This window comes from Oceanobacillus sp. FSL K6-0251 (genome assembly GCF_038004725.1).
Classification (GTDB): Bacteria; Bacillota; Bacilli; order Bacillales; family Amphibacillaceae; genus Oceanobacillus; species Oceanobacillus oncorhynchi.
This window is the reverse complement of record NZ_JBBORS010000001.1, coordinates 173,014-230,235: the sequence shown is the minus strand read 5'-3', so window position 1 is coordinate 230,235 and position 57,222 is coordinate 173,014. Positions and strand designations below refer to the sequence as shown.

General features: G+C 39.6%; 62 protein-coding genes, 1 pseudogene and 1 riboswitch (2 of these 64 cut by a window edge). Of the genes and pseudogenes, 22 read left to right on the top strand and 41 right to left on the bottom strand.

Annotation, left to right across the window (positions count from 1 at the left end):
* The 6 genes from MKY45_RS01220 to MKY45_RS01195 form a co-directional block, all read right to left on the bottom strand.
* A protein-coding gene (locus tag MKY45_RS01220) for a (Fe-S)-binding protein (protein ID WP_256705514.1) crosses the window boundary here: on the bottom strand, window positions 1-361 show its 5' end (the start). Its footprint begins 920 nt before the window's first position; the window shows 361 of its 1,281 coding nt (coding positions 1-361); the start codon lies at window positions 359-361; its stop codon lies off the left edge, out of view.
* Entirely contained in the window at window positions 354-1,760 is a 1,407-nt protein-coding gene (locus MKY45_RS01215; protein ID WP_042530970.1) for an FAD-binding oxidoreductase, read from the bottom strand. Before MKY45_RS01215 ends, MKY45_RS01220 begins: the two co-directional genes overlap by 8 nt.
* A 12-nt stretch (window positions 1,761-1,772) precedes the next feature.
* Window positions 1,773-2,474 (bottom strand): FadR/GntR family transcriptional regulator, encoded by a 702-nt coding sequence (locus MKY45_RS01210; protein WP_193064223.1) that lies wholly within the window; start codon window positions 2,472-2,474, stop codon window positions 1,773-1,775.
* 4 nt (window positions 2,475-2,478) lie between these two features.
* On the bottom strand, window positions 2,479-4,419 hold the full coding sequence (locus MKY45_RS01205; protein WP_193064222.1) for a TRAP transporter permease: 1,941 nt from the start codon (window positions 4,417-4,419) through the stop codon (window positions 2,479-2,481).
* Window positions 4,419-5,426 carry a TAXI family TRAP transporter solute-binding subunit gene (locus MKY45_RS01200; RefSeq protein WP_042530966.1) on the bottom strand — a complete coding sequence of 336 codons (1,008 nt, stop codon included), beginning with the start codon at window positions 5,424-5,426 and terminating at the stop codon, window positions 4,419-4,421. Before MKY45_RS01200 ends, MKY45_RS01205 begins: the two co-directional genes overlap by 1 nt.
* Window positions 5,427-5,750: 324 nt before the next feature.
* A complete protein-coding gene (locus MKY45_RS01195) occupies window positions 5,751-6,563 on the bottom strand; it encodes a hypothetical protein (protein WP_042530964.1) in 813 nt (270 codons plus the stop codon).
* 371 nt (window positions 6,564-6,934) lie between these two features.
* Between MKY45_RS01195 and MKY45_RS01190 the strand changes: the two genes are divergently transcribed.
* A complete protein-coding gene (locus MKY45_RS01190) occupies window positions 6,935-7,189 on the top strand; it encodes a DUF4282 domain-containing protein (protein ID WP_042530962.1) in 255 nt (84 codons plus the stop codon).
* Between the two features lie 82 nt (window positions 7,190-7,271).
* On the opposite strand, the gene MKY45_RS01185 is transcribed toward MKY45_RS01190, so the two are convergent.
* The 3 genes from MKY45_RS01185 to MKY45_RS01175 all read right to left on the bottom strand — a co-directional run bounded on the left by MKY45_RS01185 (window position 7,272) and on the right by MKY45_RS01175 (window position 10,574).
* The gene (locus MKY45_RS01185) at window positions 7,272-8,519 is read right to left on the bottom strand and encodes a cytochrome P450 (protein WP_042530961.1); all 1,248 of its coding nucleotides are present in this window, start codon (window positions 8,517-8,519) and stop codon (window positions 7,272-7,274) included.
* A gap of 131 nt (window positions 8,520-8,650) precedes the next feature.
* Window positions 8,651-9,871 (bottom strand): Zn-dependent hydrolase, encoded by a 1,221-nt coding sequence (locus tag MKY45_RS01180; RefSeq protein ID WP_193064221.1) that lies wholly within the window; start codon window positions 9,869-9,871, stop codon window positions 8,651-8,653.
* A 4-nt stretch (window positions 9,872-9,875) separates the two neighbouring features.
* Window positions 9,876-10,574 (bottom strand): L-2-amino-thiazoline-4-carboxylic acid hydrolase, encoded by a 699-nt coding sequence (locus MKY45_RS01175; protein WP_042530957.1) that lies wholly within the window; start codon window positions 10,572-10,574, stop codon window positions 9,876-9,878.
* A gap of 142 nt (window positions 10,575-10,716) precedes the next feature.
* Between MKY45_RS01175 and MKY45_RS01170 the strand changes: the two genes are divergently transcribed.
* The gene (locus MKY45_RS01170; RefSeq protein ID WP_193064220.1) at window positions 10,717-11,604 is read left to right on the top strand and encodes a LysR family transcriptional regulator; all 888 of its coding nucleotides are present in this window, start codon (window positions 10,717-10,719) and stop codon (window positions 11,602-11,604) included.
* 80 nt (window positions 11,605-11,684) lie between these two features.
* Window positions 11,685-13,127, top strand: a complete 1,443-nt coding sequence (locus MKY45_RS01165) for a sodium/proline symporter (RefSeq protein ID WP_042530953.1) — start codon at window positions 11,685-11,687, stop codon at window positions 13,125-13,127.
* Window positions 13,128-13,241: 114 nt separating this feature from the next.
* On the opposite strand, the gene MKY45_RS01160 is transcribed toward MKY45_RS01165, so the two are convergent.
* From MKY45_RS01160 to MKY45_RS01140, 5 genes are all read right to left on the bottom strand, one after another.
* Entirely contained in the window at window positions 13,242-14,237 is a 996-nt protein-coding gene (locus MKY45_RS01160; RefSeq protein ID WP_193064219.1) for an aliphatic sulfonate ABC transporter substrate-binding protein, read from the bottom strand.
* A complete protein-coding gene (locus MKY45_RS01155; RefSeq protein ID WP_193064218.1) occupies window positions 14,238-14,933 on the bottom strand; it encodes an ABC transporter ATP-binding protein in 696 nt (231 codons plus the stop codon).
* 27 nt (window positions 14,934-14,960) lie between these two features.
* Window positions 14,961-15,737, bottom strand: a complete 777-nt coding sequence (locus MKY45_RS01150; protein WP_246529012.1) for an ABC transporter permease subunit — start codon at window positions 15,735-15,737, stop codon at window positions 14,961-14,963.
* A 540-nt stretch (window positions 15,738-16,277) separates the two neighbouring features.
* Window positions 16,278-17,084 carry a VOC family protein gene (locus tag MKY45_RS01145; RefSeq protein WP_193064216.1) on the bottom strand — a complete coding sequence of 269 codons (807 nt, stop codon included), beginning with the start codon at window positions 17,082-17,084 and terminating at the stop codon, window positions 16,278-16,280.
* A gap of 113 nt (window positions 17,085-17,197) precedes the next feature.
* The gene (locus MKY45_RS01140) at window positions 17,198-17,638 is read right to left on the bottom strand and encodes a carboxymuconolactone decarboxylase family protein (RefSeq protein WP_042535870.1); all 441 of its coding nucleotides are present in this window, start codon (window positions 17,636-17,638) and stop codon (window positions 17,198-17,200) included.
* Between the two features lie 235 nt (window positions 17,639-17,873).
* Between MKY45_RS01140 and MKY45_RS01135 the strand changes: the two genes are divergently transcribed.
* Window positions 17,874-18,455, top strand: coding sequence for a TetR/AcrR family transcriptional regulator (locus MKY45_RS01135; RefSeq protein ID WP_052484941.1), 582 nt, complete (start codon window positions 17,874-17,876; stop codon window positions 18,453-18,455).
* Between the two features lie 81 nt (window positions 18,456-18,536).
* Window positions 18,537-18,803, top strand: a complete 267-nt coding sequence (locus MKY45_RS01130) for a membrane protein (RefSeq protein ID WP_042530920.1) — start codon at window positions 18,537-18,539, stop codon at window positions 18,801-18,803.
* 120 nt (window positions 18,804-18,923) lie between these two features.
* Here MKY45_RS01130 and MKY45_RS01125 read toward each other — a convergent pair whose 3' ends face one another.
* Both MKY45_RS01125 and MKY45_RS01120 read right to left on the bottom strand, forming a co-directional pair.
* Entirely contained in the window at window positions 18,924-19,559 is a 636-nt protein-coding gene (locus tag MKY45_RS01125; RefSeq protein ID WP_193064215.1) for a PspA/IM30 family protein, read from the bottom strand.
* 24 nt (window positions 19,560-19,583) lie between these two features.
* Window positions 19,584-19,937: a lmo0954 family membrane protein gene (locus MKY45_RS01120; RefSeq protein ID WP_042530916.1), complete on the bottom strand. Its 354-nt coding sequence runs from the start codon at window positions 19,935-19,937 to the stop codon at window positions 19,584-19,586.
* Window positions 19,938-20,384: 447 nt separating this feature from the next.
* Here MKY45_RS01120 and MKY45_RS01115 point away from each other — a divergent pair, with 447 nt between their 5' ends.
* Together MKY45_RS01115 and MKY45_RS01110 are read left to right on the top strand one after the other, a co-directional pair.
* Window positions 20,385-20,723, top strand: a complete 339-nt coding sequence (locus MKY45_RS01115; RefSeq protein ID WP_042530912.1) for a PadR family transcriptional regulator — start codon at window positions 20,385-20,387, stop codon at window positions 20,721-20,723.
* Entirely contained in the window at window positions 20,713-21,486 is a 774-nt protein-coding gene (locus MKY45_RS01110) for a hypothetical protein (RefSeq protein WP_193064214.1), read from the top strand. Before MKY45_RS01115 ends, MKY45_RS01110 begins: the two co-directional genes overlap by 11 nt.
* 63 nt (window positions 21,487-21,549) lie before the next feature.
* Here MKY45_RS01110 and MKY45_RS01105 read toward each other — a convergent pair whose 3' ends face one another.
* The 5 genes and pseudogenes from MKY45_RS01105 to MKY45_RS01085 form a co-directional block, all read right to left on the bottom strand.
* A complete protein-coding gene (locus tag MKY45_RS01105) occupies window positions 21,550-22,167 on the bottom strand; it encodes an FMN-binding negative transcriptional regulator (protein ID WP_193064213.1) in 618 nt (205 codons plus the stop codon).
* 12 nt (window positions 22,168-22,179) lie between these two features.
* A complete protein-coding gene (locus MKY45_RS01100; protein WP_193064212.1) occupies window positions 22,180-22,707 on the bottom strand; it encodes a GNAT family N-acetyltransferase in 528 nt (175 codons plus the stop codon).
* A 24-nt stretch (window positions 22,708-22,731) separates the two neighbouring features.
* Window positions 22,732-23,184 carry a MarR family winged helix-turn-helix transcriptional regulator gene (locus MKY45_RS01095; protein ID WP_193064211.1) on the bottom strand — a complete coding sequence of 151 codons (453 nt, stop codon included), beginning with the start codon at window positions 23,182-23,184 and terminating at the stop codon, window positions 22,732-22,734.
* 275 nt (window positions 23,185-23,459) lie between these two features.
* Window positions 23,460-23,765: a monooxygenase gene (locus tag MKY45_RS01090; protein WP_193064210.1), complete on the bottom strand. Its 306-nt coding sequence runs from the start codon at window positions 23,763-23,765 to the stop codon at window positions 23,460-23,462.
* Window positions 23,766-23,780: 15 nt separating this feature from the next.
* A pseudogene (locus MKY45_RS01085) lies at window positions 23,781-24,714 on the bottom strand (DsbA family protein).
* A 173-nt stretch (window positions 24,715-24,887) separates the two neighbouring features.
* Between MKY45_RS01085 and MKY45_RS01080 the strand changes: the two are divergent.
* Together MKY45_RS01080 and MKY45_RS01075 are read left to right on the top strand one after the other, a co-directional pair.
* A complete protein-coding gene (locus MKY45_RS01080) occupies window positions 24,888-25,436 on the top strand; it encodes a TetR/AcrR family transcriptional regulator (protein WP_193064209.1) in 549 nt (182 codons plus the stop codon).
* A gap of 53 nt (window positions 25,437-25,489) precedes the next feature.
* Entirely contained in the window at window positions 25,490-25,915 is a 426-nt protein-coding gene (locus MKY45_RS01075; protein ID WP_193064208.1) for a hypothetical protein, read from the top strand.
* A 201-nt stretch (window positions 25,916-26,116) separates the two neighbouring features.
* Here MKY45_RS01075 and MKY45_RS01070 read toward each other — a convergent pair whose 3' ends face one another.
* The 4 genes from MKY45_RS01070 to MKY45_RS01055 form a co-directional block, all read right to left on the bottom strand.
* Window positions 26,117-27,274: a pyridoxal-phosphate-dependent aminotransferase family protein gene (locus MKY45_RS01070; RefSeq protein ID WP_341172396.1), complete on the bottom strand. Its 1,158-nt coding sequence runs from the start codon at window positions 27,272-27,274 to the stop codon at window positions 26,117-26,119.
* A 330-nt stretch (window positions 27,275-27,604) separates the two neighbouring features.
* On the bottom strand, window positions 27,605-28,168 hold the full coding sequence (locus tag MKY45_RS01065; RefSeq protein WP_341172395.1) for a cysteine hydrolase family protein: 564 nt from the start codon (window positions 28,166-28,168) through the stop codon (window positions 27,605-27,607).
* Window positions 28,169-28,243: 75 nt separating this feature from the next.
* Window positions 28,244-28,750: an NUDIX domain-containing protein gene (locus MKY45_RS01060; protein ID WP_332094530.1), complete on the bottom strand. Its 507-nt coding sequence runs from the start codon at window positions 28,748-28,750 to the stop codon at window positions 28,244-28,246.
* A 19-nt stretch (window positions 28,751-28,769) separates the two neighbouring features.
* Complete coding sequence (locus MKY45_RS01055) at window positions 28,770-29,378, bottom strand: pyroglutamyl-peptidase I (protein ID WP_341172394.1); 609 nt, start codon at window positions 29,376-29,378, stop codon at window positions 28,770-28,772.
* Window positions 29,379-29,662: 284 nt separating this feature from the next.
* On the opposite strand from MKY45_RS01055, the gene MKY45_RS01050 reads away from it, so the two are divergent.
* On the top strand, window positions 29,663-30,337 hold the full coding sequence (locus tag MKY45_RS01050) for a PadR family transcriptional regulator (RefSeq protein WP_341172393.1): 675 nt from the start codon (window positions 29,663-29,665) through the stop codon (window positions 30,335-30,337).
* 143 nt (window positions 30,338-30,480) lie between these two features.
* Here MKY45_RS01050 and MKY45_RS01045 read toward each other — a convergent pair whose 3' ends face one another.
* The 4 genes from MKY45_RS01045 to MKY45_RS01030 all read right to left on the bottom strand — a co-directional run bounded on the left by MKY45_RS01045 (window position 30,481) and on the right by MKY45_RS01030 (window position 33,382).
* A complete protein-coding gene (locus MKY45_RS01045) occupies window positions 30,481-31,167 on the bottom strand; it encodes a response regulator transcription factor (RefSeq protein ID WP_341172392.1) in 687 nt (228 codons plus the stop codon).
* On the bottom strand, window positions 31,168-32,262 hold the full coding sequence (locus MKY45_RS01040) for a sensor histidine kinase (protein ID WP_341172391.1): 1,095 nt from the start codon (window positions 32,260-32,262) through the stop codon (window positions 31,168-31,170).
* A 149-nt stretch (window positions 32,263-32,411) separates the two neighbouring features.
* Window positions 32,412-32,807, bottom strand: a complete 396-nt coding sequence (locus MKY45_RS01035; RefSeq protein WP_256705492.1) for a hypothetical protein — start codon at window positions 32,805-32,807, stop codon at window positions 32,412-32,414.
* Window positions 32,808-33,061: 254 nt separating this feature from the next.
* Window positions 33,062-33,382 carry an antibiotic biosynthesis monooxygenase gene (locus MKY45_RS01030; RefSeq protein ID WP_341172390.1) on the bottom strand — a complete coding sequence of 107 codons (321 nt, stop codon included), beginning with the start codon at window positions 33,380-33,382 and terminating at the stop codon, window positions 33,062-33,064.
* A 637-nt stretch (window positions 33,383-34,019) separates the two neighbouring features.
* On the opposite strand from MKY45_RS01030, the gene MKY45_RS01025 reads away from it, so the two are divergent.
* From MKY45_RS01025 to MKY45_RS01005, 5 genes are all read left to right on the top strand, one after another.
* Entirely contained in the window at window positions 34,020-34,247 is a 228-nt protein-coding gene (locus tag MKY45_RS01025; protein WP_042530880.1) for a hypothetical protein, read from the top strand.
* A 61-nt stretch (window positions 34,248-34,308) separates the two neighbouring features.
* Complete coding sequence (gene adhE / locus MKY45_RS01020; protein WP_256705491.1) at window positions 34,309-36,906, top strand: bifunctional acetaldehyde-CoA/alcohol dehydrogenase; 2,598 nt, start codon at window positions 34,309-34,311, stop codon at window positions 36,904-36,906.
* A gap of 143 nt (window positions 36,907-37,049) precedes the next feature.
* Window positions 37,050-37,604 (top strand): helix-turn-helix domain-containing protein, encoded by a 555-nt coding sequence (locus tag MKY45_RS01015; protein WP_256705490.1) that lies wholly within the window; start codon window positions 37,050-37,052, stop codon window positions 37,602-37,604.
* A gap of 35 nt (window positions 37,605-37,639) precedes the next feature.
* The gene (locus tag MKY45_RS01010) at window positions 37,640-38,350 is read left to right on the top strand and encodes an AzlC family ABC transporter permease (RefSeq protein ID WP_256705489.1); all 711 of its coding nucleotides are present in this window, start codon (window positions 37,640-37,642) and stop codon (window positions 38,348-38,350) included.
* Window positions 38,350-38,676: a branched-chain amino acid transporter permease gene (locus MKY45_RS01005; RefSeq protein WP_212928891.1), complete on the top strand. Its 327-nt coding sequence runs from the start codon at window positions 38,350-38,352 to the stop codon at window positions 38,674-38,676. The genes MKY45_RS01010 and MKY45_RS01005 overlap by 1 nt, the downstream gene beginning before the upstream one ends.
* Before the next feature lie 136 nt (window positions 38,677-38,812).
* On the opposite strand, the gene hxlB is transcribed toward MKY45_RS01005, so the two are convergent.
* Together hxlB and hxlA are read right to left on the bottom strand one after the other, a co-directional pair.
* A complete protein-coding gene (hxlB, locus tag MKY45_RS01000) occupies window positions 38,813-39,370 on the bottom strand; it encodes a 6-phospho-3-hexuloisomerase (RefSeq protein WP_193064199.1) in 558 nt (185 codons plus the stop codon).
* A gap of 7 nt (window positions 39,371-39,377) precedes the next feature.
* Entirely contained in the window at window positions 39,378-40,010 is a 633-nt protein-coding gene (gene hxlA / locus MKY45_RS00995; protein WP_193064198.1) for a 3-hexulose-6-phosphate synthase, read from the bottom strand.
* Window positions 40,011-40,211: 201 nt separating this feature from the next.
* On the opposite strand from hxlA, the gene MKY45_RS00990 reads away from it, so the two are divergent.
* The 4 genes from MKY45_RS00990 to MKY45_RS00975 all read left to right on the top strand — a co-directional run bounded on the left by MKY45_RS00990 (window position 40,212) and on the right by MKY45_RS00975 (window position 43,289).
* On the top strand, window positions 40,212-40,571 hold the full coding sequence (locus MKY45_RS00990) for a winged helix-turn-helix transcriptional regulator (RefSeq protein WP_256705488.1): 360 nt from the start codon (window positions 40,212-40,214) through the stop codon (window positions 40,569-40,571).
* A gap of 277 nt (window positions 40,572-40,848) precedes the next feature.
* A complete protein-coding gene (locus tag MKY45_RS00985) occupies window positions 40,849-42,201 on the top strand; it encodes an MFS transporter (RefSeq protein WP_256705487.1) in 1,353 nt (450 codons plus the stop codon).
* 263 nt (window positions 42,202-42,464) lie between these two features.
* A riboswitch (guanidine-I (ykkC/yxkD leader) is annotated at window positions 42,465-42,561 on the top strand.
* 72 nt (window positions 42,562-42,633) lie between these two features.
* Window positions 42,634-42,975, top strand: a complete 342-nt coding sequence (locus MKY45_RS00980; RefSeq protein WP_276540060.1) for a DMT family transporter — start codon at window positions 42,634-42,636, stop codon at window positions 42,973-42,975.
* On the top strand, window positions 42,975-43,289 hold the full coding sequence (locus tag MKY45_RS00975) for a DMT family transporter (protein ID WP_042530860.1): 315 nt from the start codon (window positions 42,975-42,977) through the stop codon (window positions 43,287-43,289). Before MKY45_RS00980 ends, MKY45_RS00975 begins: the two co-directional genes overlap by 1 nt.
* 150 nt (window positions 43,290-43,439) lie before the next feature.
* Here MKY45_RS00975 and MKY45_RS00970 read toward each other — a convergent pair whose 3' ends face one another.
* A complete protein-coding gene (locus MKY45_RS00970) occupies window positions 43,440-44,633 on the bottom strand; it encodes an MFS transporter (RefSeq protein WP_256705486.1) in 1,194 nt (397 codons plus the stop codon).
* A gap of 491 nt (window positions 44,634-45,124) precedes the next feature.
* Here MKY45_RS00970 and MKY45_RS00965 point away from each other — a divergent pair, with 491 nt between their 5' ends.
* From MKY45_RS00965 to MKY45_RS00955, 3 genes are read left to right on the top strand one after another with little or no spacing between them, the layout of a single operon-like run.
* Window positions 45,125-46,984 (top strand): beta-glucoside-specific PTS transporter subunit IIABC, encoded by a 1,860-nt coding sequence (locus MKY45_RS00965; RefSeq protein WP_341172389.1) that lies wholly within the window; start codon window positions 45,125-45,127, stop codon window positions 46,982-46,984.
* Between the two features lie 36 nt (window positions 46,985-47,020).
* Window positions 47,021-48,424: a glycoside hydrolase family 1 protein gene (locus MKY45_RS00960; RefSeq protein ID WP_341172388.1), complete on the top strand. Its 1,404-nt coding sequence runs from the start codon at window positions 47,021-47,023 to the stop codon at window positions 48,422-48,424.
* Between the two features lie 25 nt (window positions 48,425-48,449).
* Complete coding sequence (locus MKY45_RS00955; RefSeq protein ID WP_339181445.1) at window positions 48,450-49,301, top strand: PRD domain-containing protein; 852 nt, start codon at window positions 48,450-48,452, stop codon at window positions 49,299-49,301.
* Window positions 49,302-49,472: 171 nt separating this feature from the next.
* Here MKY45_RS00955 and MKY45_RS00950 read toward each other — a convergent pair whose 3' ends face one another.
* The 9 genes from MKY45_RS00950 to rplQ form a co-directional block, all read right to left on the bottom strand.
* The gene (locus MKY45_RS00950) at window positions 49,473-50,606 is read right to left on the bottom strand and encodes a M20 family metallopeptidase (protein WP_341172387.1); all 1,134 of its coding nucleotides are present in this window, start codon (window positions 50,604-50,606) and stop codon (window positions 49,473-49,475) included.
* A gap of 42 nt (window positions 50,607-50,648) precedes the next feature.
* Window positions 50,649-52,016 carry a BCCT family transporter gene (locus MKY45_RS00945; protein ID WP_341172386.1) on the bottom strand — a complete coding sequence of 456 codons (1,368 nt, stop codon included), beginning with the start codon at window positions 52,014-52,016 and terminating at the stop codon, window positions 50,649-50,651.
* Window positions 52,017-52,358: 342 nt separating this feature from the next.
* Window positions 52,359-52,751: a 30S ribosomal protein S9 gene (gene rpsI / locus MKY45_RS00940; RefSeq protein WP_042530842.1), complete on the bottom strand. Its 393-nt coding sequence runs from the start codon at window positions 52,749-52,751 to the stop codon at window positions 52,359-52,361.
* Between the two features lie 19 nt (window positions 52,752-52,770).
* On the bottom strand, window positions 52,771-53,208 hold the full coding sequence (gene rplM, locus MKY45_RS00935; protein ID WP_042530840.1) for a 50S ribosomal protein L13: 438 nt from the start codon (window positions 53,206-53,208) through the stop codon (window positions 52,771-52,773).
* Between the two features lie 194 nt (window positions 53,209-53,402).
* Window positions 53,403-54,176, bottom strand: coding sequence for a tRNA pseudouridine(38-40) synthase TruA (gene truA, locus MKY45_RS00930; RefSeq protein WP_341172385.1), 774 nt, complete (start codon window positions 54,174-54,176; stop codon window positions 53,403-53,405).
* 22 nt (window positions 54,177-54,198) lie between these two features.
* Window positions 54,199-54,996 (bottom strand): energy-coupling factor transporter transmembrane component T family protein, encoded by a 798-nt coding sequence (locus tag MKY45_RS00925; protein ID WP_193064176.1) that lies wholly within the window; start codon window positions 54,994-54,996, stop codon window positions 54,199-54,201.
* On the bottom strand, window positions 54,989-55,858 hold the full coding sequence (locus tag MKY45_RS00920) for an energy-coupling factor ABC transporter ATP-binding protein (protein ID WP_256705470.1): 870 nt from the start codon (window positions 55,856-55,858) through the stop codon (window positions 54,989-54,991). Before MKY45_RS00920 ends, MKY45_RS00925 begins: the two co-directional genes overlap by 8 nt.
* Window positions 55,834-56,676, bottom strand: a complete 843-nt coding sequence (locus MKY45_RS00915; RefSeq protein ID WP_341172384.1) for an energy-coupling factor ABC transporter ATP-binding protein — start codon at window positions 56,674-56,676, stop codon at window positions 55,834-55,836. The genes MKY45_RS00920 and MKY45_RS00915 overlap by 25 nt, the downstream gene beginning before the upstream one ends.
* A gap of 486 nt (window positions 56,677-57,162) precedes the next feature.
* Window positions 57,163-57,222, bottom strand: partial view of a 50S ribosomal protein L17 gene (gene rplQ, locus MKY45_RS00910; RefSeq protein ID WP_042530831.1) — the 3' portion only. The gene runs 294 nt beyond the window's last position; 60 of the gene's 354 nt are visible here — the last part of the coding sequence; the start codon falls outside the window, past its right edge; it ends in the stop codon at window positions 57,163-57,165.

The following is a 57,222-nucleotide window of genomic DNA, read 5'->3' as shown; positions in this document are numbered from 1 at the left end:
TCTGTTTGTTTTTCAAAACCACTTTAAAAGCAGCTGTTCTGACTCCCTTCTCGAACAGTCCCATTTTTTTATTATCTTTCAGCACCTCGACGGCCGACATCAGAATATCGCCGTAACGGACATTGGTGGGGCATACTGTCTCACATGCCCGGCAACCCAGACATAAATCAATCCCTTCCCGCATGTCTTCTATATCTATCTTTCCTTCCGCTGCCATCTGCACTAAATTAATACGCCCTCTCGGTGAATGCTTTTCTTTTTTAAAAGCCAGATAGGTGGGGCAAGCAGGCAAGCAGTACCCGCATTGCACACAATCAAAGGTTGCCTGATAATCCAATTTTTCAATTAATTGCTCAGTCATTTTTTAACACTAACCTTTTCTCTCCCGCTTCCGGGAATATTTTTCCTGGATTCAAGATATTCTTCGGATCAAGCGCTTGTTTAATCGCTTTCTGGAATACCATGCCGGCTTCTCCTACTTCTTTTGGGAAAAACGGTTTTTTCATCGTTCCGATTCCATGTTCACCTGATAAGGTCCCGCCTAATTCAATGGCGTAATGAAAGATTTCTTCGACCGCATCCTCCACTCTGGTAACTTCATCCGCATCCCGCATATTGGTATTAATCGTTGGGTGCAGGTTGCCATCACCAGCGTGGCCAAATACAACAATATTCAGATTATACTTTTTCTTCATTTCATCTATCTTCCGAAACATGTCTGGAATCTTACTCAACGGGACGGTCGCATCTTCTGATATTTTGGTGTAGCCGCTTTGGACAATTGCAGGTGAAACTAATTTTCTCACCTGCCAGAGCCTTGCTTCTTCCTCTTTGGTTTTCGCAATTTGCACATTCTCTACACCAATTTCTAAAAGAGCCTGCTGAATAACATGCAGTTCCTTCATCAATACATCTGTATCCCCATCCACTTCAACAAGCAGAATAGCCGCGGCCGTTCTGGGTAAATCCAGTCCGGCATAATCCTCCACTTTGTTTATCGCATTCTGATCAAGAATCTCCATTTTAGAAGGTCTTACTCCCGATGTTAATATTTTGGAAATAGACTTTCCTGCAGTATACAAATCCTCGAATATAATCATTGCTGTCTTCGTATCCATCGGCTTTGGAATCAGCCTTAAAGTTGCCTCTGTAATAATTCCAAGGGTCCCCTCTGATCCGATTAAAAGCTTCGTTAAATCATAGCCGGTCACATTTTTAACGGTATTTCCACCCGTACGGATAACTTCTCCTTCCGCGGTAACCACCTCCAGCCCCAATACATAATCCTTTGTCACACCATACTTTACTCCTCGGGGACCGCCGGCGTTTTCTGCTAAATTCCCGCCAATAGTGCAGATCGAGGAAGAAGAAGGGTCGGGCGCATACATTAAGTTATACTTTTCTGCCAATTGATGAATATCTCCTGTTTTCACACCTGGACTTGCCTTGATTAACAAATCATCCGGAAAAATTTCCAGATACTGATTCCACTGGGAAAAATCCATTACAATACCTGCGTGTACAGGTAGAGGACCTCCAGAAAGGCTTGTGCTCGCTCCTCTTGGATAAATGGGAATTTCATAAGCATTCGCCAGCTGTACAATTTTCTGTACCTCTTCCGTTGACATCACTTGAACAACATAATCCGGCATATACTGCCCAAAGGACGCATCATAGCCGTATGAGACACGGTCATCCACATCTATTAACAAACGCTCTCCTACTATTTCAGTCAATTTTTCTATTATTTTTTCTTTCATTATTTAACCCACCTATATTCTGTCGTCCCCCAACTTTCTGCGCATGTTTGTCAGATGTAAGTACATCGCTTCCTTGGCTTCTGCTGCATTTTGGGATTTGATTGCCAAATAAATACGTTCGTGCTCGCTATAAACCTCTTCTCTTTTTCTAGGTTTTCCTACATTCAGTTTCAATGAATATTCCAAAGCATTTCTGTGTACACGCTCTAAATTTTGAAAGGTTTGAATCATATAATTATTCTCTGTGGATTGGATAATCGCTTGATGAAAATTATAATCCGCTTTTAAACCAATCGAATATTCATTGCTCGTGATTTCTTCAAAGTCCTTCAGCGCCTGCTCAATTTTCGAAAGTGCTTCTTGTGTATGCCTTACTGCACTGTAGCCTGCTGCTTCCACTTCCAATAGCGCTCGCATTTCTAACAGATCAAATAACTCTTTTTTTGTAAATTCGCCGTAAGTATATTCTTTAAATTCATCCCCAGCATCCAGGCGCTTGACATAACTTCCCTTCCCCTGCATCGACTCTACATAGCCTACTGAGACTAATTTACTGATTGCTTCCCGAATAGGAACTCTGCTGACATCAAAATATTTTGCGAGCTCATTCTCTGAAGGAAGCTTTTGTCCTTCAGCGTATTCGCCAGTTTTAATCATATTTTCTAACTGGGAAAAAATAATATCAGATAACTTTTCTTTTTTGAACGGTTTCATTTTATTATCCTGCCTCCAGGAGCCGCCTGCTTCTTATAAAATGGAAAGCAAGTACAATTACAAACAATGCCAGGCCGATGACGTCTAATAATTGACTCGTAGAAATCAAGAAGAAGGCCACTCCGATTAATATGATTCTTTCTACTATATTTAATTTTACTCGAATATAGTTTCCGAATCCAACAGAGAGGGCATAAACTCCTATAATCGCAGAAATAAATGCTTGTACTAATAGGAAATAATTAATTGGCCCTTCGTCCGTTTGCAGCAGCAAGATTGGATCATAAACAATAATGATCGGGATAATAAACCCTGGAAATGCTAACCGTAAAGCTGTCCAAGCTGTTTGCATCGGATTCGCTTTCGCAATTCCTGCCCCGGTATAGGCAGCTAACGCTACAGGCGGCGTTACGTTAGACATGGCACCATAATAAAATACAAAAAAGTGAGCTGCTAAAGGATTAACGCCTACTTGGACAAGCGCCGGCGCAGCTGTTACAGCTACCACAATATATAATGCTGTTGATGGAAGCCCCAGACTGAGCACAATACAAGTAATCATAATCAGTATTAATATAATAAACAGATTTCCGCCTGCAAGATCCGCGACATTATAGGCGAGCATCGATCCGACACCGCTCATAGAAACAACGGCAATAATAATCCCTACAGATGCACAGGCAATAGCAACCTGAACGGAGTTTCTGGCTCCATCAATAAGTGCCTCAAAGAGCTTAGAGAAGGTAATCCGATTCGTTTTATCTTTGGTTAAGTAGGAAGTGATAATCGTAGCAATGATTCCGGCAAAGCCGGCAAAAATTGCCGTTTTTCCTAATAGAAGCACCCCCATCACAACAATAATCGGCAAAAGCAAGGCGCCTCTTTCCAATAGTACCTTTTTGATATCTGGAATATTCTCCTTACTAATTCCTTTCAGTCCAAGCTTCTTTGCTTCTGTATCAATCGCAAATACCAAAGCAATAAAATATAACAAGGAAGGCAGAATGCTGGCTAAAACAATCGCCGTATAAGGAATTCCTAAAAAACCTGCCATAATAAATGCTGCAGCTCCCATAATCGGCGGCATCAGCATGCCTCCCGTAGAAGCTGCAGCCTCTACCCCGCCTGCAAACTTCGGCTTTAATCCGATACTTTTCATCAGTGGAATCGTAAAGGCACCCGTTGTCGCCACATTCGCTACAGCGCTTCCGTTCAATGACCCTGTCAGTGCACTTGTAATAACTGCAACCTGGGCAGGTCCTCCCCGGCGCTGTCCTGCAATCGCCAGAGCTAAATCATTAAACAAATTACTTGCACCGCTCACAGTAAGGAATGAACCAAATAAGATAAACAACACAATATAAGTAGAAGCAATGGATAGCGTGCTGCCGAAAACTCCATCAGACGTCATGTAAATACGATACAGCATTCTTTCAAATGTAAAGCCGGAGTGAGCAAAATCAATAGGGAAGTACGCACCATAAATACCATAAAGCAAAGCAATAACACTCAAAATAGGAATAAACCAGCCGATAGCCCGGCGTGTTATCTCAAACAATACTAAAATACATAAGACAGCAAATATATAATCGACTGTATTCGCCTGGGATAACCGATCCACATGCAAATTTGTATACGTTACCGTAATATAGCCAATGGAAATAATCGACAGGAACAGCATAACGATATCTATTGATGATATTTTCCCTGTCTTCTTTTTGTTTGACGGATGAAGCAAAAATCCCATTACAAAGATTAAGATTAAAAAAATCGTATTTCTATAAAACTCCTGAATGTTTAGATAACTGGAAGTGAGTAAAACAAAGACCGATAGGATAATACCGACAACAGCGATAATTTTATTACGCAACGATTTAGGATCTGCAACTGGATTATCATTTGGATTTTTCTCGATATCTACCTTTTTTGCCTGTGCATTCGCCATTAATTTTCCTCCTCTCTTAACTCTTCTGGTTTCAGATGCTCTTCAATCTCTATACCTTGCTCTTCAAAATAGCGGTAAGCTCCAGCATGAAGCGGTGTATTCAAGCCTTCTAAAGCTGTCTCCACCTGCATTTCCCGGGCGGAATTATGAATCCCAATCATATATTCACGATTTTCAAATAGTATCTTGGTTAAGTTATAAACCATTTCTTCATCCATATCCGAAGTGGTAACTAAAATATTCGGCTGGGCAATCGTATCAATATCTTTTTCCTGCCTCGGGTAAGAACCAGCCTCAATGGTGTAGCGATACCATGTATGAACAATATCGTTAATATCCTCCATTTGTTCATCGGTCACCTCTAAAATAGCGGCATTCAACCCGCTTGCATACATATCTGTAATAGCAGATACGGGTACCCCTGCAGGAAGAGATCCGCCATTTAGCCGGCCATCCCTCATTGCCGAAATCGTATCATCATATCCAAGGTATTCTGTTCTGATATCACTTTTCCCTAACTCAATCCCTTCCATCATTGTTACGGTAGATTGTTCTGTTCCACTTGCCTGAGGGCCTACAGAAAACGATCTGCCCGCAATATCAGAGATATCTCCAGACGCAACAAAATCTTCCATTAATACAAAATGCTCTACGTTTGGCCAAATCATCCCCACAGACCGAAGCTCTTCGTATTGGTCTCCTTCATAAATACCGCTTCCCTCTGCTGCCTGTGTCGAAATCAACCCTTGGAGTATGGCAAAATCAGCTTCTCCATTTTTGAGTAAATCAATGTTCTCAACAGAACCTGCGGAGGCCTGTCCATTAAATTTGATATTCTGATCCCGGTAATGCTCTGTCCAAAGCTGCCCCATTCCGACCCCGATCGGATAATATGTACCTCCGGTGGTTGCTGTTGCGATGTTGTAAATTTCTTTCTTCTCAAAATTACATCCAGATAAAACAAAGGTAAAAATAAGTACTGTAAATAAAAATAGCTTACCTTTCATTCAAACACCCCTTTGTATGCGCTTTCAGTTGAACTTGTAATACAATGTTACAACATTGAACATTTTGTGACAATACCTAAATATAAAATTCTGATAAATGATTTAAAATTTATTTTAAATTTCCCATTTTTTAAGGTTTATTCAATCCGCGTTCCGTATAGGCCCAAGCCTTGTTTTAGTAAGCATTAAAAAACAGGAAGAGATATCTACCCTTGTACAGAAATAGTTAAAAAGACATAACAGCAGGGAATCTGACACTTTTATTGGGCAAATCAAAAAACCAGAGTAATCCGAAGATCGCTCTGGTTTTTTGATTAAAATAAATTAAATTCCTCCAAAGTCCACGCCAACCAGGAAATACGATGCAACAATAAGCACCAGCTGATATACCGTTAATGTCCAAAAGACATCAAACCGGGATTTTTCCATAAGCGCTAAAAATAAATAAACATGTATAAAGCCGAAAAGTAATAATGAAAATACATATGTTACAATAAATAAATCAATGAATAATAAGCCAAAAAATAATGTCACGAGACAAAACACAAGGACAAACGGAATATTGACCACCACGTATTTTGTCAATAATTCCTTATGCTCCATTGTTTTATTCCCGAACTGTTTCAGCAGAATATAGAGCGAGAAGTAACCTATCGCAAAAGTAATAAGCCAAGAGACAAAGGTTTGTAAAACAAAAGTGAAATTAATGTCTCCCAAAAAGTAGAACAGCCCATCAAAACCATATCTATAAAATAAATAATGGCAAATACTTACAAGCACAGCTAATAAAGCGAAAATAATGAGACTGGTTTCCACTTTTATCGACCGGCCGGAATGAATAAGGGTATTTGGCCTTAATGTTGCGTCTAATGCAATTCCTTTGATTTCATTAAAGCTTTCTTGAAAATCAAATTGCGATCCCTTTGTTTTCTCCTTCTGCCCTGCTTCATTGGATTCGCCGGCAGCCTGCTCTAGATGTGTTTTTGCTTCGTTCGGCTCTTGCTCAAGCTGATTAGAAGGTTCCTGCTGCTGTGTCCCATGCTCCATACGCTGCTCTTCCGCTTTCTCTCCACCAGGTATCGATGCAGCATATCCCTCCTCTACACTTTCTTCTTGCTGTTTATCCTCTTTCTCCATCCTACCACTCCTTATTTTTTGAGTTATACTTCATCAAACGAATTACCCTAAGCGTTCATTACGCACAGAATGAAAATGTTTGATATTTTAGTATATACTTAACATTAGCACAAATTAATTATTTTCAAACTCAAAAGCTGCAGAATTAGGGTATTTAACAGAAAAACAGGAAGGAAGTTTCACGTTCTATATATAAAAGTCTATATTCCCGATTATTAAAACCTAATTTAAAACTAAATACCCATACCCAAATCATCATATTAGACATCTATGTTTTATCAATGAATATTACACGTAAGACACCTGAAATTGTTTGTAAAACCAGATGTCTTTAACGTATACTGTTAAAAAAGAACAAAGGAGGAAACTTTATGAACAAATTTTTCAGTTTTGAAGAGATGATTACACCTATTATCATCAAAGTATTATTTTGGGTTGGTCTTGCTGCATCCGTTATATTCGGCCTTATTACTATTTTTACAGGTATTATTGAAGAAGAATTTTTACTTATTTTCTCAGGTCTTCTCACGATTGTTATTGGAAGCCTCTTAGTGCGAGTTTATTGTGAGTTATTGATTATTATGTTCAAAATCTATGAAACATTAAAACAAATAAGGGATAAATAATTTATCAGAGTTAAAAAAAGAAAGGGAATGGTGTATCACATAAAGCGATACACCATTCCCTTTCAAGCTTCAAACAAAAATCTTATTTCGATTGTACTCCTTCAATAATTACCCCGCTCTCTGGAACAGGCGGAATTTCATTCATCTCATAATCCAAATCCTGTTCAATAAATGTAAACGAAAGATGGTTTACGAAAAAGTCGAGTGTCGTTTTTAAAACATCCATTGTCATCCATTCGCCGGCACAGCGGTGACCGATGTCAAATTCTCCGCCGCCCTGCGGAATAAAATTAAATGGAGATTCCTTCCATCCTTGAAATCTTTCCGGCTGAAACCGATCTGGTTCTTCCCAAATAGCCGGGTCATGGTTTGTACCATATAAATCCAATAGGGTTAACGTTCCTTCTTTAAAAGTATATTCACCCCAGGTAAAATCCGCTTTGACTCGTGCAGGAGCAACTGGGAAAAACGGATAGAATCGTCTTACTTCCTGAATAAACCGATGCAAATCTTCTTCTGTCTCCAATTTCACTGCTTCTTCTGGATAATCGTGTACAGCCAGCAGGACAAAGTCTATATAAACAGCAATTGCGACGATTGGACGCAACAAGTTCAGTAATTCAACGGCAACAACAGAAGCATCCAGTAATTCTTCGTTCACGTCCCGATGCATTGCAAAATGGTATACGGCACTATCCTTACGAACCTCTTCCGCCGTATTTTCGCGAACTCTCTCCACCAAGCCTGTTATTCGTTCTTCCGCTTTCGATCTGGATTGTCTGGCCTGCCAATGGCTCCATCCAACTGCACCGGCATCTTCAAACATGTCACTTAGCTGGTCTGCCCATTCGGGGATGTCTTCTTGTTCATAAGGAACCCCCGTCCATCGTAAGGCCGATTTCGTCAATACATATTTGGCTGTTTGATAAACCTGTATTTCTTCCTTAGAATTACGCTTCATTTCCTGCTCCCATTCTTCCCGGATGATAGCAGATATCTCGTTCAGCCTTTCTTCTGTCATCAGAGACATAAACATTGCTTTCCGATGATGGTGATCCGCTCCGTCTAATCCCTGAACGCCTCCCTCACCAAACAGCGTTTTCTGAATTCGCCCGGGAGAAGCATCCTTTCGAGAAAATTTGGCATTATCATAAAAAAGTTCTGCTTCCTTCTCACCTACCATACAAATGGTTTTCTCCCCTAACAGCCTTGTTTCAAATACACGAGATTCAAACTTATCCGAACGATTGGTTACAAATCGGTACCCTTCGTCCAAGAGCTTCAGCGTATGATCCAAACCTTTGTCTTTTGGCATGTGTGTCTCTGTCATTTCGTTTCACCCTCCATAAATAATGTACTTTATTATATCGTTCCTTTTTTATTTCCTATTTAAACAAAAAATAGTGATTCTCCACCCTTCGGTGAAAAACCACTACCTGTTATCCAGCGTATATTTCTGTCCTAATCTTTTTTCCCGCTTATCTCTAAAACCGTATCATAAAGTACATTGGCGGCAATCACAATGTCTTCATCTGAACTGTATTCTAATGGGTTATGACTAATCCCATCCTTCGACCTGACAAATAACATAGCAACCGGAGCGGCCGCAGCGATATTCATGGCATCATGACCAGCGCCGCTGACTAAAGCATAAGGACGGATGCCCTGCTTTTCAATACTAGCGGCAAATTGCTGCTGCAGGGATTCGTCAGCTTTTGCAGGCTTCGCACGCTGCAGCTCTACTATCGCTGCGGTGACATGACGGCGCGCTGCTATGTCATTAATTTGCTGCTTCACTTCTTGTTCTATTTCACGGATAGTATGCTCATCAATATCACGAATATCAATGGTAAAGGTTACTTTTCCCGGAATAACATTGACCCCGTTTGGCTCTACCTGCAATTTCCCAACAGTGCCCACAGAATCATCTTTTTTCTGGAAGCATTGCTCCACTGCCAAAATCATTTCACTGGCTGCGGTTAATGCATCGTGTCTGATATGCATTGGCGTTGCTCCAGCATGCTCACTGATTCCATTCACCGTTACCTCTAACCACAATGGAGCGGCAATTCCAGTGACTACCCCTACCGGCAAGTCTTCTTTTTCCAGTACTTTCCCCTGTTCAATATGCAGCTCCAAATAGGCTTTGATATCCTCCCGCTTTAATTTTTCTAAAGGAAAAGGGGATAATCCAAATTGCCGTGCTGCTTCTTCGATGGCGATATTCGCAGCATCGGTTTTCTGTAATTGTTCTGGCTTTAACAGTCCTGCCATCGCGCGGCTTCCAATCAGTCCGAAACCGAATCGCGTTCCTTCTTCATCTTTAAATGCAGTTACTTCCACCTTTTTATGAAGCGGAACCTGCTGTTCATGAAGGGTTTGCACGACTTCAATGGCCGCCAGCACCCCTAAAGCACCATCGAATTTCCCGCCGTCCGGAACGGTATCGATATGCGAGCCCAGCATAACTGTTTCTTGCGCATCTCCATAAGAGCCAACAATATTTCCAATTCCATCCACATTTACCTGCATACCCGCTTCTTTCATATATTCTGTTACAAGGTCAATTGCCTGTTGTTCTTCCTTTGTAAAAGAGAAGCGGTTTATGCCGCCTGTTTCGTGGTTCCGGCCAATCTGGCTTAACTCATCCAGCCGCTGCAACAATCTTTTGGCATTTATCATGGACTTACTCCTTCATCTGAAACTGGAAGTGACATTGACCTTCACGCAATACATACTGGTCATGCACCACTTCAAAATTTTTATTATATCCTTTCGCCACAGAAGGATCGATTACCTGGCAGTAAAGAATGCCGTATTTGCCCATATCATCATCTGCCCACTGCTGACCAAACGGACAATACGTAAAGGTTTGTTCTACTTCATTTTCTTTATGCACGGTATCTACTTCAAATAGTTCACTGCGGGCCATATCATAGTTTTTCAAGTAATTATCCGAGTTATTTTCTAACCCATTGGCACGCGCACGCTGGGCAATCCCTTCTCCGCGCTTTCTTCCGTACCTTTCTACAGCACGCCGAATAACATCCTCTCCTTCTTCTTCATATTTGTCTACGACCTGCTTTGAAATTTGAGCGAACATTTTGGAAAAACGTGCAAAGGTTGTTAATTCTGCATATTTTTCTTCTTCCTCCACAACCTGTGGTAAATATTCATAAAAGGCATGATTTTGTCCTTCTGCTGTTGCTTTTTGTGCCATGGTTTCTGCATCTTTTAACCCGAATGCTTCCAAACCTTGCTGTACAAGCTTTCGTCCTTCTTTTTCACCATATGCTTCTATAATCGAAAGATGAAGTTCCGTAAACATTTTCGCTGTAATAATATCCATGGACAAAGCTTTCATCATCAGCTTTTCTTCACTCATCTTATCTATCTCCTTAAATTCTTATTATTTTACTTGGGTTTAAATCTATTATAAAATAAAATCAACTATAAATCGAATGAATATTTTAATATAGAACTATGAAATAAATTCATAGAAATACATTGAAAAGGGAGTTTATAATATGCCTACATTAGCGCAATATATTGCTCTTCATACGTTGATTGAAACCGGCAACTTTACAGAAACCGGTCAGAAGCTCAATCTGACACAATCATCTATCACCCATGCAATGAATAATTTAGAAAAAGAGCTGAACCTATCCTTAATCATACGGAATAGGAATAATATTATTTTAACAAGCAATGGAAAAATGGTCTATGAACACGTTTCGAAAATTCTGCAAGAGCAGCAAAGGCTTGAAAATACCGTTGCCAACTTAAAAAAATTGATTGGCGGAACGATTACTGTCGGCGTCCTTCCCAGTATTTCGCTTGTATTGCTGCCAAAGGTTTTATCCTACTTCGAGGAGCATCATCCAGACGTCACTATTCAGCTGATGGAAGGGGATTATGATCAAATTGAAAATTGGCTGCAGCACGGTGTCGTGGATATTGGATTTCTTGCGAAGCCTGTATCTGAAAATCTAGTATTTGATTTTATCTTTGAGGATGAGCTTCTGTGCATTATGGCAAAAGATCACCCGCTTGCTGCTGAAGATTACCTGACACTGAATCAGTTAAAGGACGAGCGCTGGATTATGCCAAAACAAAACATTGACCGCGATGTATTACGCATTTTATCCAAGCATAACATCACCCCAAATATCGTATATGAATTATCGGTCGATCAAGCCATTTTAACAATGGTAACGGAAAATTTAGGTGTTTCCATTGTTCCTAAATCTATTTTACACCATGCGCCTGCGAGTCTTGTTCAAAAGAACTTTTCTGAACACCACGCACGCACCGTTGGCATTGCTCATAAACGAAACACGTACCCATCACCGGCAGCAATGAAATTTGTAGAAATATGTAAAATATTAGCGGAGGATTTTCCAAATAAGGATTGACAAATCTTTAAAAACAGCATAATATCTGATAAAACTAATAGGTATTATCTTATTTTAATTGTAGATGGAGGAAAAAGCTTGTGCAAACGGTAATTTACGTAGAAATTATTCTCTATTTGCTCGCCATGCTTGCAATAGGAATTTATTTTAGCAAAAAAGATTTAACACATAATGATTATTTTCTGGGAGGCAACAAAGTCCCGGGCTGGGTACTCGCTTTTTCAGAACGTGCTACCGGGGAATCTGCTTATATGTTTCTTGGAGCAATTGGATTTATTTATGTCGCCGGTTTATCCGGTATCTGGGTATTATCAGGAATGTTCTTTGGCGTGCTCGCTTCCTGGTTATTCCTGTCCAAACGATTTATGATGGAACAGCAAAAATACAAGGTAAATAGTTTAACAGATTATATTGCAGTTAAATTTCCGGAGCATGCGGATATCATCCGCTGGTTAGCATCGATTGTCATGGTATTTTTCTTTGTCTGTTATTTAGCAGCCCAGTTTTCTGGAATGGGAAAAACCATTTATTCTATTTCCGGATTCAGCATTACCTGGGGAACGATTATTATCGCAATGATTATTATCGCCTATTCCTGTTTGGGCGGCTTTATGTCCGTTGTCTGGACAGATGCTGTACAAAGCTTTTTAATGCTGTTTTCTTTTATTATCATACCTATTGTTGCCTTTATGGAGATTAAAAACCAAGGCTTGAGCGTCTCTGCAGAACTCTCCTTAAGAGGCGGAGGTGCTGACAGCTGGACTGGCGGTCTGAACGGTCTCGCCTTAGGAGCAATGCTCTTTACCAATTTCTCTTGGTTTTTTGGCTGGCTCGGCGGACAGCCGCAGCTAAGCTCCCGATTTATGGCAATTACAACCGAAAAGGAACGGGTTACCGGACGAAACATGGCTATTATCTGGACAATGATTGTCTATGTAGGAGCCTTTCTATCAGCTATTTTTGCCTCTGCTTTATATTCACAAGGCACACTGGCTGACCCGGAAATGATTCTGCCGCATATGATATTTGAAATTTTACCACCATGGGTTGCCGGAATTATCATAGCAGGGATTCTGGCTGCGATTATGTCGACAGCATCTTCGCAGTTATTAGTTATCACCACCTCCATCAGCGAGGATATCATCCATAAAACGCTCAGGTGGAATATTACCAGTAAAAAACTCGTACATTTATCCCGTTTCGTGGCATTGATCAGCGGGATTATCGGCATTATTATTTCACTGAAATCAGAATCGGTTATTTACAGCCTTGTTTCTTTTGCATGGGCAGGAATCGGAAACACTTTTTCCGTCGTCGTGCTGCTCATCTTCTTTTGGAAACGCGTCTCAGGAATCGGGGTCATCGCGACCATTATTGTCGGCGCAGTCAGTGCTGTCGTCTGGTCTCTTTCACCGCTCGAAGCAATGGTATCTGCCAAAGCGGCAACCTTCTTTATCTGTTTGATTGTCGGGATTGTATTTTCTTTACTTTATCCGGGTAAAGAACCAAAAACTGCGGCTTAAAATAGGAAATAGATGTAAAAAGAGCTCATTCTTCAGGTTGAATGAGCTCTTTTTTGTCCTTATGTTACTGTTTACCCGCATGTGCCGCTATTCGGGAACAGGCAATTTTTTATCTTATTCAATATTATCCGGAAAAACAGATTCATCTAAATCATACGCATCTACCGCTTCTTGCACACTGATTTCCGTATCTATCAGCTCTGCTTCATAGAAGGTGTCAGCTAATTGCTGTTGGTTTGCAATCACTTCTTCTGTCATCCTTTGCACGCCAAACTGCCGTCGCTCATTTGCAACCTCCAGCGGTTCCGGATCTAATCCTAACTCTTCCGCCAAAATTTCAGCGGCCTCTCTTTTCTCTTCATTTGCCCACTGATCCATATTTTCCAATTCCTCTAAAATAATGGTGAGCGCTTCTGGCTGTTCTTCTGCAAAGCCATCTCTCGCTAAATAAAACGTACGGTTTTCAATGAGATCTGTTCCGTCAAGAATCGTATGTGTTTCATTTTGGTCCTGAACAATCGCATAGAATGGATCCCATGTTCCAAACACGTCAAATTCATCGTTGGAAAAAGCCATCAAGCCTTCGGAGGCATCCTTATAAAACTTCATATCTACCTCATCCCAATCGATACCTGCTTCCTTTAGTGATTCTAATAGAAGGTAGTGCTGGTTCCCGCCATTGGTCACACCGATTACTTTCCCTTTCAAATCTTCTAATGTTTCAATGCCTGAACCATCTCTTGCCAGTAACGCAACACCTTCTGGGTAAGGGGACTCCGACGCTACATAATTGACGTTATGCCCTCCCGACTGCATCAGAACACTATGTACATCCGAGGAATGACCAAAGTCAATATTATCCGTATTTAACGCTTCGATTAATGGAGCGCCCATAGAAAATTCTTTCCATTCTACGTTATAGCCGGCTTCATGTAATGCTTCATCTAACGTACCATGCGCTTTTAATAGATTCATGGTATTCCCTTTTTGGTAGCCTAAGCGAATCGTTTCGCCATCCTCAGACGCATCAGAATCCGAATTCGCTCCACAAGCTGCCAGCACAGCTATGAAACTAAAAATAATCAGTGCAAAGAGTAATTTCTTCATCATTTATCCTCCTACTATCTGGTCCAGTATTTTCTTTTCGTAACTTGTAAACTTGTCATCTCGTTCCCGAGGCCGCCCTAAATCAATATCCTGATCCAATTTCACGCCTCCTTCATCCAGAACAATAACACGATCTGCTAAATAAACTGCTTCAGATACATCATGTGTTACTAAAATAGAAGTAAAATGCTGTTCTTGCCACAGCCCTTCCATTAAATGCTGCATGTCCATCCGGGTTAAAGCATCCAATGCTCCCAATGGTTCATCAAATAATAAAACATCCGGGCTGCTCGCCAAGGCTCTCGCTAGTGCTACACGCTGTTTTTGCCCGCCAGACAATTCATCTGGCCAATCCCCTTTTTTATCACGCAGCCCTACCTTTTCTAATGCTATTTCCGCGTCCACCTTGTTTACTCCGCCAATAGCAATATTCTTTAAAATATTTTTCCATGGAAGCAGGCGATCATCCTGAAACATAATGCGTATATTCGATTTTTTTGCTTCTGCACCTGTATAAGCTAAAGATCCGCTGGTCACCTCTTCCAGTCCAGCAATCACTCTTAACAGCGTACTTTTCCCACACCCGCTTTTTCCAACGATCGCTGTAAAGCTGCCTTTCGGTATGGATAAATCTATATCTCGTAGAACCTCATTTGCCCCAAAACGTTTCCCTACATTCTTTAACTCAATACCAAACATGTAACCCCTCCTGACTGACCTTGGCAGTTAATTCTTCCGGTATGCCGGGTTCCATTTTAACAAGCGCTGTTCACAAACCTTTGCAATGAAGTCGGACAGCTTTCCTAAAATCGCATAAAGTACAATCGTTAACACCACAATATCCATTTGCATAAACTCACGGGCTGTGGTTGCCAAATAGCCGATCCCTGCATCAGCACCTATCGTCTCCGCAACAATTAACGAAATCCATGTCACCCCAAGCGCATAGCGGATTCCGACCAAAATATTTGGCATCGCACCAGGTAAAATAATATTCGTGAACAGCTGCCATTTCGACATGCCGTACACTTTCCCCATCTCAATTAATTTATAATCCACATTCTTAATACCGTTAAACGTATTGATATAAATTGGAAACATTACGCCAACCGCAACAAGAAATATTTTGGCACTCTCTCCAATTCCAAACCATAAAATAACGAGCGGAATAAGTGCTAAATGTGGAATCGTCCGTATCATTTGTATCGATGTATCAATTAATTTTTCTAAAAATAGAACGGTTCCATTAAAGAGCCCAAGCAGAAAACCAATGGTACCGCCAATAAAGAATCCAATAATAGCCCGCTCCGTACTTATATACACATGCTTCTGCAGCTCCCCCGTCTGGAATAAATTTTTCCCGGCCTCGACAACTTCAAGCGGAGTCGGCAGCATAGTAGACTTAATCAAACCACGGTCGCCAAGCACCTGCCATAAAAGCACCACAACAATTGGTAATAACCACGGAAATAACTGGTTATTATACCACTTATTCTTTTTCACTCGTTCTGCCCCTTTCGTATGTATGAATTTTTTGATAAGTTTTTGTATCTCATCCCCGCATTCTGTTTCAATCAGATCAACGAAAATATGTAAACAGATTGACTGCATTTGGTAAAAGCCAAAAAGAAGACTCGTAACTTCATGATGATATATATCTATTTCAAAGCTTTAAATACCCTTAATTCATTGAATAACGCTTTAATTATAACCTTTCTTCTAGGAATTGTAAACATTCAATTTTATGTCATTTCAGCTTGTACAACTGTATCATATTATAAATGAATTAACATGATAAATTTATATAACAGGGTTTTTGCAATGAATAAAGGGAGTGTGTTCTGTTCATTTTGAAGCAAAATAAATGGTACGTTTTCTATATATTTAGCTAGTAAAAGTACACACTTCTAATTTATTGAGGAAGATTTCTCTAAAATTTACTTCATAAAAAATAACCTCTGACTACCAGAGGTTAAAGTATTTCGTTAAATAGAATAGTAGAAAGATTATTTATCCAGCAGCTTTCCTTCACTGATTAACGTGTTAAGCAAACCTGTAAATCGCATTCTTTACTTTAATTTGCTCCTGCCGATTTCCTCCCGAAATGGTAACGATAAAAGGTTTCTCACCTCTTTTTTTCAACGTATCAGAAACTATCCCTTCACCTTCAGGCTCATAAAACAAAATGTCTCCGCCTGGCAGCTTTAAACGATGTCCTGTTGCAGATAACCCTTCATCAAAGAACGATTCTCCCTGCTCCAATCCCAAATAAGTCTCCCACTTTTCGATAACAGCTTTTGCATCCTTTACAGCAAAGCCAACAGATTCTAAGGAAAGATTTCCTTTTTGATGAGCAGCAATCGTTCCTTGCTTTTTCAGGGTTTCCCTGCGCTCTTCATCGGTTTCTTCCCATTCAATAAAGAATGGCAAGGATAGCTTTTCTTCTGGATTTCCCGCAAATAACAACTTCCAATGTATCATGCTGCCGTCTGGTCTTTTTCTTCCTAAAGGAACTGGACCAATAACCTCCAGTCCAAGTGATTTAAAACGCTTTGCTTCCTCCTCCAGATTACGAGACCTTAATGCAATTCTGGATAAACCTGAAGCATAATCGTCTTTTTGAAAGGTATCTCTCAGACTATATTTTTCAGCAGGCTGGTCAGCTAACTGCTTATCAAACACGCCAATCAGTTCGATATAACTTAAATCAAAATGGCTAAGCGCATTATAAGTACCGCCATTATCATGCTTTCCTCCATCTACAGCATGGAGACCAAGCTTCTTTAACGCTTCTTTTGCTTCTTCCGGACTGTCAACAAAATGAACGAGATGGTCAAACTGAAAATGCATTTGTGTTCTCTCCTTTTTACATTTCATTTTATAGGAAATAACTAATGAATTAAATTATTATTCAGAAAAAAATTGAGGTTCTTCGTTATTTACAATTTCATCTGCTTGATTTACTATACTTCAGCGTGATTCCCCATCGCAATAGACAATCTATTCCATGTATTAATTTGAATAATTACCATTACAAGCTCCACATATTCCTTTTCATCAAAATATTCCCTTACCTTCTCATACAACGCATCACTGACTCCATTTTCTGAAACTAGCGTCATATTCTCTGCCAGTTCAAATGCAGCCCGATCCATCTCCGTAAATATTTCTTCCGTTTTCCAATGCTTCAGTGCATCTATCTGTTTGTCGGATACGTTTAGCTTTTTCGCTGCTTTGGTATGCATATTCAGACAATAAGAGCACCCATTAATCTGTGAAACTCTAATCTTAATAAGCTCTTTCAGCTTCCTGTCAATCGAAGTTTTCCGTACATATTTTTCAGATTCCATAATGGGTGTCATTGCATTTGGAGCAACTTTAAAATAGTTTATTCGATTATCCATTTTCATCATTCCTGCCGCTTTCACAATCCCTCTGTTGACCAGCTTTGCCATATCCATTCTCCTTTTTGTAAATGTTATAAAATCCACGTACCTTCTTATTTCCCATCAAATAAGTGCAACATTTGTTGCAATGTTAAGGGTATCGTATACTAGCAGTAATAAAGAATCAATACAATTTAAGTAAGTCCTACAAAACCCCATTATATGTAGGATGTACAGAGAGGAGTGGAACAAGATGTCTGATACAAGCAATAATCCTTCTGCCATCAGGTCTCAAGAATGGCTGACAGACGCGCTTTTATCTCTTTTGGAAGAAAAATCCTTCTATAAAATCACCATTAAAGAGATTGCTGAACAAGCCGTTTTAGACCGAAGTACCTTCTACCGGCATTTTGATTCGAAAAATGCTGTTCTGGAACGATACCTCCATCAGCTGGCACAAGAATACCTGCGAAGGCTGGATGCAGGAGAAATTATGGACATGGGGAAAGTGGCAAGCATTTTCATTACTTTTTGGATGGAAAATATAGACTTTATTCGTATCATTCGAAAAAATGATTTAGATAGTTTACTATTAAAGACTTTTAATAAACACCTGCCTTCTATCCATAGGCTCACTGAAAACAAATTTAGCTATATCATCAGTGAAGAAAATATGGAATTTGCTTTAGCTTTCAATGCAGGCGGAATGTGGAATATCCTGATGAAGTGGGTTGATAGTGATTTTCAGCATACGTATGACGATTTGATAAAAGCTTTTGAGGAAATAACCCGGTTTAACTATGCTAGGCAGGATATGGAAACAAAAGAAAAGTGAGCCGAACTTTTTAGGAGGGCTCACTTTTTTACTACAGTATAAGGAAGAACCAGCTTCTTTGATGGTGGATTACTTCAATTTATTGGCTGGGTTATTCTTGGGACATTAATGACTGTCTTCACACTAGGAATTTGTTATCTTTGGTCAATTACAATGATTTATGGGTGGAGAATAAATCATACAGTTGTTGATGGCAAACGAATGCATTTTTCAGGTTCAGCTGTCGGTCTTTTTGGCAACTGGATCAAATGGTGGGTTTTAACGATTATCACATTAGGTATCTATGGATTCTGGGTGTTTATTAAACTGGAAGATTGGAAAGCACGTCATACTCATTTTATTAATTGATTTTTATACTGCAAACATGTTGGTTTTTTTAAATAGAAACTCCTCTCATTACAAATTTGTAATGTAGAGGAGTTTTGTTGAAGCAGTAAAGAATACTTTTTTCGCTTTTACCTTCAAGCTCTAGTTTACTTCCTTTTCATCTAATTTCTTTTCAATGGCAGCAATTTTACTGTCAAAAGTACTTTTATAGTAAGCATTGTTTACTTTGTACTCCAGGTTTTCGATATATTGCTCCATCTCTCCAAACTTGGAGAAAGGTTTTTCTGATGATTCATCCACGACCCGATTGATTTGGCGGTTCGCTTTGGCTATATTTTCGCGGCCCATCAATTCCATACGGCGCAGGTGCATATCCTTCAGACGATGCTTCATTTCTTCGTATTTCTGCTCCAGATTTTCCAGCTGCGTGATTGCCTCTTCTCTGGACGCTTTCATGCGATCAGCACGATTTTGATATTCTTCATGTTCTTTTAAAGCAAATTCATGCATTTCCTCTTCTTGCGCACGATCGGCAATTTGTGCTTGTTTTAAGCGCTTATCTGCAAGTTCTTGTGCTTTTATATACTCACGTGCAAACTCTTCTTTCAATTTATACTGACGGTCAATCAGCTTTCTTACTTTTTCTTTTTCCTGCTCACTTTGGCGTAAATAATGGTTTAGTGCTGCAATCGGATTTTTTTGTTCCTTTTTGTCCATCATCGTGTGTAAATCTGCTGAAATAGAATCCTTCATTCGCGTAAAAATATTTGTTGACATAGTCAATCTCTCCTTTAAATTTTTTTATTTATTTAACTCTGCCCACTGTTTTTCAAAATTCGTAAATGGATCATCATCTTCTTTTATTTCGTGGACAACAGAGTCTTCCGGTGTGTTCCAATTTTTATAGATAAGGTAAAGTGCATAAGCCGCTGCAACGCCTAAAACAGCATAAATGTTAGAGAATGTGATGCTTAATACGATTAACCCTAAAATCACCCATCCTATTTTTGCGGCAACTGAATCTGTTTTAATAAATTTTTTAAAGCATACATAAAGTAAGCCTACACTTAACACCAGCAATACCATCGGTCCTAAATTTGCAAGAAGGACAAGCACTGCAATGAGTCCTCCGATAAACAACATGAATTTTTTCATTTTGTTTTTCCCCTTTCGTTATCTTATCTTTATCTTATCGGTTCTAACGAGTTTTCGTAATGAGCCTGAGAAATATCTTTATCTACGCCTTAAGGTCTATTTGCATCTAATCCATGGTTAAGGGAGTATTCAAAAGAGACAATAATGAAGGTGGTCAGCAGCTTACAGTATCCTCGAACTGGGAAGATTTATGTGTCGTAAAGATAAAATTGGACAGACAGTGACTTTAAATAAGCTTATAGCAGTGTTGTTAAAAACTTTTTTTGGAAGTGATGTTCAAATTAAAGTTTATGGAAACAACGTACTTTTTCTTTTATACGCGCTTTTACTTCTACACTCCCCTCATAAAAAAACAACTAACACATCAACTACCTTTTTATATAAGATAGTTGACAATTATCTTTCATTCAACTATAGTGTATTATAAGATAGTTAAGGAGGTACGACATGTCAGTATCTGATCAGATGATGAAGGGATTATTAGACGGTGCAATACTAGGACTGATTTCACAAGGAGAAACGTATGGATATGAAATCCTTGAGAAATTAAAAGAACGAGATTTTCCGGAAATCAGTGACGGAAGTATCTATCCTGTCCTTCTTCGCTTAAGCAAAAAAGGGTATGTTCAAACCGAACTTAAAAAATCCGATACGGGCGGACCGAAACGAAAATACTACACCATTACAGATAAAGGATTAGAAGAATTAGCTGTATTTCGTAATAAATGGTCTTATTTGAATAAGGGGATGAATAATTTGATGAGGAGTGTGGAGGATGCTAAGTAAAGAAGCGGAGAAATTCTTATTGAATTTGCGTCTGGAATTAATGAGCCGGGGAAAAAAGGATAAAGATATTCAAGAAATAGAAGAAGAATTGCGAGATCATTTAAAAGAAGCAGAAGCACATGGACAAAGTGTCGAAAGCATTACCGGAGGATCTGTCAAAGATTATATCCGTTCCATTTCCGAAGAACTGCCGCGGGATAAAGGCTTTATAAAATACAGTATTTTATTGCTTATCTATTTGCTGGGGGTATTTATCATTCCCGATTTAATTAGCGGGGATTTCGAGTTAAATACCAGTGTCATCCTTTATAACCTTGCAGTGCTGGCTATCGGAACAGTTGGTACAATTATTATTGTAAAAAAAATCGTTCGAAAATACGGGGATAGTAAAAAAACCTATATTAGCTATGGAATTTTCTTTTCCCTTTTCACAGCATCTATGGTCGGCGCACAGTTTATTATCCGAAACTACCCGGGATTCGTTATCGCAGAAAGTAATCAAACTGTAAACCTTATTATCGGGGCTATTCTCTTAAGCATATTCATTATCGTTCCGCTTATTATGAAACAAGGCTTTTTGGCTCTGTTTATATTCTTAATCTGCTTGCCCGAGATCATTGCTAAAATAGCAACCGGCGGCAGCAGCCCAGAGAGCGAATCTTATGTATGGATCTCTGCCATTGTATTTTTTGTTATCGCTATTACTGCGATAGGAATTTTAATATACACATCGAAAAAAGAGGATAAAAAGACCTCTAATTAATAATTTTATAACGAAGCAGCCCGTATAATACAGAAAACGTGCTGCTTTTTACGTTTATTTTTTTCATTTCTCCAATCGTTTCTCCATCTGCTCCCCAATTTCCTCAGAATCAGAATCCCCTTCCTTCTTCAAATGATCAATAATACGCTGATAATCTGTTTCGTTCCGATTCTGACTTAATTTATACGCAGCCTGCACCTCTGTCACTTTTATCTCAAAACCCACAATGGCTTTCAACTGCGCATCCAATAGCTTCGGCGTGTAACCCTCCACTGAAAAAGAAGGATCCCGATGGTTTTCATATGTATCCGATAACGTTTTTAACGACTCTCGAAGTTCATCTTCTTCCATTATCCGCGGCGTTCCATACATATGGACAGCCTGATAATTCCATGTCGGAACATTCTCATGGGAATACCATGTCGATGAAACATAAGCGTGAGGCCCTTGAAATATTACTAATGCATTATCAACGCTTTCAAATGTTTTCCATTGCGGGTTGGCATATGCCAGGTGTCCAATAATTCGATAATCACCATTCGCCCTGCTTACAGTTACTGGCAGATGTGTTGCAACCGGTATATTATTTTCTGTTGTCACCAGTGTTGCAAAAGAATGCTGTTTGACAAATTCCCATATTTCTTTCGTATCTGTTACTTTAAAACGCTTCGGTACATACATTGTCTGCCTCCTTTAAGCGTATACTTTCAGTGTTTTCGTCATGATATAATCCGTCTGTTCATCGCTTCCCATAAAAAAGGAATGTGACCCCGTCTGTACAAAACCATTCTTTTCATAAAAAAGAAGCGCCTGTTTATTATATTCCCAAACTCCCAGCCATACTTTTTTCTTCTTTTTGTCCTTCGCTATTTCAATTGCTTTATCCATCAAATAGTTGCCTAATCCCTTTCGCTGGAACCCGCTTCGAATATAAATCCGTTCTATCTCCAGGGTACCCTCTCCAACCTCTTCTGATTGCGCATCATCGGTATTCACTTTCATATATCCAGCAAGCTGGTCATTATAAAAGATGAAAAAGAATGTTGAATTACTCTGTGACATTTCCTTTTGAAGCTTCTCCAATGTATATGCATTTTCTAAATACGCTTGCATATTCTCCGGTGTATTCTGTTCTTGAAAGGTTTCCGTAAATGTTTCGATACTGATTTCTTGGAGCGCCTGCAAATCATCCTGACTGCAAACTTTTATTTTGATAGTCATCTTTCTATCTTCCCTTCGTCCCATTTAATACGCACGCTTATTCCCCTTCTTCACAAATTCCCAGTCTACTTCCATGTTTTTTCGAACCTTTTCGAGTAAATAAACAAGGTTTGCTGCTTCTTCCTCTGTCAGCCCTTCTAAGGCAACTTGATTAGAGTAATCATTTTCTTTTTTGATCATTGGATAAATACTTTCTCCCTTTTCTGTAGGGAACAGTTTTTTTATCTTTCTATTATTCGCATCCGGCTTCTTGTGAATAAAACCATTTGTCTCCAATTTTTTGATGGCGCGGGCTGCTGTTGTCCGGTCCACTTTAATCATTTCAGCGAGCTTTTCTTGAATAATACCCGGATTTTCACAAATACGGACCAGATATAAATATTGACCTTTGGTAAGATTATATTCTTTAAACTCAATGTTGCTGATAGAATCGAGCGCTCTCGCAATCATTCCAATTTCACGCAGGATTTCAGCCATGCTTTCACCCCCGGCGATTTCTGTTATACACAAATTTTAATTTATTTTTGTTGTATATACAACAAAAAAACAGCGAGATTTAAGCTGTTCGTTGAGTCCGGATACTTATTACTCCATATTCCCTTCCCTGCCCACTCCTACAGTTAAAGCTACAGACTTTTTCTTTCAGAAAATCGATAATAGAATTGGCAAGTATTTCTAAAGGGGGAGGGTTTTGTTTAAAAAACAGGTAATGACTGTCAGCTTCTCACAGTCATTACCTGTTTTTTAAATTTCTATTTCACTGGACCATCTGTTACTTTAGTCAGTGTCTCATTGATTCCGAACACTTTTGCCCGTACATTCTCCAGCCCAAATTGTGCCAATCGTTTTGTATGCATATCTAAATATTTCTCAGCAGCTTCTTTTGTTTCAAAAACATAAACGCCGCCAGCTTCTTTTGCATCCGGATTTTCTGTCCATATTTTCCATTGGAAGCCTTCCTCTTCGCGAATGCTCATTGCTAAATCATGGAATGCAGTTGCCATCTCTTCACCAAAAGATCCTTCCATCGTAAAATCGATTTGTAAAATATATGACATTCTTACGCACCTCTCTTATTTTTTAAGGGTATAATAATTTTCTCCAAGAAGATTATGAACCTGATAATCTTCCGCTTCCAGTTCTTTCTCAGCAAAGCTGCGGACTTGGCTGTGCTCCAGGTCATATAGTACTTCCACTTCTTTAGAGAATAAAAGGTTCTCCTGTTTTAATAACTTTGCAAATGCAGGAGTCTGTTTCGGCTGCAGTCTGTCTTCTGGAAGCACCTGCTGCAGACCTCTGACATAGTCATCAAATGCACGGGCACCGACTATTTTAATTCCTTGTCCTTCCTGATTCACCATAATAATCGTCGGGAATCCTCTGACACCAAGATTGTCTTTCAGGTTGAAGTCTTCCTCCAGCAATTGATGGTCCCAGAGCGGAATTAGCCTGCTGAACAATTTTTTCTCCATCCAGACCCAATCCTTCTATCAGTTCAACAAGTATTTTAGAATCGGAGATGTTCTGGTTAAAAGCAAATAATGCTTCTCTTGCATGTCTCAAAAACGTATACGCCAGATTGTCATTGTATTCTTTTTGAATTACTTTAAAAACGCGGGACGGCGGATAAGATGAGGTAATATAGTCATCCGCCATTAATGACCCATCAATCGGCATTCTTGAATGCTGCCCAACCTCTTTCCAATGCGCTACGACGTCAGCTGGCCCTGATATGCCATTAGCCGGGTCAACTGGCGTATCACTCCATTTTTCCAAAAGTCCGCCCATCACAGTATGAAACTTAAAATACGATCCAAATTGCAGCTGAAAACGCCGTAATACCGGCTCGAGCGCCCAGCAATGAGAACAAATCGGATCTGTCACATAATAGATATCAATCTCTTTCTTGGGCTGGTTGAATTGAACTGCCTCCATTTCTTCCCCGTCAGCTTCTCCACACAGACCTGTTTCCACATCACATACCATATTTTTTGACTCATTCTTCAATCTCCTTATTCTAAATTACTTTAAATAGCAGCTATTCCATACTAATTTCTTTTGTTTAGATGATTCTTATTCTATTATAGGATACAAGCAATAACATAAAAACCAATAAACTTCTCGATTTATCGTATATACAACATATTTTGAAAACTGTTGAAAAACAGGAGGGGATACAAGTGGCTGAAGAAAAAACAGATTTAAGAATATTACGGACGCGAAGACTTATTATGGATGCATTTATTGCCCTTTCCGAGAAGAAAGAGTTCAATGATATCCGCATCACCGATATTACTGAAGCAGCGATGGTCAATCGCGCTACTTTCTACTATCACTATGAAGATAAATATGATTTATTAGAAAAAGTGTTATCTGAAGTCCTGCTTTTTAATGTAGACACGAAAGCAATCCATCAAATGACATGGGGGGACCATGCTGCTACCCAGTTATTTATTGCGGTGGCAAACTTTCAAACCACTTTATCATCTCGCTGTCACCAAGGGTATGAGGAAACAATTGCGCGTATTATTAGAGAACATTTGGCAGTTATCATCTATCCGCTGCTGCAAAAAGAGAATCCCGCTAAAAAAGAAGACATCCTTCGTAAAATGGCAGCCATCCTAAGCTGGACCATTTACGGAGCTTCTGTGGAATGGAAAAAAAGTACCTTGTCTCCTGAAGCATTCATTCAACCGCTGCTTCCTTTTATTCTGCATAAACTGGAATGAGGACACAGGTGAAATGAGGTAAAATGAAGAGAATTAGGAAGGAATGAACTAAAATGCATAAACAAAAAATGATTTCTGGTTTACTTATTTCATTAGGCGGCCTCATATCCGCTATCCAGTTCTTTTTTATCTATTCCAGTTTAGACAGTTATGCGTTTTCCGGTATAGATACGATTTTTCCATTCTTCCCAATCATTGAATTGACTTTCGGATTCCTTGATCTCGTAAGCGGTATCTTCCATACAGGGTATATGATATATACATTCATTATTATGTGTGCAGCTATTATTGTCTTTTTCCTCGGGATTATCATGTCAGTCAAACCGCATATATCCGTAGCTGTCATTGCCATGATTTTTTCTCTGTTTCTTGGAAGCATTATCCCTTTATTGCTTACTTTATCTGGGGGATGCTTAGGATTATATGCCATTTTAAATGAAACGCAACAAGTCTCGAAGGACGATGAATCTAGAGCATAAATAACACCTGTTAACCGTCATTGAACCTGCCCATATGAAGTGAAGAGAGTAGATATAAAAGAAGAACCAATTTATAAAGGTTCTTCTTTTATAAAGCGTCTGCAAACAAGAGATACATATAACACTATCCTTTGTTGTTATCTTTTTAATAAAACATACTTGGTTTATATAAAATTCACGCTGTCATTTGCAAACAATAAGTTATTTTTTTAAAGAAGACAAGAAAACATCTTGCGCCGCCTTCACCCCGGCGCCGCTCTCGAATGAATACGAGAAGTCCTGCAAGCCCGCTTCAATCAAGGACACTGCTTGTAATATATCGCTTGGGAAGCAATACCCCATATGTCCAAATCGAAAAACTTTACCCTGAAGACGGCCAAGACCGCCTGCAAAATCAAGATGATACTTTTTCTTTAAATGTACTAAAAAGTCGGAAAGTTCCACTCCTTTTGGAGCGCAGATCGTTGTTAATGTTGGGGATGCATGCTCATCACTTGTTAACAAGTCAATAGAGAGCGCTCTCATGGCTTCCCGGACCATATTCTTCATGAGTTCATGACGTTCTACAGTTTTTGAAAATCCGCCCTCTTCCTCTATTAAATCGCAAACAGCAGATAATCCCATAATCAATGAAATCGCAGGTGTATTTGGGGTCATTGATTTTTCTGCCCATTCTCGGTAACTTAACAGGTTTAAATAATATACCGTCGTATCATTAGCTTCTATAACCTTCCATGCCCTTTCACTTACAGCCACAAAAGCAAGTCCCGGCGGAAGCATGATTGCTTTTTGCGAGCCTGTCACTAAAATGTCGATTCCCCATTGGTCCATTTCTGCCGGAGCGCCTCCAATACAGCTTACCCCATCCACAATAAATAGCGCATCTGAGTGCTCGTGTACTGCTTCTGCTAATTGCTTGACCGGGTTTAAAATCCCTGTAGACGTTTCATTATAAGTAACAAAAACCGCCTTGATTCCGGATAAGGGTTTTAAAAAGTTTGTGAGCTCTTCTTTCGTACACGCTTCGCCCCAGTTTTTTTCAAGCTTATGAACATGCAGACCATGCTTCTCGCAAATTGAAACAAAATAATCCCCAAAAGCTCCTATCGTGACAACAACTACTTCATCACCAGCGGAAGCAGTATTGGCCACAGCAGCTTCTAAAGCTGCCGTACCGCCTGAAGGAAGCAGCATAATATCCTGTTTCGTTCCGAATAAGGTTTTCACACGTTCCGTTGTTTCCCGATATAGCCTGGTAAACTCCTCGGAACGATGGCTGATCATATTTTGTCCCATTGCCATTTCCACTTTTTTAGGTATTGGTGTAGGCCCGGGATGTCTAAGTATATTGGAATACATAACTTTTCTCCTCTCTACTCTTTCATTCTAATTTCGCATATTTAAGTAAATTCTCAATTATATGAATCTATATTAGAAATAGTATCATTGTTCCTTTATAAAGTATAGTTTACGCTTTCCATTTAATAATAAAAACTTTCTAGTTTAACTTTCATATCTTTTCCATTTTGAGAAGCAGCGGAAGGTTTACAGGCATTTTGGTATAGAAAAGAATCATTATCTAAAATAATTATTTACTCCAAGAAAATGATGTATGTAGATAATTGTCCATATTAAAACGCAGAGAGACATTGACAACAAAAATACTCTCTGTGTTTTAATATGGACTTTTTATTTAACCTCTGTTTCCTTCACTACAGCTCCCAGCGAGCCTTCAAAATGTCCCAGCGCCCAATCATGCCCTGCCTGGTTAAAGGAAGCAACCGCATCTTTATACACAATAATGCGAAAACCCTTATTATAAGCATCTACTGCGGTATGCAGCACACAAATATCGGTACATACACCAACCAGATGTACTTCTTCAATATTTCTTTCCCGTAATTTTATTTCTAAATCTGTGCCGGCAAAGGCAGAATATCTTGTTTTATCCAGATAATATACGTTTTCTTTATCCCGATTTGCTTCATATGTTTCCTGCAGCTGTCCATATAGGTCCCTTCCGCTTGTCCCACGGATATTATGGGGCGGAAACAGCTTCTGTTCTGGATGATAAGCATCGTCTTTATCATGCACATCTACTGCAAAGACGGTATAATCGCCTTCCTTGATAAATCGCTCCGTTATAGCAACCATCCTATTTTCCAAATCCTGACCGGGTTTCCCGCATGTTAATGCGCCGTCATCTGCCACAAAATCTACCGTATAATCAATATTTATCAATGCTTTTTTCATGAATTATTCCTCATTTCTTAAATGTTATGAAGCTGGTAATGATAATTAATGAATGCTATTTTATCTCTCCATCAGTTACTTTTCCCAATCCTCCAGTACACCCCAAGCAATATCCGGTTCTCCATTCAACGATTTCATCGTGCCTACATATACTTTATTTGTTGATTTGCCAATTTCCATATAGTGTTTCATCATTTCTTTCGTAGTGGCAGTGACTGCTTGATGAGCAATATCCTGCGCATTCACCCAAGATAACTCTCCTTCATCACTTTCAAGTAGATTAGAATGGACTGATACGCTTCCAAAATAGACATATTGGATTCTAATTTCACTGTTATTTCTCATTCTGTGTACAACATAGCGAAGTCTCAGATTGTTTAACTGCTTCTCTGTTAATCCTGTTTCTTCTTTAATCTCTCTTATACATGCATGATATGGTATATTTATTTCCCCCGTTTCCATATGTCCGCCAATCGGAACTTTCCTCCCGGGGAGAAAGGGGCTATTTGATTTTTTCTGAATAAACAAAACTTCCTGCTTATCATTAAAAAGAAAAGCGACCGCCATTTGCCGAAGCTTCATTATATTTCCTCCCGCCATTTTAATTTGATAAAGCTTCTATACAAATAATAACCGCCCTTTTTAAATCATCATGGCTCCAGCTGGGGATTTTTCCATGCTCGATTGCAAGCTCATGGGAGGCAGGAAGATGAATAAAACCAGCAGCTAGATGGCGGTTATTTGTCTTCGCATAATGCAAAGCTTGATACATTACATGATTACAAAGATAGGTTCCCGCTGTGTTCGAGATTTCAGCAGGAAGACCTTGAGCTTGTAATTGTTCAACCATCCTGCTTATCGGCAATGTAGAGAAAAATCCGTCTGCTCCATCCTCTTGTATCACTTCATTTTCCGGCTTGTAACCTTGATTATCCCTGGGTCCGTCATTCACATTAATGGCAATGCGTTCTGGATTAACCTTGAACCTGCCGCCGGCAAACCCAAGCAAAATAATAGCATCAGGTTTCGTCTCCTCTATTAATTGGAGGAGCTGCTTCCCAGCCTTACGAAAATCTACAGATAACACATGGGAGATAACCGTGTAATCACCCATCACTGCCCCGTTTAATTCTCCTGCAATTTTCTTCGTTGGATTCACAGAAAAATCGAGAAAGGGTTCAAACCCAGTTAACAACAGCTTTTTTGTCATCTACTGCACCTGCCTTGTTTAAAAATATATATTTGATTTCAGTATAGCATACGATATGTGATTTCTAATTGAATGTAATCACTAAACCCACCTCATCATAACCGTCCCGATATACAGACGCTGCCTCTTCCAACAATGCAGTAAACCATGATTTCAACTGCGATTCATCCACCTGTTGAAACCATAAAATGCTTTATCTTGACAATTAACGATATATCGCTTATTATTACATTGCGATATATCGTTAACTTTAAAGTAAAAAATAATAACAGGAGGAATATATTATGTTTCAACGAGAAGAACATCCCTTTTTCCAAAAGCAGGCTCATTTTAATCATCATCCTTTTGCTGGAGACAACACATTTCATAAGGATTTCTTAAAACGGAATAAATTTGGAATGGGGAATGAACATTTTGAAAGACGAGGCGGCCCTCATTTCTTTGCAGGACATGACGCTAGAGGCGGAGGCCGTGGCGGCGAACGTTTTTTCAAACGCGGAGATATTAAAATTGTTTTGTTGAAGATATTACAAAAACAGCCAAGACATGGCTATGACATTATCAAGGTGCTGGAAGAAAAATTTAAGGGTTTTTATTCACCCAGCCCCGGTTCGGTTTATCCAACCCTGCAAATGCTGGAAGATCAGGATTTTGTAGAAGCCGTTAAAGAGGGCAGGAAAAAGGTATATCACATTACCGAGGAAGGCAATGCCTATTTAGACCAACATCAGAAGGAGGATCCGTTTGTTTCACGGATGAATCAATTTGAAAATGTAGATATTGAGGAAATGCAGCACTTACGATCTGAGATGCAACAGCTATTCCATGATTTCTTTAAGACAGGTCGCCAGGTTATGGACAATCCCGAAAAGAAAAAACAGCTGCAGGAGCTGCTTGAAAAAACACGGGAAGAGCTTTTAGAAATTGCCGGCGATGAGAAAACAACGGATGATGAATAATCTAAAACTTCATTCCATGGGTGCAAAAAAACATGGAATGAAGTTTTACTTTATCATTTATTTAATCTATCTGCTGCAACAGCCAAGCTGAATACCTGTATAGATACAAAGATATTAGCTGCCATTGCTAGAATATACATACATCATTTCCGAAACCGATACCCCACGCCCCAAATCGTTTCAATAAACTGCGGCAAGGACGGATTCTCCTCTATCTTCTCCCGGATTTTCCGGATATGAACCGTCACGGTCGTATTATCTCCGACAGCATCATATCCCCAAATTTGTTCAAATAAATGCTCTTTCGTGAAAACGATATTCGGATGAGATGCTAGAAAATACAATAAGTCATACTCTTTTGCAGTAAATATTTTCTCTTCATTATCCAAAAAAACCCGTCGTGAATCAGGATCCATCATCAAGTTCCTAATATGAATTTCATTTAATTTCTTATCACGTTTGGTTAAGCGGTCGTATCTTGCCATATGTGCTTTCACTCTTGCGATCAGTTCATTCGGATTAAACGGCTTTACAATATAATCATCCGCTCCTCTGCCAAAGCCGCGGATTTTATCAATATCTTCTTTCCTGGCCGTCACCATCAATATAGGCACATCCAATGTCGCCCGCAGCTTTTTACATAAATCAAAACCATCGATACCCGGCAGCATGAGATCTAATAAAATAAGGCTGTAAGAATTCGCTGCTGCAAGTTTCAACCCCTCTTCTCCAGTTGCAGCAATATCACTTTCAATTCCATTTATTTCTAAGTAGTCTCTTTCTAATTCTGCAATATCCTTCTCATCTTCAATAATCAATACACGTTGCATTTACTTCATCCTTTTCAATGTGAAATAGATACTCGTTCCTTGCCCACGCCGGCTCTCTGCCCAAATCTCTCCCCCATGCGCTTGAATGATTTTCGCAGCAATCGATAATCCCAGACCGCTTCCGCCGGTTGCAGAGTTCCTCGAAGCATCTGTCCGGTAAAAGCTTTCGAAAATATAAGGAATATCCTCCTCCCTTATCCCGCTACCATTATCTCTCATTTCTACAAAGATTCTACCTGTATCAGACGTCAAATTCACTTGAATTTCCTTCTGCTTTTTATCGATATATTTTAAGCTATTTTGAATAATATTCATCACAACTCTTCGTAATTTTTCCCGGTCTGCTTCCACTATATAGTCTTTCTTAGGATCAGCTGCTAAAATCGCTTTTCCATGCTCCTTTTCCAAATTAAAGGCCAGTTCCTCCATAAAATCCGCATAAAAGGCATATAAATCTACTTTTTCAAATTGAAAGGCTTCCTTTTTTAAATCAAGTTTGGAGTATAGAAATAATTCATCAATCATTCCGTCCATATCATTGGCTGTTCTATAAATCGTATCCATATACCTGTCCAGCTTCTCCGGCGTGTTCGCTACCCCGTCTTGAATCCCTTTCACATAGCCTTTGATGGAGGTCAGCGGCGTTTTTAAATCATGAGAGATACTGGCAATCAGCTCCTGCCGGTTCGCTTCATACCGCTTTTGCTCTCTATCCGCTTCTTTCAATTTAAGGCGCATGGTCTCAAATGTATTCGCAAGCTCGCCTAACTCATCTTTTTTATCCGACTGAACGCTGTATTCCAAATCGCCTTCACTGATTTTCTTAGCTGCAGTCGATAATTTAGAAATAGGGTTGATAATACTCCTGGACATAAAATAAGTCAATAAACCATTAGTCAGGATTAAAATAAGAGCAATCGCAATAAATCGAAATTGAACAAAAACCTTTAAATCATCCCCTTGCGGATTGCCATTAAAAACAACAAATAGGAGGTATCCGAGAACAATTTCTGCTATCAACAATAAAGCACCCGGGATAAGAATCATCGCTATATTAGATAAAATCAGCCGCTTTCTGATAGACAATGGAAACACCTTCTTTCCCTTCCATTATAATAAAATCCAGACAGCCATGCTGTAAAAAGCAGAAACAGCTGTCCCTTCTTTTATCCTTGACGAAATGTCTAGAATCTATAAAAGGACGCTTTTCCTTCGTTCGGAAAAACGTGTTTTCCAAGCAACTATCACTTTTTATATGGTATTGCTGCTGCAATGACACCCAGTACAAATCCCCAAACAATATTGGTAATAAAAACACTGACGAATGCAATTGGATTTGTCAATGGCCCCTGTAATCCGCCGTCAAGAACAGGCGACAGGATACCGCTGAGGATAATTGCAAAAGCTGCGTAGCTGATTCCTGCTAAAACAAGCACTGGAATTGGATTAGATACCCTTTTCTTTATGACAATAAGAATCCAGGCTATGGAGATTAGGATTGTCATCACAATACTTCCTACCGCTTCACTGCCAAAGATATGGATTAATCCGGTTATTTTCATCAATGGTCTAATAAGTGCTAACACACCTAACCCTAAAATAAGTGTTCTAGTTTGTTGCTTTGCTTGGTTAGTTGTCATTTACAGTCATTTCCTTTCCAAATATATTTTTCGGCTTGCTTTCATGCTCCCCGTTTAGTTGTTCCTTACATCATCCGATAGGATAGATAGTACATCCCATCTATTATCAATTTCTAAAGCATTTATTAAATTTTTCTTAAACTGCAGGGAAGCGTCTAGTTAATGAAAGAAATGAAAATCGATAAACGCAAAAATCCCGCTTTCCTTTATTGGAAAACGGGATTTTCATGTATTATGAAGCAATGCTAATGAAATTATGCCGGGTGATGCTGGACAAATATTTCAAATGTAGATATTTCCGAACCAAGAATCGGGTTGTCTTCTTTTTCTTGTTTATCCTGTGATTCATGGGCTTTTCTTGTTTCTCTGCTTTCTCTCCAAACTTCAAAAGAAGCGTGATCTTCCCATGTTGTGCAGACCTGCAGTTCATCATATTCCTCTGCGTTCTCTTTTATCAGTACCTCCATGAATACAAATCCATTAAAGGTATGCACCGATTTAGCCTTGCTGAATAACGCTGCGACCTCATTTACTTTTCCTTTTTTGACGCGTAATGTATTTACAACTTTAACCATCGTTCACAGCCTCCTTTGATTTGGATAATCATCCTTATATCTATTCTAATACCGTCCCTGCTTGTTTTCCACCCATTTCCGCATGCTGAAGGAGCGGGATGCCATGTGGATCTCTTGCATGAAGCGCACTTTGCTGACTTTCAACAAAATCATGAACAATAGCTAAACTCCCATTCCCTGATCAAAAGCTTATATTCAATACAAATCGCGAAATTATTCGAGCCAAATTATTGTGCAGGGATTTTCTATGCAAACTGCGTCTAAAAAAATCACATCAAAGGATATTTCCGGGGAAATAATGTCGAAAAAAGTCACATGTATCAGTTTAATGGATTGTAAGACTCCAAATGCAATGGATATACCGCATCATTCTGCCATATTGAAAATAAAAAGAAATATGTCATTTCCCACACCACAATAGAACAAAGTATGGCGATTTATGGAAGTAACAGCTGCGAGATGATATAAAACCCCCTCCTTTAAAACGGAAACCTAACATAAAACACCTCTCATCACGCAACCTGACAAGGTTAAAGCTATTTTGTGAAACTTTTCACAAATATGTAACAGGTTTTTTTATCACAAATACGCCGAAAAATGCTATGCTTAAATCAGAAAAAACAAAGGGGTGATAAAAATGATTCTAAATGAATGGAAAGAGTTTAACACGGATGCTGAATCGTACTCACAAGAAATCTTTGAACAGCATATCGGCGACACTTTTGAAGCGATGTGTCTGGAAGAAGGTCATGATATACCAAATTATATTTGGACGAAGCATTATACCGTAGTTATCAAACCGAATACATGTCTCATTAAAGATATAGCTTTTGTCAAAGTCCCCCGTCACCCGTCAACAATGTAGTTTTATTTTTTTGGAATATCATGCTCAATGTTTCACAAACTAATATAAAGGAGCTTTTAACATGATTACAAAAGAGCAGATGAAACAGGAAGTAACCGTTGAGGAAAGTATTGATAAGCTGGTCCAGAACGCGCAGACAGCATTAACCGAAATGCGGCAGTTAAATCAGGAGCAAATCGATAACATTGTAAAGGAAATGGCGCTTGCAGGATTAGATCAGCACATGGAGCTCGCAAAATTAGCTGTCGAGGAAACCGGCCGCGGCGTCTATGAGGATAAGATCATCAAAAATATCTTCGCCACCGAATATGTCTATCATAATATCAAGTATGATAAAACGATTGGTGTCATCAGCGAAGATGAGAAGGAAGGCATGATTGAAATAGCTGAACCAATTGGTGTGATAGCCGGTGTAACGCCTGTAACGAACCCGACTTCTACCACCTTATTTAAATCTATTATATCTATTAAAACAGGAAACCCGATCATCTTTGCCTTTCATCCATCTGCCCAAAAATGCAGCTCGGAAGCGGCAAGAGTCGTCCATGAAGCAGCTGTCAAAGCTGGTGCGCCAAGAAATTGTATTCAGTGGATTGAAAAGCCGTCTATTAAAGCAACGCAGGCACTCATGAAGCATAACGGCGTCGCAACCATTCTGGCAACTGGCGGACCGGGAATGGTGAAATCGGCATACAGCTCCGGAAAACCGGCATTAGGCGTAGGGGCCGGAAATGTTCCCTGCTATATCGAAAAGTCAGTCAATGTGAAACGTGCAGTTAATGATGTCATTCTATCTAAATCCTTTGATAACGGCATGATTTGTGCCTCTGAACAAGCAATCATCGTCGATAAAGAAATCTATGAGCAGGTAAAACAGGAAATGATAGATAACAACGTATATTTCTTAAACAAAGAGGAAAAAGCAAAGGTAGAAAAGCTGGTCATTAATGCGGACACCTGTGCCGTGAACTCTGTTATTGTTGGGATGAAAGCATCGAAAATTGCTGAGATGGCTGGTATTCAAGTTCCTCAGGATACGAAAATACTTGTTGCTGAATTAACCGGTGTGGGAGCCGAGCATCCGCTTTCCCGCGAGAAGCTGAGCCCCGTCTTAGCTGCTTATAAAGTAAACGGCACCGAAGAAGGGCTGCAGCGCGCGGAGGAAATGCTGGAATTTGGAGGTTTGGGACATTCTGCCGTACTTCATTCAGATAATCAAGAGATACAGGATGCTTTCGGTAAAAGGATGAAAGCAGGACGAATCATCTTAAATGCCCCATCTTCTCACGGAGCGATTGGCGATATCTATAATGCTTATATGCCATCACTGACACTTGGCTGCGGCTCATACGGCGGCAACTCTGTTTCCTCCAATGTAGGGGCAATGCATTTAATGAACATTAAAAAAATGGCGAGAAGGAATGTAAATATGCAATGGTTCAAGGTACCTCCTAAAATCTATTTCGAAAAAAATGCGGTTCAATATCTGGCGAAAATGCCAAATATATCTAAAGCTTTTATCGTTACCGATCCGATGATGGTGGAATTAGGCTATGTTGACAAGGTGCTCTATTATCTGCGCAGACGCCCGGATTATGTTCACTGTGAAATCTTCTCTGATGTAGAAGCAGACCCATCAAAGGATACCGTCATGCGCGGCGCAGCAGCAATCGATGCCTTTCACCCAGATGTCATTATTGCACTTGGAGGCGGGTCAGCAATGGATGCAGCTAAAGGAATGTGGCTGTTCCATGAACATCCAGACACAGAATTTAATGGCTTAAAACAAAAGTTTATGGATATTCGTAAGCGTGTCTATCAATATCCGAAGCTGGGTCAGCAGGCACAGTTTGTCGCGATTCCGACTACATCCGGAACAGGCTCTGAGGTGACTTCCTTCTCAGTAATTACCGATAAAGAGACCAATACAAAATATCCATTAGCAGATTATGAATTAACACCGGATGTAGCGATTATTGACCCGCAATTTGTCATGACGGTGCCAAAAACGGTTACAGCAGATACCGGAATGGACGTATTGACCCATGCGATTGAAGCTTATGTTTCAAATATGGCTAATGACTATACGGACGGACTGGCAATCAAAGCGATTCAGCTGGTGTTTGAATACCTGCCTCAAGCGTACCATGATGGCAGTAACGCTTTAGCAAGAGAAAAAATGCATAATGCTTCTACGATAGCCGGTATGGCATTCGCCAATGCGTTCTTAGGAATCAACCACAGCCTGGCCCATAAATTAGGAGCCCAATTCCATATTGCACATGGCCGCGCCAATGCTATTCTCTTGCCGCACGTGATTCGATATAATGCCAAGAAACCGACAAAATTCGTTTCATTCCCTAAATATGAGCATTTTATCGCTGACAAACGCTATGCAGAGATTGCACGTGTATTAGGGCTGCCAGCAGCAACAACAGAACAGGGAGTAGAAAGTCTTGTGCAGGCCATCTACCAATTAGCAGAAGAATTAAATATTCCGATGAGCATCGCGGAAAATGGTGTCGATGCCAAAGAATTTGAAGCGCAGGCAGATGACCTTGCCGACCGTGCCTTCGAGGATCAATGTACCACAGCGAATCCTAAATTGCCGCTTGTAACGGAATTGGCTGAGGTTTACCGCCAGGCGTATAAGGGATAGTTCATAGCAACAGATAAAGCATAAGAACGGTATAGCGAATAGAGCTATGCCGTTTTTTGTATGTTATAACATCTAAAAGTATGTTATATTATTAGATAATGATTTTCTAAATAAAACAGAAGAATTTATAAAGGAGGAAGGCGATGAAGGAAATCACAGAGTATATCAGTAAAAACCTGCAAACCATCCGCAAAGAACGGGGCTTAAGTTTAGATAAAACGGCAAAACTCACTGAAGTAAGTAAAGCCATGCTTGCACAAATCGAGCGCGGAGACTCTACCCCAACAGTAACCACACTCTGGAAAATTGCCAATGGTCTGAAAGTATCCTTTTCATCTCTGATCAGTCAACAGACAAATCCGATTAGAGTGGTTAAAAAACAAGACAGATATTTGGTTACCGAAGCAGAAAACCATTATAGAGTCCATGCAGCTGTACCTTTTTCCCCGGAAAAGCAATTTGAAGTTTTTATGGTTGAGCTGGACCCTGAAAATGAACATAAATCATCTCCTCACAATCCAGGTGTGGAAGAGCACGTATTTGTACAAGAGGGTCAATTAGAAATGGATATTGACGGTACTGTCGAAAAAATTGAAGAAGGAGAAGCAATTATTTTTGACGGGAATCAAAACCATATCTACAGAAATATCGGTGACAAGATACTTCACCTTCTTGTTTTAATCTATTATGCAAAATAAATAGTTTCCATTGTTTGAAAGCGAGTGAATGAAATATGTCTTTAAATGAACATCTATCTACGTTGAAATATGCCTTTCCAAAAACGTTGCCGATACTGGCAGGGTTTACTTTTTTAGGCATTGCTTATGGGGTTTACATGCATTCTTTAGGGTTTCCGCCAATCTATGCCATCCTCATGAGTGTTCTTATTTTCGCCGGTTCCATGGAATTTGTAGCCGGAAATCTGCTATTAGGGGCATTTAACCCATTCAGTGCATTTCTATTAACGCTAATGATTAATGCCAGACACCTTTTCTATGGTATCTCTATGTTAGATAAGTTCAAAGGAACCGGCAAGAAAAAAATGTATCTCATCTATGGGATGTGCGACGAATCCTTTGTTATTAACAATACCGCCCGCACACCTTCGGATATAAATAGCGGATGGTTTATGTTCTATGTCACCTTATTAAATCAAATCTATTGGGTCAGCGGCGCCACTGTCGGCAGTTTATTCAGTTCGCTGATTACCTTTAATACGGATGGTCTGGAATTCGTGATGACGGCCTTGTTCGTGGTTATCTTTTTAGACCAGTGGATGAAAGAGCGCAATCATATCAGCTCCCTCATCGGGATAGCCGCTTCCGTTTTATGTTTAATTCTATTTGGCACAGAAAACTTTATCATTCCTGCCATGCTTATCATCTTGATTTTTCTGAGCATCATTAAAAAGTTCATTACAAAAAATGAGGTGATTTCATCATGATGTCAATCACCCAGCAAATCATTATGATTGCTTGTGTAGTTGCAGGCACCTTGTTAACGAGATTCCTGCCGTTTATAATTTTTAAAGCAGATAAGCCTACGCCAAAATATATTAAATACTTAGGATACGTCTTACCGCCAGCTGTATTTGGATTATTGGTTGTTTATTCCTTAAAAGATGTGCAGGTTACATCATTAGAAGGCTTCCTGCCAGAGCTTCTGGCAATTGGGTTAATTATTGGCCTGCACTATTGGAAGCGGAGCATGCTGCTGTCTATTGCGGGCGGGACCATATTTTATATGTTTTTGGTACAGGTTGTTTTTTGATGTGAGAAAACGAGGGTTAAGTAAACATACCTTCTGCTTGATTATATTCGCATTTTAATTACTTATAGAGGATAGGCAGTAAGCACACATCACAAATAGCGTTTCACTGCATATCCTCTATTATTTTTGTTCTGCTTTATTCAAGGTTAGCATGCTTACCATACATCTTATGTGAATCCAACCCTTTTTTCTCCATACAGCGCAGAATCAAGGCATCATAAAATAATAAGGATGTTTGTTCAAAAAGAGAGCCCATCGGCTGAATCGTCTTATAATCGCCTTCAGACTGATCTTTCGTTACCCCTGGTAATTCAATCGTAATATCAGCTAACTCACCAATAGTGGATTGAGGAGAAATGGTTACAGCCGCAACAATTCCTCCAAGGCTTTTTGCTTTCTCAGCAATAGCTCCTAATGTTTTCGTTTCCCCTGAGCCTGATCCGATGATTAATAAATCATCCTTCTCTAAATTAGCCGTTACCGTCTCCCCTACTGCATATGCTTCCAGACCCATATGCATCATTCGCATGACAAGGGATTTCGCCATGAATCCGGATCTTCCTGCACCAGCCACAAAAACCTTCTCGGATGCTAATATCTGATTTACTAATTTCTCCGTTTCTAAATCAGAAATAAGTTCTGCTGTTTGACTAAGTTCTTGAACAATGTTGGTTAAATATTGGGTTGTTTTCATCTTTACATTACCCTTGCAACATTAATTCTTTCATTTCGCTTGCAGCAGCTTTTTTATCTTCTTTACTTGTGATTCCTCCGCCTACGATAACTAAATCTGGCTGATGCTTCACGACTTCAGCAAGTGTTTCTAATTTGATTCCGCCTGCAATCGCTGTTTTTGCATTCTTGACAACGCTCTTGATGGTGTGCAGATCTTCAAAGGAATTTTGCCCTACAGCTTGCAGATCATATCCTGTATGAACGCAAATATAATCCGCACCGAGTTCATCCAGCTCTTTTGCACGCGTTTCGATATCTTTTACAGCAATCATATCCACCAGGATTTGTTTGCCCTGCTTTTTCGCTTCTTCTACAGCGCCTTTAATGGACTCATCCTCTGCAGCACCAAGAATGGTGATAATATCCGCACCGGCAGCAGAAGCTTGGCTTACCTCGTATCCAGCCGCATCCATAATTTTTAAGTCTGCTAATACTGTTAAGTCAGGAAAAGCAGCCTTTACTTCCTTCACCGCTTTTAGTCCTTCATTAATCACGACAGGTGTTCCAATCTCTACCACATCGACATGCTCTTCTACCTCTTTTATTAAATCAATTGCTCCTGGAATATCGACAAGATCTAGCGCTAATTGTAATTTCATTATTTTCGCTCCCTCATTTTCTAAATTTATTGTGCTAAATGGTTTTTAGAAGGCAAGCTCGCATTACCGCTTCAAACCCTATTTACGCATCAGCATGTCATCAAGTATACTGAGTATATCTAGAAATGAGAAGTACGCACTTTTACCGCATATAGTGCTAAAAAGTATACCATTGAAGGAAATAAAGCAGAGGTGAAGGAAATGCCGAATTTAGGAGAGAAAACTTTTAATTGTGAAAAGGAATTAACACTTGCGGTCATTGGCGGGAAGTGGAAAATGCTGATTTTATGGCATCTGGGCAAGGAAGGGACAAAACGTTTTGGTGAATTAAAGGCGCTGATGCCCGGGATTACCCAAAGAATGCTTGTTAATCAATTACGCGAGCTGGAAGACCATTTAATCGTTCACCGTGAAGTATATCCCGTTGTTCCGCCCAAAGTAGAGTATTCTCTTACAGAGCACGGCGAAAAGCTGTTGCCGATTTTAGATGCAATGTATGAATGGGGCAAGGATTATATTGAGAATGTGTTAGAAAAAGAGGATCAGACCGCTATGAAATAGATACATTCTTGTTAACATGCTATGTGGTAATTATTTTTTATCACGCTTCATTTACAGCAAATGTATGCCCAAGCCTTGAACAGCGATAATCGTTCAAGGCTTTTTATGCGCTTCATTATTTTAGCCCTTTTGCAATAAACTCGAAAAAGGACTAAAATAATCAAATAGACACTTAACCAATCCATGACAATACACATTGCGTCGACAAATTTGTTTAACTGCCCTTTTTCCGGCAGAAAATACGACTGTAATTTACATACATAAGGTGATGCATACAATGACAGAAACGATTCGTAAACCATGGTTGTTCATTTTAACGATTGGGCTTGGAACACTGCTCAATCCGTTAAACTCATCGATGATTTCAGTGGCATTAACACGATTACAGAATGAATTTACATTAACCTTCGCGGATGCTTCCTGGCTGATTTCTATCTTTTACCTCGCAAGCGCAGCGGGGCAGCCTGTCATGGGCAAATTGAGTGATATGTTTGGTCCGAAAAAGCTGTTTATGGCCGGGCTCATTATCGTAGCAGCCGCATCGATATTAGCTTCCTTTTCACCAAACTACCCGTTTCTATTGGGCTGCCGTGCCTTGCAGGCGATTGGGAGTTCGACTTTATTCCCCAGCGGCATGAGTATGGTTCGGACACATATTACAAAAGGACAAGGGAAAGCATTGGCTGTATTATCGATCTTTGCTTCCACATCTGCTGCTTTCGGTCCTTCTATTGGCGGATTTTTAGTGGCATCTTGGAATTGGCATTCCATTTTCCTGATTAATTTTCCGTTTATTATTTTATCTTTTTTGCTGACTCTTTTTATTTTACCAAATACAGGGCAAGGAGAATTTGAGGCAAAACGGATTGATTTCAGCGGCATCCTTCTCTTTATTATTGCGATTGTAGGATTGATTCTGTTCTTGCTTTCGCTGGATCAGAACATTCGCTGGTGGGCATTATTGCTCTTCCTATCTGCTGCTGTCGGCTTTTACTTTTTCGAGCTTAAGCAGGAAGAACCCTTTATTGATGTCAAAGGGTTAACAAAAAATCGCTATGTTTCTTTTATTTACTTACAATTCATGAGTATTAACCTGATACATTATTGTTTCTTTTTTGGATTTCCAACTTATCTGCAGCAGGTTCGTGAATATAGCGAGCAGCATACGGGCGTAATTATGTTGTCACTGGCAGGATTCGGTGTCATTGTTTCGCCCTTAGCCGGCCGTCTGATTGATAAATACGGTTCTAAACTGCCGATGGTTATCGGTGCATTATTACTTTTGGGCGGTACGGGACTGCTTTTAACGTACAATGATGCATCCCCTTTAATCTGGCTGCTTATTATTATGGCTGTCCTTGGCATGAGTAATGGATTTAATAATATCTCTGCACAAACAGCACTTTATGAACACGTGGATCCAGAGGACACGGGATCCGCTTCCGGGTTATTTCAAACCAGCCGCTATTTGGGTTCAATTTTATCCTCCAGCCTCCTTGGTTTAACATTTAATCGTCATTTAGATACAGAGCACCTGCATCTCGTTGCAATGATTTGTTTTGCCTTTTGTATAGTTGTCGTGGCTCTGGCGTTTAAGCTTCCGGGGAAATTGCGGGGTAAGGACGCATAGGGAAAACAGCAATCCTCTATTTTAAAATAATGGAGGTTTGCTGTTTTTAACCTTATCTGCTTCATTCACAGCGAATGTCCAGGCTTCTTTCTTTAATCATTCTGCTTAGGAAGTAATTGATAAAAATAGTAATATGCCAATTTTAAATGCACTTCCTCTGATATCTTTTGATTTCTTTTCCTTGTTTTTTGGTGACACTACGAACGTTACGAGACTTGAATAAACCTGCACTTTGTGTATAATGGAAATTAACTTCATTATATAAGAATGTTTTCTAGGGTTCCGCAATGCGAATTGGTCTGGTCCGAGAGAAAACTCACAGCCTGAGCTGTGCCACGGAAGGACAAAAGCCTGGGAGAGACTGTTTATACAGTTGTCTCCCAGGCTTTTTTGTTTTTTATTGGGAAGAATAAACGCGGAGGTGTTATCTACATGAATATGGTGTGGTTACAAGTAATTATCGCAGCAGTTATTGAAGTTTTTTGGGTGATTGGACTAAAGCATGCCTATGATTTTTGGACTTGGACAGGGACAATTATCGCGATCATTCTCAGCTTCTATTTAATGATCATGGCTGGGAAGAAGCTTCCTGTTGGAACGGTTTATGCTGTTTTTGTCGGACTGGGAACAGCAGGAACAACATTTGCAGATATTGCTTTCTTCGGAGAGCCGTTTCAGTTCATAAAGATTCTTTTGATTGCCATTTTATTGACTGGTGTCATTGGTTTGAAGTTAGTAACGAAAGACAAAGAGACAGAAGGAGCTGAATCGTAATGGCCTGGACTTCATTAATTATCGCTGGATTATTCGAAGTAGTTGGTGTAACGATGATAAACAAGCTGCATAAAGATCGTAATTGGCAGGCATTGGTCTTGCTCGTTCTTGGTTTTGGAGCCAGCTTCTTTTTCCTTTCGTACGCTATGGAAACATTGCCTATGGGGACTGCTTATGCGGTATGGACTGGTATCGGCGCCTCTGGCGGGGCAATAGCAGGAATGCTTTTTTATAATGAACCAAAGGAATGGAAGCGAATGGTGTGTATCGCCATGGTTTTAGGAGCGGCTGTCGGGTTAAAATTATTTTCGTAATGCATCTCTAAAAAATAATTTTCACTGCTTATATCAATTTATTGGTTATTAAATCTATATTCAAACTTAAATAATGCAGCCTCACTGCTTGCTCAAATATCAAAGAAGGAAGTAGTGAGGCTTTCGTTTTATCAACAAATTTAAAGCCAATTAAATTTGTTGATACAGCTCCCTTTTTTGATTAACTTCCTGTCTTCTAAAGTGAATAAAAGAAATTGAACAAGCCAGAAAGCATGTCCCCGCTAAAAAAATAAATGCATGCTTCATGGATAAATGCTCATAAATACTCCCGCTAATTATTGGAAAAATTGTCATTCCCAGCGCATAGACAGCTTGAAAGAAGCCCATTGCAGTAGAACGCTTTTGGTCAGGAATCGACTGCATAGCACTGGAGGTCAGGAGCGAGAACAAAATTCCAGTACCTAATCCCGGTATCAGTTGTAAAAGGCAAACAAGCAAGATAGAATTTGTCTGGGGAACCAGTACACAGTAAATGCCGAGGAAGAGAAAGCTGAAACAAATCCATAACTTCATAGACATCATTGCCAGGAATTTAGTCGAAGCCAATCTGGCAAAAACGACTGCTGACAGCATATAAATAATAGACGACATACCAATAACTAGATTGGAGCCGCCCAGCTCCTGAACAATCTGGTTTGTAAAGGACATGGTGGTAGACATTTGCACACCCTGCTGCACTAATGCCAAGAAGGAAAAAAGAACTAAGCTTTTATTTGCAGTCACCTTTATTAATTCCCTGAAGGAAACGTTATTTGTGTGATGAGATGGTTTGGTTGATTGAAGAAAGAAAGCGAGTACAAAACCAATCAGTCCTGCAGCTAAACTGAAGGCACAAATCATCATCATGCCGACTTTATCATAGAGAAGCGTGCTGGTTACAAAACCAAGCAGCATGCCGGCATTGTTAGCCATAATAATTCTGCTGGTGGCGCGTATCTGATCCTTTTGGTTAAAAAAGCTCATATAAAGAATCATAAAAGAAATCCAGGTGGCGCTTGCAGTTCCTGATAAAATATTCCCAAGGAAAAAACCAATATCATCCGGCAGTAAAACCCTGCTTAGCGAGGCGCCGCCCGCAAATAAAGATCCAAGTATGATAAACAGCTTGTGATTGCTGCTAAGATCAGCCAAAATACCTACTGGCAGCCGGAGCATAAGCTGTGAAATGCCATATGCACCAATAATCATACCTACCAGATTACTAGAAATATTTACCATAATTAAGTAGGTCGTTTGATAGGGAATGTAAACATATTGCGCGAACCAGAAACAGACAACAACCCATAAAATTAACGATGCCTGCTTTTTTTGTGCATTATTCATCTTTTCATTACTCCTTCTATTTTCCAGTGAAATGTTGGGGAATTCAAGGTTTACGCAGCATATAATCAGGCCTTTTTCTCCTGTTTTTTTAGCGGTTTCCCGATTCGTTTCCCCTGCATTTCTAACTGCTTTAAAACAAAGATTTTTCAGTACAATCTCTATTTTCAAAGTTCTAATGCAGTATCATATCCTAAGATTAAAATTTGCACAAGCATCATTTATTTCTTCATTTTTTCAGAAAAAAAGATTTAAAAATCGCTTGCATCGAAAATGAAAGCGTGTTAGTATATTTGCAAAGCTTCATACTGGAATACATTTGACGTGTTACTGATAATGCAGGCAAGATCAAGTGTACACTTTAATAATCATGGGAAAGCTGTGTTTTCCCCTTGAGATTATTTGTGTGCGTTTGGTCTTTTTTTGTGTCAATATGTGTTCTTCATATTTTATCCGTTGGCCAGTGGATTAATTTTTAGCGAGGGAGAAAAAACATGAACTATCAACAGGTGGCACAGGAAATTTTAAACAACGTGGGTGGAAAGGAAAACGTTTCTGGATTAACCCACTGCTATACACGTTTGCGTTTTACGTTATATGACACAAAAAAAGCAAACAAGGCGAATTTAGAAAAGATGGACGAGGTTATCTCGGTTGTCGAGAATAGCGGCCAGTATCAGGTTGTGATTGGAAATAAGGTGGCGGAAGTACATGATCAAATTCAACTTCTTCTGGGTGATTTAAATAAAGCGGTAAATAAAGAAGAGAATAAAGGGTCTATCGGAAGTCGAATCTTAAATACATTTACATCCATATTTATTCCGATTATCCCGGCAATTGCTGCATCCGGCATGCTGAAAGGAATTCTGGCTCTTGCGGTTATGATTGCAGCTTATTATTGGAATGTGGATATTAAAGAATACAATACGTACCGGATATTAGATGCCACCTCCAATGCTTTATTTTACTTCTTCCCGATTATGATTGGTTATGTAGCGGCGAAAGTATTTAAGGCAAATGAATTAATTGCAATGGTACTGGCAGCAACGCTATGCTACCCGGATCTGGTTGATTTAATGACAAGCGGTTCAGCCGTTACGTTTTTAGGAGTTAATGTCACATTAGCAGACTACACCTCAACGGTTATCCCGATCATTATTGCTGTATTTATCATGGCATATGTTCAGCGCTTTTTTGAACGCATTACCCCCGAGGTTTTAAAAATTATTATGGTGCCAACCTTCACGCTATTAGTGATGGTACCAGCGACATTAATTATTTTTGGACCTATCGGCATTCACTTAGGTAACTTCATCAATTGGCTATACTATATCATTATGGATATCAGTCCAACCTTATTAGGTGCTTTTATTGGCGGAATCTGGTGTGTGCTTGTTATATTCGGTGCTCACAAAGCCATTCTGCCAATTGGAATTAATGATGTGGCCCAAACTGGTCAGCAGAATCTTTTAGCATTTGCAGGTGCTGCTAACTTTTCTCAGGCAGGAGCTGCTGCAGGTGTACTTTTAAAAACGAAAAATAAGAAATTAAAAACGTTATCTGCAACGGCAACCGTAACAGCACTTTTCGGAATTACCGAGCCAGCCATTTACGGGGTTAATCTTCGTCTGAAAAAACCGATGATTTATGCAGTAATCAGCGGAGCGATAGGCGGCGGTCTGATGGGCTGGGGCGGATCCTATGGCACAGCCTTTGCCAACCAGGGTTTTTTAACCATCCCGGTCTATATTGAAGCAGGGACAAAAGCATTCTTATGTTATATTATTGGTATTGCGATTGCCTTCTTTGGGGCTGCAGCGATGACGATGTTATTTGGTTTTAAGGATATTCCTGAAGAAGAGGATGCTTCGGATGAAGGCCTTGGAGACAGCGAGGAGGAAGCTCCAAGGACAGGAACAGACACAGAAATAACTATTCCTTCGCCAGTCCAGGGAAAGCTGATTCCATTATCTGAAGTAAAAGATGAAGTTTTCTCATCAGGCGCATTAGGAGAAGGAGCAGCAGTTTATCCAACAACCGGTGAAGTGGCAGCGCCAGCCGACTGTAAAGTATCTGTTCTCTACCCGACATTGCACGCTATCGGGCTGCAGCTGGAAAATGGCGCTGAATTATTAATTCATATCGGCTTTAATACCGTTGAATTAAATGGAGAAGGATTTGAAGCCCATGTGAGCGCCGGTGATGAGATACGCAAAGGGACCAAAATTGTCTCGTTTAATATAGAAGAAATTGAAGCAAAAGGCTATGATCTCACCACCCCAATGGTTGTCACCAATTCTTCGCAGTTGCAAGGTGTTTCCATTGTAGAAAGCAATACGGATAGAACTGTTTGATAAAAAATAATTAAATAATATATAGGAGTGACGATAATGAAAAATTATTTCAGCAAAGATTTCTGGTGGGGAGCCTCCTCCTCCGCCTTCCAAATTGAAGGAGCATGGGACAAAGATGGCAAAGGTAAAACGGTAGCGGATTACAATGCATTCCAAAAATCAGATGTACAAGCAGATACCAGAGTTGCCAGTGATTTCTACCATAACTATAAAGAAGATATTCTTTTAATGAAGGAACTTGGTTTAAAAGCTTACCGTTTCTCTATTTCCTGGGCGAGAATTATTCCAGATGGAGATGGAGAAGTGAATCAAAAGGGGATTGATTTCTACAACAATGTGATTGATTTCTTATTAGAGAATGATATTATTCCATTTGTGACGCTGTACCACTTTGACCTGCCATTTGCTCTGGTTGAAAAGTACAATGGCTGGGAAAGCCGTGATTGTGCTTTTGCTTTTGAAAAGTATGCAAAAACCTGTTTTGAAGCTTTCGGCGATCGTGTAAAGCATTGGCAGGTGCATAATGAACAAAATCTAATGATTCGTGTTAATATTCGCATGAATATGTATGATGTGCCAAGTGAACAGGCTGAAAAAGTGAGAGCACAAATGGATTATCATATGTTTCTAGCGCATGCGCTTGCTACGAACGCTTGCCATGAAATGCTTCCAGATGGACAAATCGGACCGGCTGTATCCTCCACCATGACATATCCAAGCTCCAATCGGCCGGAAGATGTGTGGGCAGCCAGAATGAACGATAATTTCAAAACCAATTATGCCTTAGAAATGTATTGTTTCGGAGAGTATCCGGGATACTATAAAGAATATCTGAAGAAATGTGATATTTATCCAGAAACACAGCCAGAGGACGAAGAAATTCTCAAAGCATCGAAGCCGGATTATATCGCCGTAAACTATTACCGTACGCTGGTAGCCAGCTATCTGCCTGCCGATGATGCTCATCCATTCGGAACAAAGGAAAATGATATTGATTTCGACTTATATGGATACTTTAAAATTGAAAAGAACCCAAATCTCGAAGTAACAGATTATGGGATTCAAGTAGATCCAACCGGCTTAAGACTTTTACTAAATGATTATTATGAAAAGTATCGTTTACCGATGATTATCACAGAAAACGGCTTAGGAACTGGCGATCAGCTAACAGAAGATGGTAAAATACAAGATGATTACCGGATTGAATACTTAAAAGATCATATTGCCGCATGTAATGATGCCATTTCAGATGGTGTCGAGCTGTTTGGGTATTCCCCATGGTCTGTAATGGACTTGCTAAGCTCCCGTCAAGGCTTTATGAAGCGTTATGGTCTGGTTTATATAGACAGAGAAGATTTTGATCTCAAAGAATTGCGTCGAATTAAGAAGGACAGTTTTTACTGGTATCAAGATGTTATTAAAAATAATGGATTAAATTAATCAGCAAAGGAATAGGAACGTAGCCATGCAGATCGTAAAAGTGATGAACAATTCCTTAGTATTAGCAATCAATGATTCAGGAAATGAATACATCTTAATGGGCAAGGGAATCGGATATAAGAAATCAATTGGCTGCCAGATTCAAGATTCTGAAATAGAGAAAACATTTATCCTAAAAGACAAAACCATTTTGAAGAACTTTATACAGCTGGCAAGTGAGCTGGATGATAGGTATTTTAATCTTGTAAAAGAAATCATTGAATTTGCCACAAAAGAATACGATATGGAAGTGATGGATTATTTATACCTGTCACTGTCTGACCATATTTCTTTTGTTGTCCGCAGATTTCATGAAGGAAACCTTGGAGAGAAATTTACCTATGTGGAGGTTGTGAAATATTATCCAAAGGAATATGCAGTTGGCAGATTCGCAGTAAACCTGATCAATCAAACAATGGGAATAGATCTTCCTGAAAGTGAAGCCTCTGCCATTGGAATGCATTTTGTCAATGCACGTTTAAATTCAGAATCCTATCATGAGGAAGCGCAAATTGCCAAGCTGATCGATCATATTGAAGCAATCGTTCAAAGAAAAGCGAATGCCCATTTCGATAAAGCAAGCCTTTCTTATACAAGATTTATTACGCATCTAAAGTTTTTTGCTGAGAGAATCATCAAAAATCAAATTTTTAAAGACACCGATACTGACATCCTGTTTGATCAATTGAGCCAATCAATGCAGCTGGAGAATAAGATTATTGAAAGCATTACACATTTTGTGAGACAAAAATATGCGATTGATCTGACTAGGCAGGAGAAGCTTTACTTAATCATTCATATTAATCGGATACTAAGAGATGATCCCAATAAATCATAACTGCTGTTATTAAAATCTCCTCGAGGCTTCTGCCTTGAGGAGATTTTAATATTATGGGATGAATATTAACAGGTATCGAGTACCCTGTTCTTGAATTTAACTATTTATAAATTCCCCTAAATTCATGCTAAAATCGCCTTTAACACCAGCTTATACTTATCCTTATTTACTTTACACACACTTACTTTTGACAATAGCAATGATTCCGCTTGTAACTTCTTTAATTGCTTCTATTCCCACTCTTTCCTCATCCGTATGTGCATAAATCGAATTTCCTGGACCAAAATACAATGTATCGGTAGCATATTTTGCAAGCGTACCGCCTTCTCCCCAGCCTCCAAATACATCAACTTCTAATTTTCTATCGAGCGCTTTCTCCAGTAACGCCTTAAGTTGAAGAAATTTTTCTGAACTGCTATCTATTTCCATCGGCGTGCAATCCACTAAGATGTTCGTTTGATAACGGAATACTGGATAAGTATCCTTTAGCCTTTTTGCTACAATATCAATTTCTTCTTGAAAATCATTTATGGTTTCATTGGGCAAGTATCTTTTATCAATCACAATCCTGCAATTCGCTGGTACACTATTCGCTTGTTTACCAGCTTCTATCGCCCCAACATTCATTTTTGCTTCGCCTAACAGCGGATGGGAATTCCTTTTGAATTTTTCCTCTGTATACTTCTGAAATGCCTGTATAAATGCAGACGCCATATAAATTGCATTTTCACCAAGCTCAGGCATGCTGGAATGAGCGCTTTTACCAATAAATTCTACTTCTATCCAAGCATTACCCTTTTGCGCTACCATTAGGGTTTGATTGGTTGGTTCCGAGATAATGCCTATATCACAGCTTGGCAACAAGCCTCTTTCAAAAGCAGATACGGTTTGCTGTGCGTATGTCTCCTCATCCGTAGAATACATTAAGTAAACATCGCCTTTAACCTGATGGTCACAGGCATACTTAAATGCAGCGTAATTGCTTGCACTTCCTGCCTTCATATCACATGAACCGCGGCCGTATATTTCACCGTCTTTTTCAATTGGGTTTAAGGGGTCTTGTACTCCATCTAAAGATACGGTATCCAGATGTCCTTGCAATAATAAATGATACCCTTCTCCATTTTTATGATGTGCGATCAAATATAGATTTTCCGTATGGCCATCTACTATTTGAACCTCTGCGTCAGTCTCTTCTTTAATTTTGTGATACATAAACGCTATTATTTTCTGTTTTCCTTCTACGGAAAAGGATTCCATGCGAATAAATTCCTTTGTTAATTCAACAGCTACGTCCTCGTACACCCTTATCCCTCCTATCCATTTTATATTACAGGTAAATGCACCTTATATTTTCAGCTTATTATTTTTGTAGTCAGACCTAATAGCTTTTACCGCTGACCAAATCAGAAAAACATTAACAAAAAATAATGGCACGCCAAATAAGGAGGTCATCGATTGCATGATGCCTAATATATTCAGCTCTTCCACCGCATTTTCTAAATATAGTATGGTCACAGGCAATACCATAAAAATACACCCCCATAGCACTTTAAACCATTTATTCGGTTCCTCATTTACTTGCAGATTTTTAGATGTAATCATTGCTACCATTGTTGATACACTCGTTGCACTGGTCGCAAGGTTAAAAAAGACTAATACGATAAATACAATGATTGCTATCTGTCTAAATGTTCTTCCATAAGATATTCTTGCTACCCATAAACCGATAGAAATAGATAAACTTAAATACCACGCCCAATAAAAGATTGTCCAATTCTGAATAAACCCTGTCTGGGCAACTGCATCCGTATAAAAACTCATCTTAACAAAGTTTGTAATATTCGTACCTACAGCCATCACAACATTATTTAAAATAAATGACTTCGGCCCTACGATAAAGACAAACAAGAAAAACGCAAGCGCTAAATAAATATTAAAATTACTAATTTTCGCCATACCTTTAGCAATTGATTTTGATGTAGCGGCAATAAAAAATGCGCAAAATGCAAAGATAATCGTAATTCTTAATGTAAGTGTATTATCTACGTTAAATAAGTCACCGATAAGCTCTCCTATAACGGAAGTTCCCAGTCCTACAGTTATTAACAAACCACCTACAAAACAAAATGTTACGACTCCATCAATGATGAGCTTGAATAAGGAATTTTTCGTCTTTTCTTTACCCAGTACTTCCGAGCATGCTTCTGAAATTTTCATGGATTTACCCTTACGATTCCAGAGCATATACCCGATTGCTAAAGATGCCGGCAAGTAAAATGCAGAGGCTGAAAATCCCCAGTGAAACATTCCATAGGCGGATGCCATTTCATATGCTTCCACAGATCTGGGCTCTATCCCAAATGGAGTGGATTCGACATAAAACATCCACTCTACAATACCGAAAATAAGTATTCCTGCGGCTAATGCGGAGGTAATAATCATTGATATCCAAGTAAAACCTTTATAATGAGGTTTCGCATCTTCTCCGCCCAATCGGATATTTCCGTATTTTGAAATTATTATAAATATAACAAATATCGTACATCCAAATCCGATTAACAAAAATGCCCATGCAAAATCTGTTGTCATCATATGAAAAAAATCATTAATTATCTTGGATGTTCCATCTGGCCAAAATACAATTGGCACAACAACACACATCAACAAGGTAATCGTTAAAGCTATTAATTTAATATCTACCTTCTTACTCAAAAGCAATTCCTCCATATTTTCTTCGTTATGTTACAGGAAGACTCTCTAAAAAAGATTAACCCTAGCAATTCTTATAAGCTCTAAGCGTATACCTCTACTCTGGGATCATTACTGTGTCTCATCGCTATATAGTTAGATACAGATAATAAAAAGATATCCTCCTTATTATGCGGTTGAGCTTGATCCGCATTATGTAAAAATCATTCAGCAGGATGATAAGCATTAAATCTATTTTTCATTGTGAAAAATAACATTGATTGACGTTATTCAGCTGCTTTTTATATAAAAACGCCCATTTGGAGAAATTGTCCAAATGGGCGTAACTCTTGATATAGTTGTTTATTAACGTTTTGAGAACTGAGGAGCACGACGGGCTTTTTTAAGACCGTATTTCTTACGCTCTTTCGCTCTAGGATCACGTGTAAGAAATCCTTCTGTTTTTAATGAAGCACGGTATTCTGGATCTGCTTGCAGTAAAGCACGTGCGATTCCGTGACGGATTGCACCTGCTTGACCAGTAAATCCTCCGCCATGTACATTTACAAGAACATCATATGTTCCTTGAGTTTCTGTAGTAGCAAGCGGCTGGTTCAAGATTAAAAGTTGTGTTTCATATGGAAAATAGTCTCTAGCATCGCGACCATTGATTGTAACGTTTCCTGTACCTGGTACTAGACGTACGCGGGCAGTTGACTTTTTACGGCGACCTGTGCCATAGTATTGTACTTGTGCCAATTCATTTACCTCCCTTTAATTATCCGCGAAGTTCGTAAACTTCTGGTTTTTGAGCTTGATGGCTATGCTCAGCGCCTCTGTATACGTGCAATTTCTTCTTCATTTTACGTCCTAAAGGTCCTTTTGGAAGCATTCCTTTGATTGCAACTTCAAGCATTTCTTCAGGGTATTTTGTACGCATTTCGTATGCGTTACGTGCTCTTAATCCACCTGGATGATGGGAATGATTGTAGTACATTTTGTCATTCATTTTGTTTCCAGATAGTTCAATTTTGTCTGCATTGATGATAATTACATAATCACCAGTGTCTGCATGTGGTGTGTACGTAGGTTTATGTTTACCACGTAAGATAGCAGCTACTTCGCTTGCTAAACGTCCTAAACGTTGTCCTTCCGCATCCACAACCAACCATTTGCGTTCGATGTTCGCTTCATTTGCCATGAAAGTTGTGCGCATGATTTTTTCCCTCCATATATCGTTCATTCTTTATTCTTCGTAATCATATTTTTATTCTTAACATAATTAGATTCCGGGGCTAATCATGGTTTAGAAATAAAATGCCATATATCATCTTATACTTTTCCCAACCAAAAGTCAAGCCTCGTATGAAAGTAATTGAAAAAATTCTTCTCTTTTTTGTGTCTATTCTTTCAATCTCCGGAATGCTTCTCTTTTTCCTGCTCATGATAGCTTACTTCCCATAGATACAGTCCATTTGGAGAAATTGTTTTCCCCAGCTGACCTCTCTCTTTCGCAGCTAAGAGGGCTGGTATTTCCTCTGGACGCCGCTTGCCAATTCCCACGTCTAAAAGTGCACTGACCATTATCCGCACCATATTGTACAAAAAGCCGCTTCCACGGAAAACAAATTCAATATCGTCTTCTTTCTTCCTGCAGGATGCATGGAACAATGTACGTATTTTAGAGCCTTTCACAGACGACTTTGCGGAAGAAAAGGTGGTAAAGTCATGTGTCCCCTCTAAATGCTTACAGGCAGCTTGTATGGCTTCTATATCAAGACATTTAGGAAAGTGCAATACATAATTGCGGCGGAATACATCGGGATCTTCCCGGTTCAAGACGATATAATGATATTCTTTCTGCTTTACACTGTAGCGGGCATGAAAGGCAGCATCCACTTTCTCTACGTATAATACCCGGACATCATCCGGCAAAAGGGTGTTGACAGCTTGTTTCCAGTTTCGCTCAGGTATCGTTAAAGGGGTATCAAAATGAATAACCTGTCCAACTGCATGGACACCTGTATCCGTTCGCCCCGATGCCTGGATACGTATCGTTTCCCCTTTATGGATTTTAGCTAAGGCTTTTTCCAGTGAGCCCTGAACGGTACGGTGATCAGGCTGTACCTGAAAACCCGCAAAGCCTGAACCGTCATAAGTAATCGTGCATTTTATCCGTTCCATTTACACAGTCCCTTTCCTTTCCTTACTGTCTTAACACAAACAAGGCTGCCAACATTAGTACAAAAGCAATCAATACAAGAATATCCTTTGTACCTACGTGCAATTCACGGAGCTTGCTTCTCCCTTCCCCGCCTTGATAACCGCGCGCTTCCATCGCCATTGCCAGGTCCTCGGCACGTTTAAACGCACTCACAAACAAAGGAACCAGTAATGGAATAACTGCCATAATCCGATCCTTCACCGGGCCTGTACGAAAATCAACACCGCGTGCCGCCTGCGCTCGGGATATTTTATCTGTTTCCTGCATCAATGTCGGAATAAACCGCAGAGAAATAGACATCATCAACGCCAGCTCATGAACAGGGAACTTAATTTTTTTCAATGGGTGAAGCATTTCCTCCATGGCATCCGTTATTTCAATCGGTGTGGTTGTCAACGTTAATAAAGAAGTCGTCAGGATAAGCAGGAAAAAGCGTAAGGAAATCGCAAAACCTTGGATAATCCCGCCGCTGTATATCTTAAAAAATCCCCAATCGACTACGACATTTCCTTCATTTGTGATAATCAGATGCAGAATAAATGTAAAAATAATTAAAAACCAGACGGGCAGCAATCCTTTTAATATAAACTGTAACGGTACTTTGGAATTCAGTACACAAAGCAAGGAGAAAGCAGTTAATAAGCTGTACGTCGGTACATTGTTTGCAAAAAAGACAACAATCACAAAGAAAAAGACAACTGTGATTTTGGTTCTTGGGTCTAACCGGTGGATAAAGGAGTTTCCAGGAACATATTGACCAATGATTAATGCATTATTCATCCGATTCCACCTCCAGCTGCCCCTTTATCTCATTTGCTAACTCCTGCAAGGTTTGGTGCTGATAGTTTAAAGAAGTACCGAATCGTTCATTATACTGATTCAGAAAATGAATAACCTCCGGCGTGTCCAATTGGACCTCCTGCAGCTTGTCTGTTTGTTTAAATACTTCCAGCGGCAGACCTTCCATATATTTTTTACCGCCATTTAGAATAATCACTTTATCCGCATAAGCGAGCGCATCCTCCATGCTATGCGTTACCAATACCGTCGTCAGTTGACGCTCCTGGTGCAGCTGATAAAACATATCCATGATTTCACGCTGTCCGCGCGGATCCAGACCGGCAGTCGGCTCGTCCAATACAAGCACTTCTGGAGCCATCGCCAATACGCCTGCAATAGCTACACGCCGCTTCTGTCCGCCGCTTAAATCAAACGGAGAACGCTCTAATATTTCTGCTGGCAGTCCGACGGCAGGGAGAAGCCGCTCTATTCTGCGGTCAATTTCCTCCTGCTCCACATCAAAATTTTTCGGACCAAAAGCAATATCCTTCGCAACGGTTTCTTCAAATAGCTGATGCTCCGGATATTGAAACACCACACCAACTTTTCTTCTTAAATCACGGATATTCTTAGGCTTTCCTTCTGAACTCAGCAGGAAATCACCAATCGTTATCTCTCCCCTGCTCGGCAGGCTTAAACCATTTAAATGCTGGATGAGTGTTGATTTCCCAGAGCCTGTATGACCAATCACAGCAACAAACGAACCAGCTTCCACCGTGAAAGAAATGTCTTCAAGGGCTTTGTGGGCAAAGGGGCTATTCTCTTGATAAATATAACTTACATCTTTGAATTGAATCTCCATAATTCCTCCAACAACTCTTCGTGGTTTAATGCTGCTTCTTTTAATTCGACGCCCTGCTTCATCAGCTCATCAGTTAATTGTGCAACAAAGGGCACGTCCAAGCCAATTTCACGCAAGCTTTCCCGCTGCAGGAATAACTCTCTTGGTGTGGTTTCTTCCCAAATTTCTCCCTTATTCATCACAATCACACGATCTGCTTGAACAATTTCCTGCAAGTCATGTGTGATGGTAATCAGAGAAAGTCCTTCTGATTCCTGGATATCATTTACGGTATGCATAATTTCTTTTCTGCCAGTCGGATCGAGCATTGCTGTTGCCTCATCTAAAATCAATACTTTTGGAGCAATCGCTAAGACGCTGGCAATCGCCACTCGCTGTTTTTGCCCGCCAGACAGCCGGTGGGGTTCAGTGATTAAATAATCCTGCATACGAACGGCAGATAAGGTGCGCTGGATTCTCTCTCTCATCTCTTCTCTGGGGATTCCTCTGTTTTCCATTCCAAATGCCACATCATCTTGAACGGTTGCCCCAACAAATTGATTATCTGGATTTTGAAAGACCATCCCTACGTCTTTACGTATATCCCAGACGGTATCATCATCTACTTTTTGACCATCGACAACGATTTCCCCATCTTTTGGCATTAATAATCCATTAAGCAGCTTGGCGATGGTTGATTTTCCAGAGCCATTGTGTCCAATAATCGCAACCCATTCGCCTTCATAAATCTCAAAGGAAACCTGATTTAACACAAGCGCTCCCTCTTCCTCATATTGAAAGGAAACATTCTTAAACTCTACTAGCTTTTTTCTGGCCATCCAGACACCCCCTTCTCCTGTTTTTTTATTATGTAATTTGTTTTTTCTATTATGGTTATTATTTTACCCATAGCGGCGGATGAACGAAAGTATTTACTTAAACAAAAGCTGATAATGTTTAATAGTAATTCTGGCCAACGCTACGGAAATACACTACGCTTTCCACAGGCTTGCGCTCAGCCTCCTCGAAAAAGAAGACCACTTTTTCCCTGCGGAGGCATACAGAATGTATGTCAGTTCGGTGTTGCGACAGGACGTCGCGAACTTAACCGAACTTCCTTTTACGCTTTCCCGTAGGAGTCTCCGTATATTTCCTCCGCTGGGTGTTGAGTATAAAATTCGTTTTTCTCTATAAACAAAAAGACTATGGTAATATTAATCAAGATTTTTATATCAAAACTGGTGAATAATCATTTTCCAATACAAAAAAAGGGCTTGGATAACCTCTGAGAGAGATTGAGTCCTGCCCCTTGCCGTTTGTAGTAATTAAACCAACTCAATGATTGCCATTTTAGCGCCATCGCCTTGGCGTTCACCAAGTTTAAG

Bases quoted from the DNA above. Each gene is read 5' to 3' on its own strand.
- MKY45_RS01215 (WP_042530970.1), bottom strand. From the start codon at position 1,760: ATGAAAGAAAAAATAATAGAAAAATTGACTGAAATAGTAGGAGAGCGT.
- MKY45_RS01210 (WP_193064223.1), bottom strand. From the start codon at position 2,474: ATGAAACCGTTCAAAAAAGAAAAGTTATCTGATATTATTTTTTCCCAG.
- MKY45_RS01205 (WP_193064222.1), bottom strand. From the start codon at position 4,419: ATGGCGAATGCACAGGCAAAAAAGGTAGATATCGAGAAAAATCCAAAT.
- MKY45_RS01200 (WP_042530966.1), bottom strand. From the start codon at position 5,426: ATGAAAGGTAAGCTATTTTTATTTACAGTACTTATTTTTACCTTTGTT.
- MKY45_RS01195 (WP_042530964.1), bottom strand. From the start codon at position 6,563: ATGGAGAAAGAGGATAAACAGCAAGAAGAAAGTGTAGAGGAGGGATAT.
- MKY45_RS01190 (WP_042530962.1), top strand. From the start codon at position 6,935: ATGAACAAATTTTTCAGTTTTGAAGAGATGATTACACCTATTATCATC.
- MKY45_RS01185 (WP_042530961.1), bottom strand. From the start codon at position 8,519: ATGACAGAGACACACATGCCAAAAGACAAAGGTTTGGATCATACGCTG.
- MKY45_RS01180 (WP_193064221.1), bottom strand. From the start codon at position 9,871: ATGATAAATGCCAAAAGATTGTTGCAGCGGCTGGATGAGTTAAGCCAG.
- MKY45_RS01175 (WP_042530957.1), bottom strand. From the start codon at position 10,574: ATGAGTGAAGAAAAGCTGATGATGAAAGCTTTGTCCATGGATATTATT.
- MKY45_RS01170 (WP_193064220.1), top strand. From the start codon at position 10,717: ATGCCTACATTAGCGCAATATATTGCTCTTCATACGTTGATTGAAACC.
- MKY45_RS01160 (WP_193064219.1), bottom strand. From the start codon at position 14,237: ATGATGAAGAAATTACTCTTTGCACTGATTATTTTTAGTTTCATAGCT.
- MKY45_RS01155 (WP_193064218.1), bottom strand. From the start codon at position 14,933: ATGTTTGGTATTGAGTTAAAGAATGTAGGGAAACGTTTTGGGGCAAAT.
- MKY45_RS01145 (WP_193064216.1), bottom strand. From the start codon at position 17,084: ATGCATTTTCAGTTTGACCATCTCGTTCATTTTGTTGACAGTCCGGAA.
- MKY45_RS01140 (WP_042535870.1), bottom strand. From the start codon at position 17,638: ATGGATAATCGAATAAACTATTTTAAAGTTGCTCCAAATGCAATGACA.
- MKY45_RS01135 (WP_052484941.1), top strand. From the start codon at position 17,874: ATGTCTGATACAAGCAATAATCCTTCTGCCATCAGGTCTCAAGAATGG.
- MKY45_RS01125 (WP_193064215.1), bottom strand. From the start codon at position 19,559: ATGTCAACAAATATTTTTACGCGAATGAAGGATTCTATTTCAGCAGAT.
- MKY45_RS01120 (WP_042530916.1), bottom strand. From the start codon at position 19,937: ATGAAAAAATTCATGTTGTTTATCGGAGGACTCATTGCAGTGCTTGTC.
- MKY45_RS01115 (WP_042530912.1), top strand. From the start codon at position 20,385: ATGTCAGTATCTGATCAGATGATGAAGGGATTATTAGACGGTGCAATA.
- MKY45_RS01110 (WP_193064214.1), top strand. From the start codon at position 20,713: ATGCTAAGTAAAGAAGCGGAGAAATTCTTATTGAATTTGCGTCTGGAA.
- MKY45_RS01105 (WP_193064213.1), bottom strand. From the start codon at position 22,167: ATGTATGTACCGAAGCGTTTTAAAGTAACAGATACGAAAGAAATATGG.
- MKY45_RS01100 (WP_193064212.1), bottom strand. From the start codon at position 22,707: ATGACTATCAAAATAAAAGTTTGCAGTCAGGATGATTTGCAGGCGCTC.
- MKY45_RS01095 (WP_193064211.1), bottom strand. From the start codon at position 23,184: ATGGCTGAAATCCTGCGTGAAATTGGAATGATTGCGAGAGCGCTCGAT.
- MKY45_RS01090 (WP_193064210.1), bottom strand. From the start codon at position 23,765: ATGTCATATATTTTACAAATCGATTTTACGATGGAAGGATCTTTTGGT.
- MKY45_RS01075 (WP_193064208.1), top strand. From the start codon at position 25,490: ATGCATAAACAAAAAATGATTTCTGGTTTACTTATTTCATTAGGCGGC.
- MKY45_RS01070 (WP_341172396.1), bottom strand. From the start codon at position 27,274: ATGTATTCCAATATACTTAGACATCCCGGGCCTACACCAATACCTAAA.
- MKY45_RS01065 (WP_341172395.1), bottom strand. From the start codon at position 28,168: ATGAAAAAAGCATTGATAAATATTGATTATACGGTAGATTTTGTGGCA.
- MKY45_RS01060 (WP_332094530.1), bottom strand. From the start codon at position 28,750: ATGAAGCTTCGGCAAATGGCGGTCGCTTTTCTTTTTAATGATAAGCAG.
- MKY45_RS01055 (WP_341172394.1), bottom strand. From the start codon at position 29,378: ATGACAAAAAAGCTGTTGTTAACTGGGTTTGAACCCTTTCTCGATTTT.
- MKY45_RS01050 (WP_341172393.1), top strand. From the start codon at position 29,663: ATGTTTCAACGAGAAGAACATCCCTTTTTCCAAAAGCAGGCTCATTTT.
- MKY45_RS01045 (WP_341172392.1), bottom strand. From the start codon at position 31,167: ATGCAACGTGTATTGATTATTGAAGATGAGAAGGATATTGCAGAATTA.
- MKY45_RS01035 (WP_256705492.1), bottom strand. From the start codon at position 32,807: ATGACAACTAACCAAGCAAAGCAACAAACTAGAACACTTATTTTAGGG.
- MKY45_RS01030 (WP_341172390.1), bottom strand. From the start codon at position 33,382: ATGGTTAAAGTTGTAAATACATTACGCGTCAAAAAAGGAAAAGTAAAT.
- MKY45_RS01025 (WP_042530880.1), top strand. From the start codon at position 34,020: ATGATTCTAAATGAATGGAAAGAGTTTAACACGGATGCTGAATCGTAC.
- adhE (WP_256705491.1), top strand. From the start codon at position 34,309: ATGATTACAAAAGAGCAGATGAAACAGGAAGTAACCGTTGAGGAAAGT.
- MKY45_RS01015 (WP_256705490.1), top strand. From the start codon at position 37,050: ATGAAGGAAATCACAGAGTATATCAGTAAAAACCTGCAAACCATCCGC.
- MKY45_RS01010 (WP_256705489.1), top strand. From the start codon at position 37,640: ATGTCTTTAAATGAACATCTATCTACGTTGAAATATGCCTTTCCAAAA.
- MKY45_RS01005 (WP_212928891.1), top strand. From the start codon at position 38,350: ATGTCAATCACCCAGCAAATCATTATGATTGCTTGTGTAGTTGCAGGC.
- hxlB (WP_193064199.1), bottom strand. From the start codon at position 39,370: ATGAAAACAACCCAATATTTAACCAACATTGTTCAAGAACTTAGTCAA.
- hxlA (WP_193064198.1), bottom strand. From the start codon at position 40,010: ATGAAATTACAATTAGCGCTAGATCTTGTCGATATTCCAGGAGCAATT.
- MKY45_RS00990 (WP_256705488.1), top strand. From the start codon at position 40,212: ATGCCGAATTTAGGAGAGAAAACTTTTAATTGTGAAAAGGAATTAACA.
- MKY45_RS00985 (WP_256705487.1), top strand. From the start codon at position 40,849: ATGACAGAAACGATTCGTAAACCATGGTTGTTCATTTTAACGATTGGG.
- MKY45_RS00980 (WP_276540060.1), top strand. From the start codon at position 42,634: ATGAATATGGTGTGGTTACAAGTAATTATCGCAGCAGTTATTGAAGTT.
- MKY45_RS00975 (WP_042530860.1), top strand. From the start codon at position 42,975: ATGGCCTGGACTTCATTAATTATCGCTGGATTATTCGAAGTAGTTGGT.
- MKY45_RS00970 (WP_256705486.1), bottom strand. From the start codon at position 44,633: ATGAATAATGCACAAAAAAAGCAGGCATCGTTAATTTTATGGGTTGTT.
- MKY45_RS00965 (WP_341172389.1), top strand. From the start codon at position 45,125: ATGAACTATCAACAGGTGGCACAGGAAATTTTAAACAACGTGGGTGGA.
- MKY45_RS00960 (WP_341172388.1), top strand. From the start codon at position 47,021: ATGAAAAATTATTTCAGCAAAGATTTCTGGTGGGGAGCCTCCTCCTCC.
- MKY45_RS00955 (WP_339181445.1), top strand. From the start codon at position 48,450: ATGCAGATCGTAAAAGTGATGAACAATTCCTTAGTATTAGCAATCAAT.
- rplM (WP_042530840.1), bottom strand. From the start codon at position 53,208: ATGCGCACAACTTTCATGGCAAATGAAGCGAACATCGAACGCAAATGG.
- truA (WP_341172385.1), bottom strand. From the start codon at position 54,176: ATGGAACGGATAAAATGCACGATTACTTATGACGGTTCAGGCTTTGCG.
- MKY45_RS00925 (WP_193064176.1), bottom strand. From the start codon at position 54,996: ATGAATAATGCATTAATCATTGGTCAATATGTTCCTGGAAACTCCTTT.
- MKY45_RS00920 (WP_256705470.1), bottom strand. From the start codon at position 55,858: ATGGAGATTCAATTCAAAGATGTAAGTTATATTTATCAAGAGAATAGC.
- MKY45_RS00915 (WP_341172384.1), bottom strand. From the start codon at position 56,676: ATGGCCAGAAAAAAGCTAGTAGAGTTTAAGAATGTTTCCTTTCAATAT.